This is a genomic window from Candidatus Solirubrobacter pratensis (genome assembly GCF_000425945.1).
Lineage (GTDB): Bacteria > Actinomycetota > Thermoleophilia > Solirubrobacterales > Solirubrobacteraceae > Solirubrobacter > Solirubrobacter pratensis.
The window spans coordinates 748,060-803,730 of record NZ_KE384480.1 but is presented as its reverse complement, the minus strand read 5'-3'; the positions used below and the strand labels follow the sequence as shown (position 1 = coordinate 803,730).

The following is a 55,671-nucleotide window of genomic DNA, read 5'->3' as shown; positions in this document are numbered from 1 at the left end:
GGTCGCGGCACAGCTCGGCGTCACGCTGGAGCCGCGCCGGCTCACGCTGCCCGGCGGCGCCAGCGCCGACGTCGACGGCGTCGCTCCCAATGAATCGGTGCTCGTGGAGGTGTTCGCCCGCCAAGGCGCGCTCAAGGGCGGCCAGCGCGGCAAGATCGCCCGTGACGCGCTCAAGTTGATCACGCTCGGGCACCACCGCCCCGACGCCCGGCTGATCCTCGCCCTCGCCGATGAGGCCGCCGCCAAGCCGTTGACCGCCAAGAGCTGGCTCGCCGAGGCGCTCACCACGTTCAAGATCGAGGTCCTCGTCGTCGAGCTCGACCCCGACGTGCGCGCCGGCATCCGCGACGCCCAGATCCGCCAGGTCATGGTCAACACCGCGCCAGCCGGCGCCGCGGACGCCGACACCGACTAGCCACACGCGCCACCCGCGCTGCGCACGTCGTCTCGGGCTCCAGGTGAGCTGAGAGGTGCGCCGTCGGGTATGGCTACGGGCCGGCCTGCGCAGCGGCCGCGGAGCCCCCGGCATCCGCGGAAGTGCTGGCGGCCGCGGAGCCACCGGCAGTCGCGGCAGTGCTGGCAGCCGCGGAGGTACCGGCGACCGGGGAGGCCTGGCCGACGCCGCTGATGCCTTCCCACAGGCGCAGCAGATAGCGGACCTTGGCCTCGTCGTCCCAGTCGAGCAGCGGCGTGTCCTGGATGAGTTGCTCGCTGAAGGTGGGGCGCTGCTGGTTGGCAGCTCGCGGCCGATGGACCAGGTGAGGCGCAGGTGGTTGCCCTTGACTTTCTGGCGTAGTTCGACGGCGACGATCGCGCTGTCGTCGCGACCCTGGGCCTTCTTCCGCTTGGCTCAGATGTACGCGGTGATGACGCTGAGCGAGAGGCCGTCGTCATCGAGCCGGCTGAGGATGTGGTCCCAGTCCACGGGCCGCGTCCGGTACGGGACGGTTCGAGGGATAGACGTACAGGAAGCTCCACGGTGAGCACTGTTGCTTCCGCGTGTTGCAGGCAGTGCGGCAGTGATCCCGAGCCAGGTGCTGCTCTCGGCCCACGCAGGGCCCGTGACTTCCCTAATCGGCCGTTCGCCAGCCTGTCGATCCGTGTGCCTACTTCTGTCCGGGCTTGCGAGCGAGTGACTCGTGCCATTCGCCCTTGGCGTCCTTCCAGAGCATCCGGTCCGGGCGGCTGGGGTCGTTGTTGTTGAGGCGAACCCGGGTGGCCTGCTCGTCTGTGGGCTTCGCCTTCATCGGATACGCAGTCTCCTTGAAGTCCGATGCGTACCGCGAGGCGAACGGGCTCAGACTGCCCCGTACCTCGTTCTCGAACGTCGTCCGCACGTCGCTCCAGATGCTCATTCCGGCCCTCCTAGGCCCGTAGATCGTGTACCGAAGGGTACGGGCTGGGACGACGCCGTAGCGAGCCCGCAGCGTCCGCATTCAACGCGACCGTCCGGGTACTCCCCGTTGTCAGTTGCTAGAGGAAGAGGACGCCGCGGTGGGCGAGCGTGGCCTCCCCCGGCTGCGGCGGGTTGGCGCCGCCGACGAGGCCGGCGGCCGAGACCGTGTGGTGGGGCGCGCGGAACGGGCGCGCCGTCACGAGGCCCGCGGCGCCGCGCAGCCCGGCGATCGACTGGATGCGCGTCACCTCGATCGCCTCGTCCGGGTCGAGCGGCGGGAGGATCGACGGCAGGCGCCGGGCGATCATCGTCTTGCCGGTGCCCGGCGGTCCCTGGAGGAACAGGTTGTGGCCTCCCGCCGCCGCGACCTCGAGCCCAGGGATCAGGCCGTTGTGCCCGCGGACGTCCGAGAGGTCGGGCACGGGATCGCTCGCGTCCTGCTCGGGCTCGGGCAGCGGCGCCGGCTCCGCGTGACCCTCGAGCGTCGCCACGACCTGCTCGAGCGACTCGACGCCGAGGATCTGCACGTCGGGGACCAGGGCCGCCTCGCGCGCCCGGGCGCGCGGCAGCACGAGCCGCGCGAGGCCGTGGCGGCGCACGGCCTCCGCGATCGCGAGCGCGCCCCGGATCGGCCGCACCTCCCCGGTGAGCGACAGCTCGCCGACGACCGCGGTCGACTCGATCGACTCGCCGTCGAGCTGCGCCGACGCGACCAGCAGCGCGACGGCGAGCGGCAGGTCGAACGCCGGGCCGACCTTGCGCAGGTACGCCGGCGCCATGTTGACCGTGATCCGCTTGAGCGGGAACTCGTAGCCCGAGTTCACCAGCGCCGCGCGGACCCGCTCCCGCGCCTCCCGCACGGCCTTGTCGGCGAGCCCGACCACGGTGAACGCGGGCAGGCCGAGCCGGATGTCCGCCTCGACCCACACGCGGCGGGCGTCAACTCCGTCGACGGCGAAGGTGATCACCCGCGCGAGCATCAGAACGCCGCCTCGAGGTGCTCGAGGCGGACAAGCTCCCCGGCGCCGTCCACCAGGATCCCTACGGCGTCGAAGCGGAGATCGCCGTACGGGCGGTCTTCGACGTCGCTCAGCCAGGCGATCGCCATCCGGCGGACCTGGGAGCGCTTGAGCTCGTGCAGGTTGTCCCACGGGTCGCCGGAGCCGGCGCGGCGCGTCTTGACCTCGACGAACACGAGGTGCTCGCCATCGTGCACCACGAGATCGAGCTCGCCGTAACGGGTTCGGTGGTTGCGCGCGAGCACGCGATAGCCGAGGCGCTCGAAGTGCGCGGCGGCGAGCTCCTCCCCCCTCTGGCCCCGAGCGTGCCGGACGTCTTTCATGGACCCGACGCTATGGCCGCCCCCTGTGCCGTGTCAGCACGCGTTTGTGACTTCTTCGCGCCGATTCAGGCGCGACCGCGATGCGCATCCGTTGATGCGCGGGCGCGTCGATCTCGTCGAGCAGCGCAAACCGCGAAGTCGGCGTAGGAGAGGCGCTCGCCGAGCACGCTGTCGCCGCCGGTCGGGTATGGGCCGGTGGGCGCGCCGCGGCCTCGAAGGCGATCGGCGGCGTGAGCGTGAGCCAGTCGACCGGCGTCTCGGCCGGCCGGAGCGGGCGGAGGGGGACCGTGTGCCGGAGCGCGAACGGCAGGTGCTCGGAAGGCGGGCGGCTCGATGATGCGGGCGTCGGCGGACGGCTCGAGGTTGGCCGCCATGCCTACGAAGAGGAGCCGCGCGACGCTCGCCCGGGCGAGGCCGGAGAGGAACCCGTGGGGCGGCGGCCGCGTAGGAGACGTCGTGCGGGACGGCCTGGAGGTCGAGCGACGCGATGGCCGCGTCGTGGCGGCGGCGACGGCGACGGCGGTGGCGACGGCGACGGCGGTGGCGACGGCGACGGCGACGGCGACGGCGGGATCGGCGGCGTCCGCGGCGACGACGCGCACCAGTGGGGCGGCGGACCGGGCGGCGGCGATCCTGGCCGCGGTGGTCATCAGCTGCCTCCAGGGCGGCCCGCGGCGGTCGGCGAGCTGGGAGGCGCCTCGGCGCGGCGGGCGCTTCCCCGCGCTCGAGCAGACCGAGGTGCCGGCGGAGTCGGTGAGGCGGTTCGTCGGCTCGTCGCGGTGATCGGGCGCGCTCTCCGCGTCGCGCGAGAAGCCGCCACGCAGAGACCGCGCGAGCGGTGACGGCGCGAGCCCAGAATCCCGCGGACTCGCCGGGCCTGAGAAGGCGCGACGCGGAGACCCCGCAAGCGGTGACGGCGCGAGCCGAGAATCCCGCGGACTCGCCAGGCCCGCGAAGCGCCGGCGAACTGCGCTGGTAAGGGAGTGGTCAGGTTGCCTGCGCGGTTCGCGAGGAGGTGTGATCGATGTGGGCGGGCGTGGCGAGGGGGTGCACGACGAAACTTCGAATAGTTCGAAGGTTCGTAGGGCACCCCCGGTGCTGTGTGCGCGGCGATGATCGATCACGCGCGAAGAGACCGCGCCGGTGATCGAACGTGACCGTCAGACCGCCGCGCCATAGAGACCCGCATCCCTTACCCGCGCCGTTCGCCGATCCCTCGGGCCGGCCGCGAGTCCGCGGCTTCTCTACGCGCGCCGCGATCTCGGCTCGCGCCGTCACCGCTCGCGCGGTCTCTGCGTGGCGGCTTCTCGAGGCCGGCGAACTGCGCTGGTAAGGGAATGGGTCAGCTTGCCTGCCCGGTTCGCGAGGCCGCGCGATCGATCCGGGCGGGCGTGGCGAGGGGGCTGTGCGGGGCGGCGATAATCGATCACGCGCGAGAAGACCGCGCCGGTGATCGAACGTGACCGTCAGACCGGCGCCCGCAGCTTCGCGCCCGCGCGCCCGCAGCTTCGCGCCCGCGCGCCGGCGGATTCGCTGCGCGTGCCGCTCAGGACGCTCACGCCCGCGGTGCTGACCGAGGCCCTCGGCGCGCTCGAGCGCGACGAGGATGCAGTACGAGCTCACGCCGCTCGGGCGCAGCCTGCTGGAGCCGCCGGGCGCGGCGGTGAGGCGCCGCGGGCATCACCGAGATCGAGGCTTAGAGCGCGAGCTGCTGGTAGGCCATCGACTGGAACGAGAGCCGGTGCAGCGGTGAGACGCCGAGCCGCTCGATCGCGGCGCGGTGCTCGGGCGTCGAGTACCCCACGTGGGTCGCGAACTCCCAGCCGGGATAGCGCTCCTCCATCCGCTGCATGAAGCGGTCGCGCGTGACCTTGGCGATCACGGAGGCCGCGGCGATCGCCGCGCTCGTCGCGTCGCCGCCGACGACCGGACGCTGATCGAAGCCCGTCGGCGGCACCGGGAAGCCGTCCGACAGACACAGGCAGCCGGGCACCGCGACGCGGCGCAGCGTGTCGCTCAGGGCCGCGAGGTTGGTCTTGTGCAGTCCGCGCTCGTCGATGCCGCGCACGCAGCGCGAGGTGACCGAGACCTTCGCGGCGGCCCGCAGCACGCGCGGGTACAGCAGCTCGCGCATCTCCGCCGTGTGCTGCTTGGAGTCATTCAGCGCCGAGAGCGAGCGGGCGTCGCTCAGCGACAGCCGCTCGTAGTCGAACAGGACCGCGGCCGCCACCAGCGGGCCGGCGAGGCAGCCGCGGCCCGCCTCGTCGGCGCCCGCCACGAAGCGCACGCCGAGCCCGCGATCGAACCGGAACAGCCGGCTCCCGGAGGAGCGGGACGGCTTGTTGCGGCGCCTAGAGGAGCCCGATTCGCTTCGGCGGCCAGTAGGTGGCAAAGGCCTCGCCGATGATCCACTTCTTGGGGACGGGACCCCAGAACCTGCTGTCGTCGGATGAGCCACGGTTGTCGCCCATCATGAAGTAGTGGCCGGGCGGAATCTTGACCGGCTTGGTGAAATCGCACCCGTCGCCGCCGCCGCACGGGATGATGTACGAGTCCGCCTCGCGCTTGCCGTTGCGGTAGGCGTGGCCGTCGCGGATGTAGAGGGTGTCCCCCGGCTCGGCCACGACGCGCTTGATGAAGTTCACGTCCGCCCGCTGCGCCGTCGGCTTGTCGCAGACCTGGTTGGCCGGCGGCTGGCCGGAGCCGCAGGTGTTGTCCTGCTCGGCGCCCTGCGGCGGGTGAAAGACGACGATGTCGCCGACGTGCGGCGAGGTGAAGCGGGCGCCGATGCGGTTGACCAGCACGCGCTGGCCGACCTGCAGCGTCGGGACCATCGACTCGCTCGGGATCCGGTACGGCTTGACCAGGAAGGCCTGGATCCCGAGCGCGAGTCCGAGGGCGACGGCGACGATCAGCACCAGCTCGAGCAGCGAGCCCGAGGCTGACGACGACCCCTTCTTGGTCGCCACGGCGCTAGCCGGTCTTCTCGTCACCCGCGGCCGCCACCTCGGCGTCCGCGGACGCCTGCGTCTCGGCGGCCTCGGCGTCGGCGATCGCCTGCTCGTCGACGGCGTCGCCGGGAACCTCGGCGTCCGCCGCAGCCGCGGCCTCGGCCGCCGGGTCGTACAGCAGGCCGCGCTCGACGACCTCCTCCGGACCCGTGTAGCGGCGCTCGCGCACACGCGCGCGCTTGCCGACGCGGCCGCGCAGGTAGTAGAGCTTGGCGCGCCGGACGTCGCCGCGAGCGGCGACCTCGATCTTCTCGATCTTCGGCGAATGCAGGGGGAACGTGCGCTCAACGCCGACGCCGAAGGACTGCTTGCGGACCGTGAAGGTCTCGCGCACCCCTTCGCCCTGGCGCTTGATGACCACGCCCTCGAAGACCTGCGTGCGCCGCCGCGTGCCCTCGATGACCTGGAAGTGGACCTTGACACGGTCCCCGGCTTGGAAGCGGGGGACGCGGCGCAGCTGCGTGCGCTCGAGGGAGTCGATGACGGTGCTCATGGCGTAGGAAGGCCCGCAGAGAAGGTCCCCGCGAGCGGCCGATCATGGTAGCGGACGGTGTGCCGGATCCAGGTTAGCCCGCATCCGCGATTGCTCACGCCGCCACTCGGCAACGCGCGCATGATGGCCCGAAAGGAGGATGGCCGGGACCGTCCAGCCGCGCCATTCGGCGGGCCGCGTGTAGTGCGGATACTCCGGCGCGCCCTCCAATGCCTCCGAGAAGGACTCCTCGACGGCGGACTCCTCCTTGCCGAGCGTGCCGGGCAGCTTGCGCAGCACCGCGTCGAGCACGACCATCGCCGCCAGCTCGCCGCCGGCGAGGACGTAGCGCCCGATCGAGAGCTGCTCGCTGCAGAAGTGCTCGAGGATGCGCTCGTCGAAGCCCTCGTAGCGGCCGCACAGCAGGGTGATCTCGTCCGACGCCGCCAGCTCGCCCACGTAGGCGTCGTCCAGCTGTCGCCCCCCGGGCGTGAGCGCGATCACGCGGCGCGTGTCCTTCAACTGCACCGGATCGACCCCGTAGCGCGCCCGCAGCGCGGCCTCCACGACGTCGACGCGCAGCACCATCCCGGCGCCCCCGCCGAACGGCGTGTCGTCGACCTGCCCCCACTTCAACGGCGTCGTGGCCCGCAGGTCCACCGCCTCGACCTGATGGCCCAGCGCGAGGGCGTTCTCGACGTGGCGCTGGGTCCGGAACCAGTCGAACCACTGCGGGAACAGCGTGAAGACGTCAGCCTTCAAGGAACTCCATGTCGACGTCGATCCGGCGCGCCGCGACGTCGATCGAGCGGATCGCGTCGCGCACCATCGGGACGAGCAGCTCCGAGCCGTCCGGGCGGTCGACCTCGAGCACCTCGCAGCTCGGCAGCGCGCTCATTCGCCGCACGAAGCCGATCGCGGTGTCGCCGTCGACGACCGCGCAGCCCGCGAGGTCGGCGGCCCAGTACTCGTCCTCCTCGAGCTCGACGTCGGACATCGGGACGCTCAGCTCGGCGCCGCGCAGCGCTTCGGCGTCTTCACGCGACGACGAGCCCTCGAGCCGGAAGATCGGGTTGTCCTCGGTGCCCGCGCGGCGGACGATCGCGCGCGCGGAGCCGGAGATGAAGATCGTGGCGCGCCCGCGCAGCAGCTCGGCGTCGGCCGCGACCACATGGAACGACCCGTCGAGCCCGTGCGGCCGGCCGACGCGGCCGGCGAACACGAAGTCACTCGACGATGTCGACGAGGACGCGCCGGTTGTCCTTGACCGCGGCGGCCTTGACGACCGTCCGGAGGGCCTGCGCGGTGCGTCCCCCGCGTCCGATGACCTGGCCGTAGTCATCCTCGTCCACGCTCAGCTCGAGCACGAGCGTGCCGTCGTCCTCTTCGAACTCCTCGACCTGGACCTTGTCCGGATGGTCGACGAGCAGCCGCGCGAGGTAGTCGAGCAGCTCGCGCATGCGGCGAAACTAGATGCCCTGCGTCTTGAGGAGCTTCTGGACCGGCTCCGACGGCTGAGCGCCACGCTCGAGCCAGTGGCGGATGCGGTCCTCCTTGAGGACGATCGTCGACGGCTCGGTCTGCGGGTTGTAGCGCCCGAGCACCTCGATGAAGCGTCCGTCGCGGGGAGAGCGGCGGTCGGCGACGACCACCCGCCACTGCGGGTCCTTCTTCCCGCCGACGCGGGTGAGTCTCATGCTGACTGCCATATCGGCGCGGCAGGATAGCGGATCGCGCGCTCAGCGCTGGCGCATCATCTGCCCCAGGTCCGGCATCTTCCCCTGCTGGATCCCGCGCATCATCTTGCGCATCTGCTCGAACTGCTTGACGAGCTGGTTGACCTGCTGGACCGTCACGCCCGAGCCCTTGGCGATGCGCAGCCGCCGCGAGCCCTTGATCAGCTCCGGGTGGCGCCGCTCGTAGGGCGTCATCGAGAGGATGATCGCCTCGACGCGGTCCATCTCGCGCTCGTCGACGTTCATCTTCGAGAGCTGGTGGCCCGCAAGGCCGGGGATCATCCCCAGCAGCGACGTGAGCGGCCCCATCTTGCGGATCCGCTTGAGCTGGTCCAGAAAGTCCTCGAGCGTGAACTGGTTCTTGCGCAGCTTGCGCTCGAGCTCCTTGGCCTCGTCGGCGTCGACCTGCTGCTCGGCGCGCTCGATGAAGCTCAGGACGTCGCCCATCCCGAGGATGCGCTGCGACATCCGGTCCGGGTGGAAACGCTCGAAGTCGCCCAGCTTCTCGCCCGTGGAGGCGAACAGGATCGGCTTGCCGGTGACCGCCTTGACCGACAGCGCGGCGCCGCCGCGGGCGTCGCCGTCGAGCTTGGAGAGCACCACGCCGTCGAACTGCGCGACCTCGGCGAACTGCTCGGCGACGTTGACCGCGTCCTGGCCGGTCATCGCGTCGACGACGAGCAGCACGACGTGCGGCTTGACGCGCTTCTTGATGTTCGCGAGCTCCTGCATCAGCGCCTCGTCGACGTGCAGGCGGCCGCTCGTGTCGACGATCAGCACGTCCTTGCCGTCGCGCTTGGCCTGGTCGAGCGCCCAGCCCGCGATGTCGACGGGATCGCGGTCGGTGCCCTGCTCGTAGACGGTCGCGCCGGCCTGGCCGCCGACCTTGATCAGCTGCTCGACCGCCGCCGGCCGGTACACGTCGCACGCGGCGACCGCGACCGACGAGCCGTTCTGCTCCTTCAGGAGCTTCGCCAGCTTGGCCGTCGCCGTCGTCTTGCCCGAGCCCTGCAGCCCGGCCATCAGGATCACCGTCGGCGGGCGGGGCGAGAACGTGATTCCCGCCGACTGGCCGCCCATCAGGGAGGTCAGCTCCTCGTTGACGATCTTGACGACCTGCTGGCCGGGATTGAGCTGCTTGAGGACCTCGATCCCGAGCGCGCGCTCCTTGACGGTCGACGTGAACTGCTTGACGACCTTGAAGTTGACGTCGGCCTCGAGCAGCGCGAGCCGGATCTCGCGCATGGCCTTGTTGACGTCATCCTCCGTCAGCGCGCCGCGCTGGCGCACGCCCGCGAGGGTCCCCTGCAGCTTCTCAGACAGCGAATCGAACACTCCGGAAGACTCTACCCCTGTGGAACTCGACCTCCTCGTGATCGGATCCGGGCCCGGTGGCCAGCGCGCCGCGATCCAAGCCGCCAAGCTGGGCCGCCATGTCGCCGTGGCCGAGCGCCGCGACCGCCTCGGCGGCGTCTCGATCCATACCGGGACGATCCCGTCCAAGACGCTCCGCCAAGCCGTGCTCGAGCAGGCCGCCACGCGCCCGCTCGACGTCCTCGACCCAACGCGCATCGAGGAGACCGAGCGGATCGCGATCCAGCAGCTGATGGACCGGGCGGCCGCCGTCGTGGCGGCCGAGACCGCGATCACGCGCGAGCAGTTCCGGCGCAACCGCGTCGGCCTGCTCCCCGGGGACGCGGTCTTCGAGGACGATCACACGGTCCGGGTCGGCGACGAGCAGGTCCGCGCCGGGCGCATCGTGATCGCCGTCGGCACGCGGCCGGCGCGGCCCTCGTCGGTGGCGTTCGACGACCGCACGATCATCGACTCCGACGGCCTGCTCAAGCTCGAGAGCCGCGTGCCGCGGACCATGACCGTCGTCGGCGCCGGGGTGATCGGCGTCGAGTACGCATCGATGTTCGGCCTGCTCGGAACCAAGGTGACCGTCGTCGACCAGCGCGACCGCGTCCTGCCGTGGCTCGACGGCGAGATCGGCGAGGCCTTCCAATACCTGCTGCGCCGCAACAACGTCACGTTCCGGCTGCGCGAGAAGGTCGAAGCCGTCGAGGCGGTCGACGGGCGCGGCGCCAAGTTGCGGCTGAACTCCGGCAAGGAGATCCTGTCCGAGACGGTGCTCTACGCGACCGGCCGCCAGGGCGACACGGAGCAGCTCGGCCTGGCCAGCACCGGGCTCGAGTGCGACAAGCGGGGGCGGCTGAAGGTCGACGACCAATACCGCACGACCGTGCCCCACATCTTCGCCGTCGGCGACGTCGCCGGGCCGCCGGGCCTGGCCTCGACGGCGATGGAGCAGGGGCGGATCGCGGCGCTGCGGGCGTTCGAGCAGCCCGTCGAGGAGCTCCCGGAGCTGATCCCTGTCGGCGTCTACGCGATCCCCGAGCTCGCGATGGTCGGGCGCACCGAGGAGGACCTGACCGACGCGGCGGTGCCGTACGTGTGCGGGATCGCGCGCTGGAGCGAGCTGGCCCGCGGCGTGATCACCGGCGACCGCGACGGCATGCTGAAGCTGCTCGTCTCGCTCGAGGACCGCAGCGTGCTCGGCGTGCACGTGCTCGGGACCGGCGCCACGGACCTCGTCCACGTCGGCCAGGCGGTGATGGCCTCCGGCGCCGGAGGCCTCGACTTCCTCGTCACCGCCGTCTTCAACTACCCGACGTTCGCCGAGTCCTACAAGGTCGCCGCGCTGGACGCCGCGAACCGGATCCGGGCGATCAGCTAGGCGCCGGCGGCACCGCGGGGTTGGACGCGCTCTCGGCGGCCCGCGTCGCCTCCCGGGCGGCGCGCGCGGCCTCCTCGGCGTCGGCCGCCGCCTTCTCGTCGATCCCGGTGGTCGCATGCGACGGGCGCGGGCGCGGTCGCGGCGCGGGCGGCGGAGGCGGGGCGTCCGGCGCGCCGGGCGCGCCGAAGCGCTGCGCGATCCCGCCGAGGGCCTGCGAGAACTCCGACGGGATCACCCACACCTTGTTCGCGTTGCCCTGCGCGAGCTGGGGCAGCATCTGCAGGTACTGGTAGGAGAGCAGCGCGGGGTCCGGCGCGCCGTCGTGGATCGCGCCGAACACGGTCTCGATCGCCTTCGCCTCGCCCTCGGCCTTGAGGATCGCGGCCGTGCGCGCGCCCTCGGCCCGCAGCACGGCGGACTGCTTCTCGCCCTCGGCGGTGAGGATCTGCGACTGCTTGACGCCCTCGGCGGTGAGGATCGCGGCGCGCCGGTCGCGCTCGGCGCGCATCTGCTTCTCCATCGCCTCCTGCACGGTGCGCGGCGGCTCGACAGACTTCAGCTCGACGCGGTTGACGCGGATGCCCCAGCGGCCCGTCGCCTCGTCGAGCACGGAGCGCAGCTGGTGATTGATGTTGTCGCGCGAGGTCAGCGTGTCCTCGAGCGTCATCCCGCCGATCACGTTGCGCAGCGTCGTGACGGTCAGCTGCTCGATCGCCTGCAGCGGGTTGGCGACCTCGTAGGTCGCGGCCTTGGCGTCGGTGACGGTGAAGTAGATGACGGTGTCGATCCCGACGACGAGGTTGTCCTCGGTGATCACCGGCTGCGGCGGGAACGTCACCACCTGCTCGCGCAGGTCGATCAGCGGCTTCACGCGGTCGATGAACGGGACGATCAGCGTCAGCCCCGGGTCCAGCGTGCGCGAGTAGCGCCCGAGCCGCTCTACCACGCCCGCACGCGCCTGCGGCACGATGCGGACGCCGGCCGCCGCGACGACGAACACGAACAGGGCAAGGACGATCAAGGCGATCAAGCCAGCGGTCATGCGGTCTCCCTAGTCGCTCACGAGCGCGGTCGCGCCCCTGATCTCGAGCACCTGCACGCGCGCGCCCGGCTCGAACGTCTCGTCCTCGTCGAACGCCCGCGCGGTCCAGATCTCGCCGTCGAGGCGCACGCAGCCGACTCCCTCGGCGTTCGCGATGCGCTCCACCACCGTCGCCGTCTGACCCACCAGCGCCGCGGTGCCCGTCTTGATCTTGGCCCTCGTGCGCAGATGCTCGCGGGCGATCGGCCGCAGGGCGGCCAGCAGGACGATGGAGACGACGAGGAACACGGCCCACTCGATCGTGGCTCCGGCGCCGGCCGCGGCGAGCAGCGCCGCGATCGCCGCCCCGCCCGCGAACGGGGCGAGGAAGAAGCTCGTGGTGGCGATCTCACCGATGGCGAAGATCACCGCCGCGATCAGCCAGATCACCCAGGGATCCATGTCTGGCGCGATCGTATAGCGCAGGGCTTAAGCGGTGAGCAAGGCGCGCGCGAAGTCGTCCGGGTCGAACGGGCGCAGGTCCTCGAGCTGCTCGCCGATGCCGATCAGCTTGACCGGGATGCTCAGCTCGTTGGCGATCGCGAGCGCGATGCCGCCCTTGGCGGTGCCGTCGAGCTTGGTGAGGATGATCCCGGTCACGTCGACGGCCTCGCCGAAGAGCTTCGCCTGGCGGACGCCGTTCTGGCCCGTCGTCGCGTCGACGGTCATCAGGGTCTCGTGCGGCGCGTCGGGCATCTGCTTGGAGATCACCCGGCGGACCTTGGTGAGCTCCTCCATCAGGTTCGTCTGCGTGTGGAGGCGGCCGGCGGTGTCGATGATGATCACGTCGGCGCCGCGCTCGCGCCCGCGGGCGATCGCGTCGAACGCGACCGCGCCGGGATCGGAGCCCTCGGGGCCCTTGACGACGTCGACGCCGGCGCGCTCGCCCCAGCGCTCGAGCTGCTCGACGGCGGCGGCGCGGAACGTGTCGGCGGCGCCGACCACGACCGTCTGGTCGAGCGTGTTGCGCAGGTGCCAGGCGAGCTTGCCGATCGTGGTCGTCTTGCCGGTGCCGTTGACGCCGACGACGAGGATCACGGTCGGGTCGGCGCGCAGGTCGATCTTGTCGTCGCCGGTGCGGGCGAGCTGAGCGAGCAACTCGGCGAGCCGGTTCGTGAGCGCCTCGCCGCCGGCGAGCGCGCCCTCCTCGGCCTCGCGCTCGAGCTTCTCGACGACCTCGGCGGTGGTGCGCGCGCCGACGTCGGCGTAGATCAGCGCCTCCTCGAGCCGCTCCCAAGTCTGCTCGTCGAGGTCGCCCTCGAACAGCGTCGCCTGGACCTCGGCGGCGAGCGCCTCGCGCGTCTTGCGCATGTTGGCGCGCAGACGGCGGAAGAAGCCACGCCGGCCCTCCTCGCGCTCGGGCTCGGTCTGTGTCACCGGCGCGTGGTCGCCGTCGAGCAGGAAGAGGTCGTACCAGTCGCGGGCCATCGGGTCCGGCAGGATAGAGCGGGCCCGGCGCCCGCGCGCTCTGACGGCGCGTTGAGCGTCGCCGGCTTGCGCGGCGACGCGGCTACACCGGTGCCGCCCGGCGAGCGGCCTCCGCGTCGCGTGAGCGGAACCATTCCTCCCCCTCGATCGAGAAGTTGGGCACGACGCGATCCAGCCAGGCCGGGAACCACCAGTTCGACCGGCCGAGGAGCGTCATGACGGCCGGGACCAGCAGGCAGCGCACGAGCGTCGCGTCGACCGCCACGGCGACGCCCATGCCGACGCCGAACTGCTTGACGGTCGGATCGCCGTTGAGCACGAAGGCGAAGAAGACGCTGACCATGATCAGCGCCGCCGACGTGATCACGCGGCCGGTGTTCGCGACCCCGTCGATCACCGCCTGCCTGTTGTCGCCGGTCCGGTCCCAGGCCTCCTTGATGTGCGTCATCAGGAAGACCTCGTAGTCCATCGACAGCCCGAACAGGATCGCGAACATCATCAGCGGGACGAAGCTCACGATCGCGACCTCCGCGTCGAGGCCGACCAGGCTCACGCCCCAGCCCTTCTCGAACACGGCGCTCACCACGCCGAAGGCCGCGCCGATCGAGATCAGGTTCATCAGCCCCGCGGTCAGCGGGATCACGACCGAGCGGAACGCGAGCAGCAACAGCAGGAAGCTGAGCGCGACGACGACGGCGATCGTGAGGATCAGCCGGCTCGAGATCTCGTCCGCGAGGTCGACGTAGCCCGCGGTCGTCCCGCCCACGTCGGCCGTCATGCCCTTGCCCGCAGTGGCCTGCGGGATGGTGTCGTCGCGCAGGCGGCGCACGAGCTCCTCCGTCGCGCGGTCCGACGGGGCGGTCGTGGGCGTGACGGTCATGGCCGCCGCCGTGCCGGCGTCGTTGACCAGCGGCTGCGTAACCGCCGCGACGCCGCTCGTCTTCTGCAGGGCGGTGCGCAGGTCCTGGAGCCGGGGATCGGCCGCGGTCGGGTCGCCCTTCGCCGGCTCGCCGGCCATGTCGACGCTGATCAGCAGCGGCCCGTTCGCGCCCGGCCCGAACGCGGCCGACATCCCGTCGTAGGCGCGCCGCGCCTGGGTGCTCGTGGGCAGCGCGCCGTTGTCCTGCTGGCCGAGATAGAGGTCCAGTGCCGGCAGCGCGAGCGCGACGAGCACGACGACCGCGACGAGCATCGAGGGCAGCGGCCGGCGGGCGACGAAGCGGGCCCAGCGCGCCCAGCCGTGCGGGTGGTCGTCGCGGGCGGCGCGGCGGTGCGGGAGCGCCAGCCGGTCGATCCGGTCGCCGAGGATCGCAAGGGTCGCCGGCAGCAGCGTGATCGCAGCGGCGACGGCGACGGCGACCACGAGCGCGGCGGTGTAGCCGAGCGTCGTGACGAGCGGGATGTCCACGGCGGCGAGCGAGAGCAGCGCGACCATCACCGTGATCCCCGCGAACACGACGGCGCCGCCGGACGTCGCGGTCGAGCGGGCGATCGACTCCAGCGTCTGCATCCCGGCGCGCCGCTGGCTCTGGTGGCGGGTGACGATGAACAGCGCGTAGTCGATCCCGACGCCGAGGCCGATCATCGTGGCGAGCGTCGGCGCGACCGTGGGGACCTCCGCGACCTGGCTGATCAGCGTGATGATCGAGAGGCCGCTGACAAGCCCGATCACGGCGGTGAAGATCGGCAGCCCCATGGCGACGACCGTCCCGAACGTGAGCAGCAGCACGATGATGGCCATGGAGAGGCCCACCACCTCGCTGGAGTGCGTCTTGGGCTTGGACACCTTCTGCCCGACGTAGCCCCCGAAGCTCACGGCCAGGCCCGCGCGGCGCGCAGGGTCCGCCTCGTCCACGATCCGCTCCGCGTCGTCGGTGGTCAGCTCGCTCGGGCTCGCGCGCATGCTGAGCGCGATGTAGCCGGTGCGCTGATCCTTGCTCAGCTGCCCCTCGCTCGAGAGCGGGCTCGTCGCGTCGCGGACGTCAGGGTCGGCCTTGAACGCGGCGGTCGTGTCGCCGATCGGCTGCGCGTACCTGGAGTCCTTGAGCGTCGTGCCCTTCGGCGCCTGCAGCACCACCGGGTTGGTGCCATTGGCCTGTGACGGGAAGCGCTCCGTCAGCAGGTCGGTCGCCTTCTGGCTGTCGCTGCCGGGAAGCGTGAGGTTGTCGTTGAGGTCAGGACCGAAGCTGCGCGCCGCGACGCCGAGCGCCGCGAACACCGCGAGCCAGAGCGCCAGCACGATCCAGCGGCGCCGGGCGCAGAGACCTCCGAGTCCGTAGAGCAGAGGGGTCATGCGTCCTGTCCTGGCGCGAGCGCCGTCAACAGCAGGGGCACCACCGACGGCGTCATCACGAGACGCCCCACGTGCGTACGGTACAGGCGACCTCCGCCCGCATGGGGATTTCCTCGCCGGTCAGGATGCAGGGATGACCGAGACGCGAGTGCTGCGAGGCGACGACCCGGCTGCGGTGGCCCTGCTGGCGGCGATGGAGGCCGAGGTCGAGGCCACGCTCGGACCGGTCACGCCGGAGCGCACCTCGGTGGTCTCGGCGGCCGAGATGAGCCCGCCGGGCGGCGCCTACGTCGTCGTCGTCGAGGACGGCGCGACGGTGGCCGGCGGCGGGCTGCGGAAGCTCCGGGACGGCGTCGCGGAGATCAAGCGGATGTACACGCTGCCCTCGGCGCGGGGTCGCGGGCACGGGCGGCGGCTGCTGGCAGGGCTCGAGGACGCGGCGCGGGCGCTGGGCTACGCGCGGGTGCGGCTCGACACGGCGGAGGCGATGGCGCCGGCGCTGGCGCTCTACCGCGACGCCGGGTACGTGGAGATCCCCGACTACAACGGCAACGGCTATGCCGCGTTCTGGGGCGAGAAGCGGCTGTAACCTGGGATGCGATGCGGACCGCCGATCTCCACGACGCCCGCGAGTCCCTCGAGTACTGGGAAGGCCGGCTCGCGCGGCTTCCGCGCTGGGCGCTGGGGCGCCGGCGCGAGGCGCGGTCGATGGCGGCGCGCTGGAACGAGCGCGTCCGCGACGCCGAGCGCTCCGTCTATGGCGACGGCGTGCTCGGCACGGCGCTGATGCTCGCGTTCGAGCGGCGGCTGCCGCTGCGCGTCCGGCGCTCAGGGCGCCGGGCGGCGCGGATCGCCATCGGCGTCTCGGCGGCGGTGATGGCGGCCTGCGCAGCGCTCGTGGTGCTCGCGTGCGCCGCCGTGCTGCAGCTGCTGTTCTAGGCAGCCGCTACTCGCGGCTGCTCAGGTAGCCGCCGACGACGAAGCCGCCGATGCAGCAGACGAGCGCGAAGACCAAGAGAACCATGCGTCAGAGCTTACTTCGCGCGCGGCTGGATACGCACCGCGACGTCGATGACGTGGGCGGAGCCGATGATGCCCGCTTCGCGGCCGCCGCGCATGCCTACGCGGCCTCCTCGGCTTCCTGCTTGCCCCCGAGCCGGCGGGAGATGACCTTCGAGACGCCGTTGCCGGCCATCGAGACGCCGTACAGGCAGTCCGCGGCCTCCATCGTGCGCTTCTGGTGGGTGACGACGATGAACTGCGCGCGGTCGCTGAACGAGCGCAGCAGCGTGAGGAAGCGGTCGATATTGAGGTCGTCGAGCGCGGCCTCGACCTCGTCGAGGATGTAGAACGGGCACGGACGGGCGAGGAAGACCGCGAACAGGAACGCGAGCGCGGTCATCGACTTCTCGCCGCCCGAGAGCAGCGTCAGGCGCTTGGTCGACTTGCCCGCTGGCGTGATCTCGATCTCGACGCCCAGCTTGTCCTCGGGCGCCTCGTCCTCCGGCCCCTCCGCGAAGTCCTCGGGCTCCGGCTCCTCGGCGGGCGCGTCGGCGCCGCCGAGCACCGGGCGCGGGCCGGAGTCCTCGCGCACGAGCCGCAGGCGGCCGCGGCCGCCGGGGAAGAGCTGCGCGGCGACCTCCTCGAAGTTCTTGGCGGCCGCCTCGAAGGTCTCCTCGAACGCCTCGCGGATGCGCTTGTCGGTGTCCTTGATCAGGCTCTGGAGCTCGCGCAGCGCGGTCTCGAGGTCCTCCCGCTGGCGCTCGAGCTCCTCGACGTGCGCGAGCGCCTCCTTGTACTCCTGCTGCGCGAGCGGGTTGACGGGTCCGAGCTGCTCGCGCCGGCGCTGGAGGCGCTCGATGCGCGTGGCCAGCCCCTCGCGCTCGGTGTCCGCGAGCGCCTCGCCGGCCGGCTCGGGCTCCAGGCCGAGCTTCGCGGCGAGGCGCGTGAGCTCGTGCTCGGCGTCCTGCGCCTGGTCGCGCGCCTGCTGGGCCTTGACCTCGCCGCGCGTGACCTCCTCGCCGCGCTGCTTGAGGCCGGCATGGACGCGCGACTCCTCGGCGGCGCACTCACGCAGCTCGGAGGCGAGCTTCTCGCCCGCCGCGCGGTCGGCGTTCAGCTCGGCCTCGAGCACCTCGACGCGCGTCCCGATCGCGGCGGCGGCCGCCTTCAGCGCCGCGGCGAAGCGCTCGGCCACGGGCCTGAGCTGCTCGTCGCGCTCCAGCCGCCTGCGCTCGTGATCCAGCCGCCGGCGGCGCTCCTTGCGCTCGCGCTCGGCGCGCTCCACGAGCCGGCGCTCGGTCGCGATCGCGGCCTCGACCTGGAGCTTGCGCTCGGCCGTCGCGCCCTCGTCGGGCGCGCTGCGGCGCTGCTGGATGACCCAGCGGGCATGCCTCTCGGCCTCGGCGGCCTCGTCGCGCGCCCGTGCGGCGGCACGGGACTCGCGCTCGGCGGCGTCGCGCTCGGCGTCCGCCTCGGCGACCGCCTGCTGCGCGGCCTCGACCTCGTTGAGCGCTGCGCGCTCCGCCTGCGCGGCGGCCTCGACCTGCTGAAGCAGCGCGTCGCGCCGGTTGCGCTCGGTGAGCACGCGGTCCTCGCCGCCGGGATTGACCTGGCGCAGCTCGCGCGTCGCGGGCGACCAGACGCGCCCGTCCCTCGTGACCGCGATGCCGCGGAACTCCGGCGCGAGGCCGTCGATCGCCTCGACGACCCAGACGCCGGCGAGGATCGCGGCGGCGAGTCGCCGCGCGGCGTCGTCGCCGGAGGCGCGGACGTGCGCGGAGAGCGGCACCGCGCCGGGGGCGGGCGGAGAGTCCGCGGGGACGGCGGCGTGCGGCCGGTCCGCGGGAACGACGGCGCCCTGCGGGTCTGCGGGGACGGCGGCGTCCGGGGTGTCGCGGGCGGTGCCGGCGCCGGGCGGGTCCGGGGCGATGCCGTCGCCCGCCGGCGGCAGGATCAGCGCGGCCGCGCCGTCCTTCCCGGCGCGGTCCAGGAGTGCGGCGCCCGCCGCGAGATCGGCGGCGACGGCGGCCCGGAGCCGGGGCCCGAGCGCCGCGGCGAGCGCGAGCTCGTAGCCCGGGGCGGCCGTCAGCGTGTCCGCCAGCGCGGCCGCGCCTCCCGGCGCGCCCGCGTGCGAGCGCAGGAACTGGTTGACCTTGGCGAGCTCGGCGCCGATCCGCGCCGACTCGCGGCGGGCGCGCTCGGCCGCGGTGTCCAGCTCGCGCCGGGCGCGGCGGGCGGCGTCGGCCGCGGCGTCGACCGCGCCCCGCGCGGCGTTGGCGGCGTTGGCGGCCTCGGTGCGCTCGGCCAGCACGGCGGCGGCCGCGTCGCGACGCGCCTCGAGCTCCTCGAGCTCCCGCTCGAGCCGCTCGCGATAGTCCTCGGCCAGCTGCGCCAGCTCGGCCTCCAGGGACGCGATCCGCTCGGCCGAGCCGTCGTCGCCCGTGTCCGCCTCCGCCTCGGCCTCCAGCGCCGCGATCAGCCCGCGCCGCCGTGCCGCGCGGTCCGTCAGCTCGCCCGCCAGCCGCTCGGCGGCGTCCAGCCGCAGGCCGATCCGCTCGCCCGCCGACCGGGCCGCGTAGAACCGCGACGACAGCGACTCGCGCTCGGACCCGCGCGAGGACAGCGCCTCCTCGGCCGCCTCGCGCCGCTTGCCGACCGCGGCGAGCTCCGCCTCGGTCTCCGCGGCGGCGGCCCGCGCGACGCCCACCGCGGCCTCGGCCGCGCTCAACGCCGCCCGGGCGGAGCGCGCCGAGTCACGCGCCAGCGTCCAGCGCGCCTCGTCGCTCTGGCGCTCGATGCGCTCGTGCAGCTCCGCCGCCTCGGCCTGGCGCTTCAAGGGCTTCAGCCGCGTCCGCGCCTCGCGCTCGACGTCGAGCGCGCGATCCAGGTTGTCCTGCGTGCGCTCGAGCTTGATCTGCGCGCGCCGGCGCCGCTTGCGGTGCTTGCCGAGGCCGGCCGCCTCCTCGATCAGCAGCCGGCGGTCGCGCGGCTTGGAGGTGACGATCTCCGACACGCGCCCCTGGGAGACGACGGAGTGCATCTCCTTGCCCAGGCCCGTGTCGGACAGGATCTCGATCACGTCCGCGAGCCGGCAGCGGGCGCCGTTGATGCGGTACTCGCCCTCCCCCGCGCGGTTGAGCCGCCGCGAGATCGCGACCTCGCCGACCGGCAGGTCCAGCTTCCCCGACGCGTTGTCGAGCACGACCTCCACCTCGGCCTCCGCGCGCGCCTGCACGCCGTGCGCGCCGGCGAAGATCACGTCCTGCATCGACTGCCCGCGGACCGCGACCGGCGACTGCTCCCCCATCGCCCACAGCACGGCGTCGGTGATGTTCGACTTGCCCGACCCGTTGGGCCCGACGATCACCGACACGCCCGGCGTGAACGTCAGCCGCGTGCGGTCGGGGAACGACTTGAAGCCCTTCAGCGAGATCGAGCTCAGGTGCACGCGCTCACGCCGCCGTCATCGTTTCCAACGCCGCTTCCGCCGCCGCCTGCTCGGCGTCCTTCTTCGACCGCCCCGAGCCGCGGGAGATCTCCTCGCCGTCCACGCGCGCGACCACCTCGAAGGTCCGCTCGTGCGGCGGCCCCTCCTCCGCGGTCACCTCGTAGGCGACGACCGTGCCGCGCCGCGCCAGCCGCTCCTGCAGGGCGGACTTGAAGTCCGCAGGATGCGCGAGCGCCTGCTCGATCTCGGGCTGGAACGCCTCCACCACCGCGGCGAAGACCTTCTCGTAGCCGAACTCCAGATAGCACGCGCCGATCACCGCCTCGATCACCGATGCGAGTACCCGTTCGGTCCGCGCCAACGCCTCCGTCGCCGGCCCGGCGAGCTCCGGCGGCGCCGCCGCGCGCAGGCGCTCCGGGATTCCCAGCCGCTCGGCGACCGCCCGGCAGGAGCGGCCCGAGACCGCCTGCGCGCGGATCTTCGTCAGCCGCCCGGCGCCGTAGGCGTCGGCCTGCAGCCGCGGATAGAGATGCGTCGTGATGGCGAGCCCGAGCACGGAGTCGCCCAAGAAGGCCAGCCGCTCGTACGACTCCTCCCGCCGCTCCGTCCATGACGAGTGCGTCACCACCTGGCGGGCCAGGTCGTCCGGCAGGCGCTCGAGCAGGTCGTGGAGCTCGTGCAGCGGTCAGGGCCTCGTCGGGGTGTGGGACAGCACGAAGTCGACCGCCTGCCCCACCGTGTGGATGCGCGCGGCGTCCTCGTCGGGCATCTTGATGCCGTAGGTGTCCTCCAGCTCCTGCACGAGCGAGTAGAGGTCCAGCGAGTCGGCCGACAGGTCCTCGCGGAAGTGCGTGGTCTCCTGGATGCGCGCCGGATCGAGCTCCAGCTCGTCGGCAAGGTGCTCGCGGATGAGACTCAACACGTCGTCACGGGTCATGGCGTCTCCGGCACGCTAGCGGCCGCCTCGGACGCCCCCTCGGCGCGCCGCAGCGCGCCCGCCGCGGCAAGCCGCTCGTGCGTGCGCCCCGCGACGTCCTCGCGCACCCCGCGCGCGGACACCTCGATCGCGCGCGCGAAGCCGCGCTCGCCGAAGGAGCCGTGCGGGACGACGACCAGCTTGCGCAGCCCGAGCAGGACCGCGCCGCCCTGCTCCTCCGGGTCGATCTCCGACCGCAGACCGCGCAGCGCGGGCCGCAGCAGCAGGCCGCCGAGCCTGGACCGCAGCGAGGACATCGCGGCTCCCCGCACGGCGCCCAGCAGTGCCGCGGAGGTCCCCTCCATCACCTTCAGCGCCACGTTGCCGGTGAACCCGTCGGCGACGATCACGTCCGCCACGCCCGTGCCGATCGCGAACCCCTCGACGTTGCCGATGAAGCCGGGCATCCCGGCGAGCGCGGCGTGGGCGGCGAGCACGTTCTCCGGCCCCTTGGACGCCTCGGTCCCGTTCGAGAGCAGCGCGACCCGCGGGGAGGCGACGCCCATGACCGCCTCCATGAACGCCGCGCCCATGTGCGCGAACTGCACCAGGTGCTCCGGCCGCACCTCCACGTTGGCGCCCGCGTCGAGCAGCAGGAACGGCGCGCCCGGTACAGGCACGATCAGTGCGAGCGCCGGCCGGTGCACGCCCCGCGCGCGCTTGAAGGTGAACAGCGAGGCCGCCAGCGCGGCGCCGGTCGAGCCGCCGGAGACGAGCGCGTCCGCGTCGCCCGCGGCCACGGCGGCGACCGCCTGCACGATCGAGGACGAGGGGTTCGCCCGAACGGCACGCGCGGGGTCCGGATCCTTGGCGATCGAGACCGGGGCGTCCACGACCTCGACCCCGTCGGCCACCGCGCCGATCGAAGCGGCGGGACCGAAGAGGATGACGCGGATCCCACCCGCGGCGGCGCGGGCGGCTCCGCGGGCTACTTCAACCGGGCCCTTGTCGGCCCCGTTGACGTCGACCGCGACGGTGAGAGCTCTAGTGGTCGTGGTCGTGATCGTGGTCGTGCACGTGCACGACCTCGCGACCGGCGTAGAACCCGCAATGCGGGCACACCCGGTGCGGACGGCGCGGCCGGTGGCACTGCGGGCAGCCGTTCACCGCCGGGGCGGTGATCTTGTGCTGGCTCCGGCGCTGCGTGGTGCGCGCGTGCGACTGCTTCTGCTTCGGGACGGCCATAGGCGACGCAGAAGGGTAGCGAACCGCGCGCGCTAGTCGAACTTCAGCTCGGAGAGCTTCGCCCAGCGCGCGCTCGGAGCCGCCTCGTGGGCGTGCTCCGGCTCTTCGTTGAGGTTGGCGCCGCACTCTGGGCACAGGCCGGCGCAGTCGTGCCGGCAGGTCAGCTGCGCAGGCAGCGCGAGCGCGAGCGCGTCGCGCGCCCAGGCCTCGAGGTCGACCTCGGCGCCCTCGGCGTCGACGTATGGCGAGAGCATCTCCTCGTCCGCGGTGCCGGGCTGGTGGATCTCGTAGGCGTCGACCGCGAAGCTCGGCTGGGCGGGCTCCAGGCAGCGCATGCACGGACCCGTCACGCCCGCCTCGAAGCGCAGCCGCAGCGCCCAGCCGCTGCCGGTGGTGCGGGAGACGTCCAGGCGCGCGCGCACGAGCTCCGGGTCGACGGAGTACTGCGATCCGCCATAGGAGAAGGGGTCGACGTGGACGTCGAGGTCCAGCCGGCGGCCCTCGCCGGAGGTCAGCCGGAGGCGCCCGAGATCGAACGTGTCGGTGCGCTGGGACATGACGAATACGGTAGCCGCTGCGGGCATCCGGCCCGCATCGGACGGACGCATCCGGCGTCCGATCAGGAGACGTCCTTGAGCTCGCGCTTGAGCACCTTTCCGGTGGATGTCCGGGGGAGCTCGTCGAGGAACACGACGTCGCGCGGGGACTTGTATCCGGCGAGGTTGGACTTGACGTAGTCCTTGACGTCCTTCTCGCTCAGCTTGGCCCCGTTGCGCGTGACGATCACCGCCTTCAGCCGCTGGCCGAACTTCTCGTCCTCGACGCCGAAGACGGCGACGTCGGCGATCGCGTCGTGGTTGTGCAGGAGGTCCTCGACCTCGGCCGGGAAGACGTTCTCGCCGCCCGAGACGATCATGTCGTCGTCGCGGCCGTCGATGAACAGGCGCCCGGCGTCGTCGAAGTGGCCGACGTCGCCGGAGGAGAGCAACCCGTCGATCTCGTCCTTGTTGCCGCCGCCCGTATAGCCCTCGAACTGGACGTCGTTGCCGACGAAGATGCGGCCCGTCTCCCCGCGCGCGACCGGCCGGCCGCCGTCGTCGTAGATCCGCACGACGCTGCCGCGCGGCGGCTTGCCCGCGGTCCCTGGCGCCTCGCGAAGATCGCGCGGCGTGGCGATCGTGGCCCAGGCGACCTCGGTCGAGCCGTAGAGGTTGTAGAGGTTCTCGCCGAAGTGGTCCATCCAGCGGTCGGAGACCGAGCCGGGGAGCGCCGAGCCGGACACCGGGACCGCGCGGACCTTGCTCAGGTCGTAGCGGTCGAGCACCTCGTCGTCGAGCTCGAGGATGCGCTGGATCATCACCGGCACCACGACGAGCGCCGTGCACTCGTGCTGGGCGGTCAGCGAGAGCGTCGCCTCCTCGTCGAACTTGCGCTTGAGCACGACGGTGCTGGCGAGGCTGATGCCGAGCGCCCACTGGGCGAAGCCCCAGGCGTGGAAGAGCGGCGCGGCGATCATCGTCTTCTCGCGCGAGCGCAGCGGGATGACCGAGAGCAGCGCGGCGATCGGGTCGATCGACCTCGGCATCGAGCGGTTGGCGCCCTTCGGCGAGCCGGTCGTGCCGGACGTCAGGATGATCGCGCGGCCCTGCTCGCGCGGCGGCGTGACGTCGGACGCGTCACCGCCGGCGATCACGTCCTCCAGCCGCGGGTCGCTGCTGGAGCCGTCCTCCGGGTCGTGCCAGGCGACGTAGCGCTTGCGCCTGCGTGCCGCGTCGTGCAGGACGTCCGCGAACTCGTGGTCGTAGATCACCGCCTTCGGCTTCTCGCGCTTGGCGACGTCGGCCAGCTGGGGGCCCGAGAACGCGGTGTTGAGGAACAGCGAGTTGGCACCGAGCTTGGAGCACGCGACCGTCGCGTCGATCCAGCCGCGGTGGTTGCGGCACATGATCGCGACGTTGTCGCCCGCCTCGATGCCGTCGTCCGCGAGGGCGTGCGCGAGCGCGTTGCTGCGCTCGTGGACCTCGCGGAAGCTGAGCGTGCCCAGCTCGTCGATCACGGCCGGCTGGTTCGCGTAGTTGCGCGCGTCGGCGCTGTAGCCGGCCGCGGGCGTGGTGCCGAAGCGGATCAGCGAGCGGACGGTGTGGAAGATGTGATCCGGGCGCTCCGGATGGACGATCCCCGCGCGCGTGAGCGTGACGAGCGTCTCGACTTTGGTGACCAGCTCGGTGGGTATTGGGATCTTCTTCATCGCGTGGGCAGCTTCATACCCGCTGGGACCTCGCCGGTGTCGATCATTCGGCGGATCTCCGCTGCCCTTCGCGAATTGAGGTACACGTGACGCTGGCCGACGGACGGCTTCTCGGCGAGCAGGCCGGCCGTCAGCAGGGCCTCCCCCACCTCCTGCGCCAGCGCGCGATCGTTTCCGGCGAAGCCGCGCGCCAGGTGCGCGAACTCGGTGTGGTAGCCGCCCCACTTGCCCATGCCGTCGAGGCGCTGGAGGATCCGGCGGGCGACGCGCCGGCCGGGATCGGGGTCCTCGTGCGGACGCGTCGCGTGATCGCCGCGGCCGAGCAGGTCGTACAGCGTCTCCTCGTTGGCCTCGACCTCCTTGGGGTCCGCCGGGTGGCCGTTGAGCCGCGCGACCGCCTCGGCGACGCGCAAGGGGTGCCCGGCCCCGATCGGATCGCGCAGCTCGACCTCGTCGATCACGCCCGGCGGGAGCGCGTAGGCGCGGGCGCGCAGGCGGTCCAGCGTGCCGGCGTGGTCCTCGAAGGCCAGCTCGACGAGCTCGGGGTCGAGCTCGCAGCCGGGATAGGAGAGCACGAGGAAGCCGCCGGGGAGCTCCCCCGCCTTGAGCTTGAGGTCATGCGGGCCGTGCGGCGCCTGGGCTCCGGCCAGCTCCACGAGCGCCCCGACGGTGGCGGCGACGAGCAGCCACTCGCGCCCCGTGGCGACCTGCGGATCGGCGCGCAGGGCGGCCTCCGCGGGCGTCGCGGCGATCAGGCCGCCGTTCTGGGCGGCGATCCCGATCTCGACCGGCGCCTCGTAGCCGGAGCGTGGCTTGGCGAGCTCGTCCCGGCCGTGCTTGAGGGCGGAGGCCAGGACCTGGCGCAGGCGAGCGGTCGCCGTCGCCGGAGCGGCGGCGCCGCCGCAGGCGTCGAGCTCGCCCTCGAGCGCGGTCACGGCTCGCTAACGCTCCTCATGGGTCTACGGTACCCAGGTGGGAGTCGCTCGCCGCAGGGTGATCGCGCACGGCCGGGTGCAGGGCGTGTTCTTCCGCGACGCGACGCGCCGGGAAGCAGAGCGTCTAGGCGTGGCGGGCTGGGCGCGCAACACGTCCGACGGGACCGTCGAGGCCGTGTTCGAGGGCGACCACGAGGCGGTCGAGGCGATGGTCGGCTTCGTCCGCGGCGGCCCCGGCCATGCCTCGGTGACGCAGGTGGACGTGAGCGCGGAGGAGCCCGAGGGCCTCGAGGGCTTCTCCGTCCGCTGACGCACGTACCGTGGCTTGTCCGTCATGGAAGCCGCCACGCCACTTCGCCAGCAGCGGGTCCACGTCCTCATGGGGCGCGTGCTCGTCGAGAACCTCGTCGTCGACGATCCGGCGGCCGCCGCGTTCGTCCGCGCGCGGATCGACGCGGGGGAGGACGCCGCGCGGGTGGTCAACGACGCGATCGAGATCGGCGCGCGCGTGCTGGAGCGCGAGCACGCGGGGATCGACGCCGAGTTCGTGCGCGGGGAGTTCGAGAAGGTCTCGCGCGAGGTGGAGACGGCGTTCACCGACAAGGCGCGCGTCGTGGCGGAGTTCTTCGGCACCAAGGTCGACGAGGTCTTCGGGGCCGAGAACGGGCACCTGGCCCGCGAGCTGCAGCGGCTGTTCGGCGACGAGTCGTCCGCCGCCGTGCAACATCGCCTGCAGGCGGTGATGAACGAGCAGTCCGCGCGCATGCGGGAGGACCTGCTGCGGCAATTCTCCTCGGCCGACGGGTCGAACCCGCTGGCGGACTTCAAGGCGGCGCACCTGCGGGCGGCGCGCGAGGCCGCCATGCGCCAGGAGCAGCAGCTCGACGGGATGCGCGAGCAGATGATCGCGCTCAACCTGGAGATCCAGAAGCTGCAGGCGGAGAAGGACAAGGCGCAGGGCGTGGCGGCGGAGCTGGAGCGCTCGGCGGCCAAGGGACGTCCGTACGAGGAGGCGGTGGCGGACGCGATCGACGCGATCGCGCGCGGGCAGGGCGACGACTGCGACGCCGTGGGCGACCTGCGCGGGCTCGGCGGCCGCAAGGGCGACGTGGTGGTGGACATCGACGGCTGCTCGGGCGCCCCGCGCGGCCGGATCGTCTTCGAGGCCAAGAACTCGCGCAAGTCCCGCAAGGAGGCGCTGGCCGAGCTCGAGGAGGCGATGGCGACGCGATCGGCCGACTACGGCGTCTGGGTCGTGCCCTCCGAGGAGAAGCTGCCGGCGCGCGCGCCGGCGCTGCGCGAGGTCGGCGGCGACAAGCTCTTCGTCGTCTATGACCCGGACGAGGGCTCCCGCCTGGCGCTCGAGGTCGCGTACTCGCTGGCCCGCGCGCGCGTGGTGATGGCGCGCGGCGACGCCTCGGGGCTGGACGCGCTGGCGCTGCGCGGCGAGGTCGAGCGCGCGCTGGGCGCGATGGAGGACGTGCGCCGGATCAAGGTGCAGCTCACGAACGCCGCGGGCGGCATCGAGGAGGCGCGCCGGGTGCTGGACGGGATGGCAGAGCGCGTGCGCGCGCATCTCGGCACGATCGATTCGCTGGTCGCCTCGGCGAGCGAGTAGGCGCGGCGCCCGCGCGCGGTGCTGCCGCGTCGCCCTCGCGGGTCCTTCTTGACTTCAGCCGTAGGGCTTGACAAACTTTCTTGTCAATGCACGACGTCGAGGTCATCGAACGGCCCGAGGCCGCGATCACCGCACTCGACCCGATCCGCGCGCGGCTGCTGGCCGAGCTGGCGACGCCGCACTCCGCGGCTTCGCTCGCCGCGAAGGTCGGCCTCCCGCGCCAGAAGGTCAACTACCACCTGCGCCAGCTCGAGGCCCACGGCCTCGTGGCGCTGCACGAGGAACGCGCGCACGGCGGGCTCACCGAGCGCGTCGTGACCGCCACCGCGCGGGCGTTCTTCGTCGACCCCGCCGCCGTGGGCGGCGCGGCGCGCGACGAGACGTCGCCGGCCGCCGACCGCCTCTCCGCCCGCTACCTGATCGCCGTCGCCGCCCGGCTCGTGCGCGAGGTCGGGCGGGTCGCGCGCCGCGGCCCCGTGGCCACGCTGACGATCGACACCGAGATCGCGTTCGCGACGCCGCAGGCCCGCGCCGCCTTCGCCGACGACCTGGCGGCGGCGGTCACCGCGCTCGCCGCGAAGTACCACGACGACGGCGGGCGCCCGCACCGGCTCGTCGTCGCCGCCCACCCGCTCCCCGAGGAGGAGGCACCCGATGACACCCCGTGAGCTCAGCTTCGACGTCGAGGTCCCCGGCACGCCCGAGCAGGTCTGGGACGCGATCGCCACCGGCCCGGGCATCAGCGCCTGGTTCGTCCCCGCCGAGATCGACGGCGAGCGGATGGTCCAGCATCACGGGCCGGGGCTCGACACGACGTCGGCGATCACCGCCGCGGAGCGGCCGCGCCGCTTCGCCTACACCGACGACTACCAGCCTGCGCCGGACGCCGAGCCCGGCCTCGTCGCCACCGAGTTCCTCGTCGAAGCGCGCTCGGGCGGCACGTGCGTCGTGCGCCTGGTGCAGAGCGGGTTCGGGACCGGCGACGCGTGGGAGCGCGCGGTGAAGAGCTTCTCGACCGGCTGGCCCGGCGCGCTCGACGACCTGCGCCTGTACCTGACCCACTTCCCCGGCCGGCGTGCGGCGGGGTTCGCGTCCGCGCGCATCGTCGACGCGCCGCGCGAGCAGGCGTGGACGGCGATCAGCGAGGCGCTCGGCGTGCCCGAGCGGCCGGCGCCGGGCGACCGCATCGCGACGAGCCGCGGACCGCGGCTCGCCGGCACGGTGACGCGCGTCGAGGACGGCTACCTCTCGCTGCTGCTGGAAGAGCCCGCGCCCGGCTTCGGCTTCCTCGGCGCCGGCGGCCCCGGCGAAGAGACGCACGCGTTCGTCCGCCAGCGCCTGTTCGGCGACGACGCGCCCGCGCTGGCCGCGCGTGCCGAGGCCGAGTGGGAGGAGTGGCTCAGTGAGCCACTCGGCTCCGCGCCAGCCGGAGCGCCTCACCGAGCTTGACCGCCGAGCCGGTCCGCAGCACGGTGGCCGCGTAGATCCTCGCGGCCAGGGGGATCAGGGCGAGGGTCGCGCCGATCGTGATCGCGATCGACGCGGCCACCTCCCACGCGGGCGCCTCGCCGAGGATGATCCGCGGCGGCATCGTGATCGGCGCCGTCATGGGGATGAACGACGTCACGTGTGCGAGCGTGCCGCCCGGGTCGTCGTTGACCGCGAAGCCGATCAGCAGCGAGACCACGATCGTCATCGTCAGCGGCGTCGTCGTGGTCTGGAGCTCCTCCAGCCGCGGGACGAGCGCCCCCGCGACGGCGAACGCGGACGCATAGAACGCGTAGCCGAGCACGAACCAGGCCAGCGACAGCGCGACCGAGCCGACGACCTCGCCGGTGACGTCGATCGCGCCGGTCGCGGCGCCGGCGACGAGCCCGAACGCGGCGACGCCGAGCAGCTGGCCGAGCCCGAGCAGCCCGAGCCCGAGCACCTTGCCGGCGAGCAGGTCGCGCGGCCGGATCGCGGCCAGCAGCACCTCGATCACGCGCGAGGACTTCTCCTCCACGACGCCCGACGCGACCCAGACGCCGTAGGTGAGCAGCTGGCCGTAGAGGATGAAGATCGTGATGAAGGCCAGGCCGGCCTTCGCGTCGCGCTCCGGGTCGACCGGCTTGGCCGTCACCAGCCGCAGCGGCGGCCGCTCCGGCGCGCCCGCCTGCTGGTCGGCGACCTGGAGCAGGTTGAGCAGCTTGTCGTCGGGCTCCTCCTTGGCGTGGATGACGCCGTCGCGCAGCGTCACACCGGCCCGCGGCGCCACCGTCAGCTCGGCGTCGAAGCGCTCGTCGAGCCGCTGGGCCACCTGAAGCACCTGCGCCGAGTGCGCGTCGCCGGCCGCGACCGTGTACTTGGACGCGCCGCCGAGCCCGAGCGCGGACGGGAGGACCACGACGAGGGCGACGATCACGAGCGTGATGGCGCTCGAGACGAGGAACGAGCGCTCGCGCACCCGCTCGGTCAGCTCGCGCCGCGCGACCAGCCGGACGCTGCTCACGCCACGGCCTCGCGGAACAGCTCCGTCAGCGTCGGCCGCTCCTGCGCGAAGTACGTGACCGAGCCCTGCGAGCGCGCCGCGTCGAGGATCGCGTCCGCGTCGGCGCCCTCGATCAGCCGCTCGCGCCCGTCGACCACGACCCGGAAGGTCGCGCCGCGCGCGGCGCGCAGCTCCTCGACGGCGCCGGAGGCCACGAGCCGGCCGTCCTTGATGATCGCCACCGCGTCGCACAGCCGCTCGACCAGGTCCAGCTGGTGGCTCGAGAAGACGACCGGCACGCCCGTCGCCGCGTACTCGGCGAGCACGCCCGACAGCACGTCCACGCCCACGGGGTCGAGGCCTGAGAACGGCTCGTCCAGGACGAGCAGCGCCGGCTCGTGCACCAGCGCCGCGGCCAGCTGCACGCGCTGCTGGTTGCCCAGCGACAGCTGCTCGACGCGATCGCCGGCGCGCTCGCTCAGGCCCAGGCGCGAGATCCAGCCATCCGCCGCGGCGGCGGCGTCCTGCACGCCGTGCAGCGAGGCGAGGTACTCGAGCTGCGTGCGCACGCGCATCTTCGGATACAGCCCGCGCTCCTCCGGCATGTAGCCGAAGCGCCGCCGCACCGCGAGATCCACCGGGCCGCCGTTGAACTCGACCGACCCCCGATCGGGCTCGAGCACGCCGAGCACGATCCGCATCGCGGTCGTCTTGCCCGCGCCGTTGGGGCCTACGAACCCGAACATCTGCCCCGGCGCGACGTCGAACGACACGCCGTCGAGCGCGACCCGGTCCCCGTAGGATCGGGCCAAGTCTGTGAGCCGGAGGCCCTCTATCCGACTTCGGCGGGCTCGTCGCGGCCCTGGAGCCGCTCACGCCCGCGCTGTACGGCCGCGATGAACTTGGACAGGTTCACTTCGAGCGTGTTGAGGATCTCGTCCGCGTAGTCCTCGGCGCCGAGACGGATCTCGCGCTCGCGGGCACGGGCGTCCTCGATGATGTCCTCCGCCGCGCGCTCGGCCTGGCGGGTGACCTCCTGCTGGGAGACGAGCTGCTCCTGGCGCTCGCGCGCCTCCTTGACGATGCGCTCGGCTTCGCGCTTGGCCTCGGCGAGCATCTCCTGACGCTCCTTGACGATCCAGCGGGCCTGCTTGATCTCCTCAGGGATCGTCGCCCGCATCTGATCCAGGATGTCGTAGATCTCCTCCTTGTCGACGCGCACGGTGTCCGTCAGCGGCACCGGCTTGGCGTTGTGGACGAGGTCGTCCAGCTTGTCGATCAATACGAGGACGTCCATGGCGCTCCCAAGATTCGCTACCGCCCCAGCGCTTCCTTCAAACGCAGGGCGACCTCCTCCGGCACGAGCTTGGAGACGTCGCCCCCGAAGGTGGCGATCTCCTTCACTCCGCTGGAGGACAGGAAACTGTACTGCGGCGAGGCCATCAGGTAGATGGATTCCACATCCGAGGCCAGCGATCGGTTGAGCTGATTCATCTCCAACTCGTACTCGAAGTCGGAGATCGCACGCAACCCCTTGACGATCGCGCGGGCCCCCCGCTCACGCGCGAAATCCACCACCAGCGTGGCGAACGGCTCGATCCGGACGTTGTCCAGATGCGCCGTCGCACGCTCGATGAAGCCGATCCGCTCTTCGGCGTCGAACAACGACTTGTTCTTACGCACCGACGCGTTCACGACCGCGACGATCACCTCGTCGAACATCTGCGAGGCGCGGGAGATGATGTCCACGTGCCCGTTCGTGACGGGATCGTAGGACCCGGGGCAGACCGCGATGCGTGGATCAGGAGCCATAGATGCGGATCAGGGTGTCGCCGTAGCGCCGTTCGTCGTGGAGGGGCAGGTCGAGCGCGAGCGGCGCCCGTCTGTCGCTCTCGGCCACCGCCACCGCCCCGGGCGCCAGCACGGCGGGGAGGGCCTCCGACAGGCGGCCCGCCAAGCGGTCCGCGAGCCGGTACGGGGGGTCGAGGAAGACCAGATCGTATTGCGCGCCGCCTTCGGATGCGCCGCGGAGGTGGCGGAGAGCGTCGTCGCGCCGGATCTCGGCATGCAGCCGCAGCGCCTCCAGGTTCTCGCGGATCGCCCGGATCGCGGCCGGCGCGTCGTCGACGAAGACCACCTGCGCCGCCCCGCGCGAGAGCGCCTCGATGCCGAGCGCGCCGGACCCGGCGAACAGGTCCAGGACGCGCGCGTCCTGCACGCGCGCGCCCAGGATCGAGAACAGCGCCTCGCGCACGCGGTCCGAAGTCGGCCGGGTGGCGGAGCCCGGAGGCGCCTTGAGGGTGCGGCCGCCGTGGATGCCCGCGATGACGCGCAAGCTACGCCGGGATCGGCTCGAGCGCATCGGCGCCATAGGCGCGCTGGATCGCGTCCTCGAGCAGCACGTGCTCGGGCAGCTCGAGCCGCGGGTCGGCGTCGAGGATGCTGCGGGCGTGGTGGCGGGCGCGCTCGAGCAGCTCCTCGTCGCCCGGCAGGCGGGCGAAGCGGTAGAGCTGCATGCCGGACTGGCGCACGCCGATCATCTCGCCCTCGCCGCGCAGCTCGAGGTCGATCTCGGCGAGCCGGAAGCCGTCGCGATGCTCGGCCAGCGCCCGCAGCCGGCGCGACTCCTTCGGGCCGAACAACAGGCACAGCGAGTCGTGCGCACCGCGGCCGATGCGCCCGCGCAGCTGGTGCAGCTGCGAGATGCCGTAGCGCTCGGCGTCCTCGACGAGCATCACGGTCGCGTTCGGGACGTCGATGCCGACCTCGATCACGGTCGTGGCCACGAGCACGTCGGCCCCGCCGTCGGCGAACGACAGCATCGCCTCCTGCTTCTCCTTCGGGCGCATCTGCCCGTGCAGGAGCACGACGCGGTAGTCCTTGAGCTCGCCGGCCTTCAGGCGCTCGTACTCGGCGGTCGCCGCGCGCGCCTGCAGCGCCTCGGACTCCTCGACCAGCGGGCAGACGACGAACGCCTGCCGGCCGGCGTCGAGCTCCTCGCGGATGCGCTCGTAGGCGCGGGCGCGCTCGGAGTCGGTGCCGGCGACGTAGGTCGTGATCGGGCGCCGGCCCGCGGGGAGCTCGCGCAGGACGGTGACGTCGAGGTCGCCGTAGTTGGTCAGCTGGAGCGTGCGCGGGATCGGCGTCGCCGTCATGTGCAGGACGTGCGGGCTCAGTCCCGCCGGGGCCTTGCGGTCCAGCGCGCGGCGCTGGCGAACGCCGAAGCGGTGCTGCTCGTCCACGACGGCGACGAGCAGGCGGTCGAACTCGACGGCGTCCTCGATCAGGGCGTGCGTACCCACGAGCAGCTTCAGCTCGCCGCTGGAGAGCTTGTTGAGGATGTCGGCGCGGCGCGAGGCGGGTGTGCTGCCGGTGAGCAGCGCCGCCTGCACGAGCTCGCCGGGCATCAGCTTCTGCAGCGTCGCGAAGTGCTGCTCGGCGAGCGTCTCGGTCGGCGCCATCAACGCCGCCTGGCCGCCGGACTCGACGGCGCGCAGCATCGCGTAGAGCGCGACGACGGTCTTGCCGGAGCCGACCTCGCCCATCAGCAGGCGCTGCATCGGGCGGTCCTCGGCGGTGTCGGCGTCGATCGTGTCCATCGCGGCGCGCTGGTCGCCGGTGGGCGCGAACGGCAGCGAATCGGCCAACCAGCGGGTCGTGAGCGCGTCCGGCTCCTGCAGCGGCTCCGCACGCGCGCCCTCGCGGCGGCGTGCGCGGCGGCGCAGGAGCGCGATCTGCAGCAGCAGGAGCTCGTCGAACGCGAGCCGGCGGCGGCCGGTCTCCTGGTCGCCGAGGTGGGCGGCGATCAGCGCGCCGCCGCGGTCGGGCAGGCGCTCGCGGGCGCGCAGGCGCGCGGGGAGCGGCTCGAGCGCCTCGAGCGCCATCGGATGCCACTCGTGCACGAGCGCGGCGATCTGGGCCGACGTCAGGCCTTCGGTGGCCGGGTAGGTCGCCATGTCCTCGCCGGCCGCGACCAGCTCGCCGGTCGGCGCGTGCTCGTTGACCCGGAAGCCGCGGTGGCCTTGGTACTTGCCGGTCAGCAGCAGCCGCGTGCCGGGGCGGTAGCGCTGCTGCAGCCAGGGCTGGTTGAAGAACGTCGCCTTCATCGTGCCGGTCCCGTCGGCGACGACGGCCTCGACCAGCGGCTTCATCCCGCGCCGGCGGACCGCGCGGCTCGTGATCGAGCGGACCTCGGCGACGACGGTCGCGACCTCGTCGATCCGCAGCTCGGCCAGCGTGCGCGCGGCGCGGCGGTCGCGCGGAACGTGCTCGAGCAGCGCGCCGATCGTCGTCAGGCCCAGCCGCTCCGCGCCCTTGGCGGCCTTCTCCCCCGCCTTCGGGTCCAGCGGGGTGTCCAGGCGCGACGGGCGCGGGTAGCGCGCCGGCCCGGGCTCGGGCGGGAGCGGGTCGCTGGTCGCGAACGCGGTCGGAACCACGTCACCGATTGTGATCGCCGCGCCGGTCGGCTACTCGGCGGAGACGAGCCACCACCACGCGGGCTGGCCGCCGCGGCTGAACTCGATCTCGGCGCCGCGGGGCGCCAGCGCGGCGACGGCGGAGCCCTCGAGCGGCGCGCCGTCGCCCTCGATCACGGTCAGCAGCTCGGCCTCCCGGCCCAGCTCGCCGAGCACGATCCCGAGCGTCTCCCCCGGCTCGCCCCACGCGACGAGCTCCTCGTCGATGAAGCCGACGGAGTCGCCGCGGCGGAAGCGGCCGCGCGTGTCGTCGCGCGCGGCCTTGGTCACGCCGCCGGTGCGGACGTGCTGGAGCGTCTCCTCCATCGCGGCGGCGTTGGTCTCCGCGTCGCGCGAGGGCTCGAGGCTGACCACGGCGGCGAGCCCGGCCTGCATCGAGCGCGTCGCGATCACCCGGACGGCCTTCTCCGACAGCTCCGCGGCGCGCTCGGCGGCCATCCGGACGTTGGGCGAGTTCGGCAGGACGACGACCTGCTCGGCGGCGACCTCGTGGATGCCCGCGAGCAGCTCGTAGGTGGACGGGTTGAGCGTCGGGCCGCCGTCGAGCACGGCGGCGCCGAGGCTCTCGAAGAGCTCGCGCATCCCGTCGCCCGCCACGACGGCGAGGACACCGCACGTCTGGATCGCCTCCGCCAGGCGCTCGGTCCGCTGGCCGACCTGCTCGTGCATGTCGGCGACGTCCAGCCGCGAGACCTCGCCGGCGCCGGCGAACAGGTCCGTCGCGCGCTCGGGCTCGTTCGTGTGGACGTGGATCTTGAGCGTGTGGCGGTCACCGACGACGAGCACGCTGTCGCCGAGCAGCTCGAGCTTCTCCAGCCACGGGCCGGGCTCGAGATCGGTCCCAGTGACGGCGAAGTTCGTGCAGTAGCGGTAGGTCGAGGACTGATGCTGCGGATGCGTGACGCGCGCCGGCGCATAGTGCTCCAGCGGCGGCGGCTCGGTGCCGCGCAGCGCGGCGATCACGCCCGCGAAGACGATCGTGAGGCCGTAGCCGCCGGCGTCGACGACGCCGGCGTCGCGCAGCACCGGCAGCAGCTCGGGGCCGCGCTTGACCGATGCCTCGCCGGCCTCGAGCGCATGCTCGAGCACGTAGGCGAGCATCTCGTTCTGCGTCGCGTCGTCGACGCGGTGCTGCAGGCGCGGCTCGGCCATGTGCGCGATCTCGCTCGCGGCGCGGGCCGCCATCTCGCGCACGACCGTGAGGATCGTGCCCTCGGCCGGCTCACGGACGGAGCCGTACGCGCGGTCGGCGGCGCGCGCCATCGCGGCGGCGACCAGGACCGGATCGACCAGCTCGCCCGGGCGGGAGATGAGCTCCTCGGCCGCGCCGCGGATCAGCTGGCTGAGGATGACGCCGCTGTTGCCGCGCGCGCCGAGCAGGGCGGCACGGGCGACGGAGTCGACGATCTGGTCGCGGCCGATCTCGTCGATCTCACCCTGCGTGGACAGGTTGTCCAGCTCGGTGAGGACGGCGCGCAGCGTGAGCGCCATGTTGTCCCCGGTGTCGCCGTCGGCGACGGGGAACACGTTGAGGTCGTTGACCTCTTCACGCCGCGACTCGAGTTGCGCGAGCGCCGCCTCGACGACGAGGCGGAAGCGGAGAAGACTCGGATCGGCCACGAGGGGGCCCGACCCCTGCCTAGGCCTTGGTCACCTTGCCGGCCTTCAGGCAGCGCGTGCAGACATAGGCGCGCTTCGGCGCGCCGTTCTCGACGATGCGGACCTTTTGGAGATTCGCGTCGAAACGGCGCTTGGTGGCGACCATCGAGTGCGAGCGGCTTTGACCGAAGGCGGGGCGCTTGCCGCAGGAGTGACAGATTCGAGCCATGCGGCCCGCAAGTATAGGAGGCGCGCCGGGCGTATTGTGAATCGTGCTTGTCGGGTACCGTGGATGCGATGCCACCGGCGACCCCGGCCCGCATCTCCCTGCCCGATCGCTACCGCGTCGTACGCCACTTGGCGAGCGGTGGAATGGCCGCAGTGTGGGAGGCACACGACGAGCTCCTTGACCGCGATGTCGCGGTGAAGATCCTGGCTTCCCATCTCGGGGAGGACGAGCGCGCGCGCCGGCGCTTCCAGCGCGAGGCGCGCGCCGCCGCCGGGCTGTCCTCGCACCCGCATGTCGTGACGATCTACGACGTCGGCGAGCACGCGGGGCGCGTGTTCATGGTGATGGAGATCATGCGCGGCGGGACGCTCGGCGACCGGCTGAGGTCCGGGCGCGAGATCCCGCGCTCGCTCGCGATGCGGTGGCTGCACGAGGCCGCCGAGGCGCTGGACGCGGCCGAGGACGCCGGCGTCGTGCACCGCGACGTCAAGCCCGCCAACCTGCTGCTCGACGGCAACGACCGGCTCGCGATCGCCGACTTCGGGATCGCCCGGCTCGCGTGGGAGGACCAGCTGACCGCGACCGGCCAGGTGCTCGGGACGGCCGCCTACATCTCGCCGGAGCAGGCGATGGGCGAGCCCGCCTCCGCCGCTTCGGACCGCTACTCGCTCGGCGTCGTGGCCTACGAGCTGCTGACCGGCTCGCGCCCGTTCGAGGGCGAGCACTTCGCCGCCCAGGCGCGGGCGCACGTCGAGGATCCGCCGCCCCCGCCGTCCTCCCGGGACCCGGAGCTGTCAGCGGCGGTTGACGCAGTGCTGGAGAAGGCGCTGGCGAAGGAGCCGAAGGACCGCTACAGGTCCTCGGCCGAGTTCGCGGACGCGCTCGAGCGGGCGGTGACGGAGCCGGGCACGGCGAAGACGCGGCGGCTGGGACGCGGGCGTGGCCCGGCTGCCGCGGGTGGCGCGGCGGCTGGGCTCTGGCGCGGCGGGGGCGGCGGAGGCGCCGAGCCGGGCGCGGGCCCGAGCGGCGATCGCGGCACTCCGGGCCGAGGCCCCTGGGACCGTTTCGAGCACGGCGCGGCGGTGCCCGCGAGCGCGGCTGACCGGGGGCCGCGGCGGACGCCTTCGAACGGGCACAACTCCACCGCGGGAACGCGGCGGCGGGGGAGCGCGGCGCTGCTCGCCGGCCTCGCGGCGCTGCTCGTTGTCGCGGTGATCGGCGTCGTGGCGCTCGCGTCGCGCGGCGGGAACGACGGCGGCGGCCCGCGGAGCGCGGCGACGCCGTCCGCGACAGCCACCGCGACCCGCACGCCGACGGCGACGGCGACCGAGACGGCGACCCCGGACAGGACCGAGACGCCGACCGCGACCCCGACCGCCACCACGACGCCGACGGCGACACCGACGACGGCGTCCTCCGGCAAGCCGGACCTCACCCAGGCCCGCCAGCTCCAGCTCGCGGGATACGACGCCCGCCTGGCGGGCGACTACGCGACGGCGCTGTCGAAGGCCCAGGCCGCCCTGCAGGCCTGCGGCGACGCCCACCAGCTCGACCCCTGCGGCTACGCGCTCTTCGAGGAGGGCGCGGCGCTGAACCGGAGCGGGCGCCACGACGAGGCGATCAAGATCCTGCAGCAGCGGCTCGACACCTACGGCGACAACCCCGCCGGCGAGGTCTCCAAGGAGCTCAAGGACGCCCGCAAGCACGCGCGCAAGGGCGACTAGCGCACGGGAACTGCGCGGGTAAGGGAGAGGGTCCGGATCGGGCCGGGCAACCGCCGGCGAACAGAAGCGACCAGCCGCCGACGGGCAACGCGCACAAACGAACACCAGCGCGCACACGATCCGGAGGTGCCGCACAAACCTTCGAACTATCGAAGTTTCGTGAGGCACCCCCGCGGCGCGCCGCACCAAACGATCACGAAGCCCCGAAACCCGCGAGCCGCGACCACCACGCCCGCGAGCCCCGCGAGGCGCGATCATCACGCCCCGCGAGCCGCGTAGGCAAGCTGACCCACTCCCGTACCAGCGCAGTTCGCCGGGCCGCAGAAGACGGCAGCGGAGACCCCGGCGAGACGCGCAGTCCGCCGGCCGTGGGCGGAGACCGCGACCGGGGGCGACGCCGGGGCGAGGCGGCGCGGAGACCGCGCGCGCCGCGGCGCCCGAGACCGGGCAAGCCGCGCCCCGGCGCGCCCGCGAGCCGCGGGCCGCCTCGCTCAGCCCACCAGCGCCGCCCGGAGCCGCGCGAGCGACAGCACCGCTTCCGCCGCATGCGCGCCCTGGTCGCGCTTCCCGCCCCCGGTGCGGGCGAGCGCCTGGTCCATGTTCTCCACGGTCAGGACGCCGAAGGCACATGGCACGCCCGTGCGCAGCTGCACGTCCATGATCCCGCGGGCGGCTTCGTTGCACACGTAGTCGTAGTGCGACGTCTCCCCGCGGATGACCGCGCCGAGGCAGGCGACGCCGGCGTAGCGGCCGCTGTCCGCGAGGTACGACGCCGCCGGCGGCAGCTCGTACGCGCCCGGGACCTCGAAGACCTCGGCCGACCCGACCCCCGCCTCGGCGAACGCGCCCTGGGCGCCGGCGACCAGGCGCGCGGCGAGGTCCTCGTAGAACTTCCCCACGACGATCGCGAACGTCATCGGGCGTCGCGCTCGCGGTCGTGGACCTGCTCGTCGTGCACCATCTGCTCGTCCAGCGCCAGCCCCTGGTGGTGGAGCGTGTGGCCGAGGCGGTCGCGCTTGGCGCGCAGGTACGCCTCGTTGTGCGGGTTCGGGGCGTGCTCGATCGGGACCTGGGCGGTCACCGAGAGCCCGTAGCCCTCGAGCCCGCGGATCTTCTTCGGGTTGTTGGTGAGGATCCGGATGGAGCTCAATCCCAGGTCCACGAGGATCTGCGCGCCGATGCCGTAGTCGCGCAGGTCGACGGGCAGGCCCAGCTCGAGGTTCGCGTCGACGGTGTCGAGCCCGCGGTCCTGGAGGTTGTAGGCCTTCAACTTGTTCAGGAGCCCGATCCCGCGGCCCTCCTGGGCCAGGTACAACAGGACGCCTCGCCCCTCGCGCTCGATCATCGCCAAGGCGCTCTCCAGCTGCTCGCCGCAGTCGCAGCGCAGCGAGTGGAAGACGTCGCCCGTCAGGCACTCGGAGTGCACGCGCACGAGCACGTCCGGCTCCCCCGCGACATCACCCTTGACCAGCGCGACGTGGTGCTTGCCGTCGACCAGCGACCGGTAGCCCACCGCGGTGAACTCGCCGAAGCCCGTCGGCAGGCGCGTGTCGACCACGCGCTCGACCAGGCGATCGTGCTTGCGCCGGTAGGCGATCAGGTCGGCGACCGTGATCATCTTGAGCCCGTGGCGCTCGCAATAGCGCGTCAGGTCCGGCACGCGCGCCATCGTCCCGTCGTCGTTCATGATCTCGCAGATCACGCCGGACGGGTTCAGGCCCGCGAGCCGCGCGAGGTCGACGGCCGCCTCGGTCTGCCCCGTGCGCTCCAGCACGCCGCCCGGCTTCGCCTTCAGCGGGAAGATGTGGCCCGGCTGGACCAGATCGCGCGGCGCGGACCCCGGATCGATCGCGACCTGCACCGTGCGCGCCCGGTCGGCGGCGGAGATGCCGGTCGTGACGCCGTCGCGCGCCTCGATCGAGACCGTGAACGCCGTCTCGTACGGCGACTCGTTCTTGGCCGCCATCAGGTCCAGGCCCAGCTCGTCGCAGCGGTCCGGCGTGAGCGCCAGGCAGATCAGGCCGCGCCCCTCCTTGGCCATGAAGTTGATCGCCTCGGGCGTCGCGAACTGCGCGGCCAGCGTGAGGTCGCCCTCGTTCTCGCGATCCTCGTCGTCGCAGACGACCACCATGCGGCCGGCGCGGATGTCCTCCAGCGCCTCTTCGACGGTCGCGAACAGGCGCCGGGTCACTGCCGCACCATCAATTTCTCGACGTACTTGGCGAGCACGTCCACCTCCAGGTTCACGGGCCGGCCGACCTGGGCCGTCCCCAGCGTCGTGCGCTCGAGCGTCTCGGGGATCAGGGACACGGAGAACGACTCCTCGTCGATCGCCGAGACCGTCAGCGACACGCCGTCGACCGCGATCGAGCCCTTCTCGACGACGTAGCGCAGCAGCTCGGCCGGCGCACCGATCGTCACGACGCGCGAGAAGCCGTCGTCGCGCAGCTCGCGCACCACGCCGACCCCGTCGACGTGGCCCTGCACGACATGGCCGCCCAGCCGGTCGGAGGCGCGCAGGGGGAGCTCCAGGTTCACGCTCGAGCCCTCCGCCACCTCGGCCAGCGAGGACCGCCGCAGCGACTCCTGCATCACGTCCGCGGAGAACGCGCCGTCCGCGATCGCCGTCGCCGTCAGGCAGACGCCGTTCACGGCCACGGAGTCGCCCTCGGAGATCTCCGGCGCCAGCGACGTCCGCACGGCCAACCGCACGCCGTCGGCCGTCGCGTCGACGCCCGTGACCGTCCCGAGGTCAGCCACCAGCCCGGTGAACACCTACCACTCCCGCATGCGCGCGGTGATCAGGACGTCGCCGGCGACGCGCTGGCAGTCGAGCTGAAGCGCCCTCGTCGCCGCGGCGATGCGCTCGGCGCCCTCGCCCTCGAGCGGGTCGCGCGCGCTGGAGCCGCCGAGCACGACGGGCGCGAGGAACAGGCGGATCTCGTCGACCTCGCCGGCGTCGAGGAACGCGCCCGCCAGATGCGGGCCGCCCTCCAGCAGGATCGACGTGATCCCCGCCGCGCCCAGCTGCGCGAGGGCGTTGCGGACGCGTTCCGGCTCGTTCGGCCCCGTCGCCACGAGCACGTCGGCGCCCGCGACCTCGAGCGCGTCGGCCGCCAGCCGCGGCGCCGCGCGCGAGGTCACGACCGTCAGCGGCACCTCGGACGCGCCGCGCACGAGCTGCGAGTCGAGCGGCAGCCGCGCCTCGGAGTCGAAGACGATCCGGCGCGGCTGGCGCGCGACCCCTTCGATACGGGCGGTCAGCCGCGGGTCGTCGGTCAGCGCGGTCCCGATCCCCACCGCCACCGCGTCGCACTCGGCGCGCCAGTGGTGCGACATCAGGCGCGAGTCCTCGCCGGAGATCCACTTCGAGTCGCCGGTGCGGGTCGCGACCTTGCCGTCGAGCGTCATCGCCGACTTGAACAGCACCCACGGCCGCCCCGTGCGCGTGTGCTTGCGGAACGGCTGGTTGAGCAGCCGCGCCTGCGCCGCCAGCTCGCCGTCGACGAACTCGACGTCGACGCCCTCGTCGCGCAGGATGCCCGGGCCGCGGCCGGAGGCCTTGTCCGTCGGATCCTCGGACGCGATCACGACGCGGCCGATGCCGGCGGCGAGGATCGCCTCGGTGCACGGCGGCGTGCGGCCGGTGTGCGCGCACGGCTCGAGCGAGACGTACAGCGTCGCGCCGCGCAGGTCGGCCTCGCCGGCGGCGGCGATCGCGGCGCGCTCGGCATGCGCGCCGCCGAGCTCGGCGTGGAAGCCCTCCCCCAGCACCTGCCCGTCTTTCACGAGCACCGCACCGACGAGCGGATTCGGGCTCACACGCCCGCGGCCGGCCCCGGCGATCTCGATCGCCCGGGTCAGGTGCGCGTGGTCGGTCTGCTGGAGCGTGGACATTGACGATGAGGATATTTGACGCGACGTCAAGGGACGGGCGGGCCCCAACTTTCCCGTCCATCACCGGAGATGGGGATCCGCGCGCCGAGGAAGCGCGGGCTCGCACCGGTCACCACGTCCGCCACCGCCTTGATCCGGGCCGCCGCCTCGCGGACCTCGAGCTTGCGCATCACGTGCCCGTAGTCGCGCCGGTCGGCGGCGAAGCCCGTGACGTTCAGTCCCGAGTGCCGCGCGTCGTAGAACGCCCGCGCCATGTGGAAGCGCTGCGTCACCACGACGGCGTCCGTGACGCCGAACACGCGCTTCGCCCGCTGGGAGGAGTCCCACGTGTCGAAGCCGGCGTGGTCGGTGAAGATGTCGCGCGCCGGGATGCCGTCGGCGAGCATCATGCGGCGCATCGTCCCGACCTCGTCGTAGTCGGCCCGGCTGTGGTCGCCGGACAGCAGCAGCTTGTCGACGCGCCCGGCGCGGTAGAGGTCCTCGGCGGCGCGCACGCGGTCGAACAGCATGTCGCTGGGCGTGCCGTCGGGCTTGACCTGCGCCCCGAGCACGAGCGCGGCCTGCGCGTGCGGTACCTGCCGCGGGTCGCTCGTCACCGGTCCGCTCCCGCCCACCGCGACGAGCACGTTCGGGACCGCGACGGCGGCGACCGCGAGCCCGGTGGCGGCGAGCAGGACGCGCCTCATCGGTCGCATCCTCTCAGACGGTAGATCCGGATCTCCGGTCCCGGTCTCTCGTAGGACAGCGGGTAGTAGTTGAACGAGTAGTCGAACGAGAACGGCAGCGTGGTCGCCTTCCCGTACGGCTTGGTCTCGTACACGAGGTCGCCGGCCCGCTCGAGCGCGTCGTAGTACCGGATGGCGCGCGGGACCTCCTCGGGGTCCGCGTAGGCGCGACCGAACTGGGTCGAGCCGGTGATCACCCAGCAGTACCCGCCCTTGCGGTAGGACTCGACCAGGTCCGGGCGCGTGATGCGCTCGTAGTCCTCGAGCTTGACCACGCGGGCCGCGCCGCGGATCCGGTTGCCGGCGTTGTCGTACTGCGAGCGCGAGGTGCGGAACTTGTTCCAGCGGTTGCCGCTGCTCGTCGCCGGGTTGAAGAAGCCGACGTCCGCCGCCCACTGGTCGGGCGCGATCGGCTCGACCACGACCTTGCTGCGAGCCGGGATGTGGGCGACCATCCAGTCGCGCGCGAGCTGGCGAGTGTCCGCGCGCGCCAGCACCCGGTCGTTGTGGATCGAGTAGACGAGCCCCTGCAGGCACAGCAGCACGGCGCCGGCCGCGAGCGCCCAGCGGAACCGGATCCGCCGCAGCGCGACGATCAGCCCCCAGGCGGCGAGCATGGCCAGGAGCGGGTAGATCGGCAGCATCCAGCGCGCGAAGAAGCGCGACTGCTGGCCGAGGTAGAGGAACAGCAGCAGCGGCGCGGGCAGCAGGACCCAGGCGAGCCGGCGGTCGCGCACGACGAGCGCGACGCCGCCGCCGAGCGCCGCGAGGACCGGGAGCCAGCCGAAGCCCCAGCCGAACGTCCCGAGGTAGTAGATCCAGCCGGAGCTGTTCGCGAGCCCGAGCTTGCCGCCCTCGTCCCCGGCCGCCGTGTCGGTCTGCTTCTGCAGCCCGTCGATGAAGGCGTGATGGTCGAGCAGCGCGTACGGGTTGGCGAGCAGGAAGCCCGCGCAGCACAGCGCGGCGCCGATCGCGAGGTTGCGTAGGCGCGGCTGCGGCACCGGCGAAGCGAGCGCTGCGGCGGCGATCGTCACGACGAGGATCCCCGCCGTGTACTTGGTCGCGATCGCCACGCCGAGGGCGGCGCCGGCGAGCAGGTACTCGCGCGTGCGCCCGGTCCGGTAGATCCCCGCCACGCCGACCAGGGCGAGCGCCAGCGGCGCGAGCGTCGGAGCGTCGTTGAGCGCGAAGTGGCTGTAGTGGACGAACAGGAACGCGACGGCCAGCAGCGCGCCGGCGACGATGCCGGCGCGGCGGTCGGCGAACAGCCGCGCGGCGGCGACGGCGGTGAGGACCGCCGCGGCGGCCCCGAGCGTCCCGGACGCGGCGCGCGCGATCGCGAACGCCGTCGTCGGATCGGCCGCGTACGCGCCGCCGACCGTCGCCGGGTCGCTGCCCCAGCGGAGCAGGTACAGCGCGTGGACGAGGTACGTGTAGGCGGGCGGGTTGACGAAGTAGTCCGGGTTCAGGCTGTGGCCGAACATCCCGACCGCGTGCGGGACGAAGTGGCTGTTCTCGTCGGCGTTGTAGACGTACGGGAGGCCGGTCTCGTAGCCGACCAGCCGCAGGATCAGCGCGCCGAGGAAGAGCCCGCCGAGCGCGAGCGGCCACCAGCGGATTCGCGCCCGCGCGCGCAGTCGCGGGCGCGTCGCCTCAGCAACGGACATAGGCGGCGTAGAACCTCGACGTCGCGACGCGCGTGAAGCCCGACGGCGGGACCTGGATGAGCGCGTCGTCGCTCGTGTCCGTCCACGCGTGCTTGAAGATCGCGAAGCGGCTCGTGACGACGATCGCGACGCCCTTGCGCTCGGCGCCCGCGACGGTCGCGAGGTCGGCGGCCGACGGCTTCTTCACGTCCTGCTTGCCGGCGTTGAAGTCCGCCTCCTGTTGGCGGATGCGGAACATCCAGGCGCGCGCGAGCACGTCGCCGTCGCCCAGCCCGGCGATCCAGCGCGAGTCGGGGACGATCTTGTGGTTAGGACCCGTTAGGGGTCCGCACTCGAGCCCGGCCTGCACCTTGGGGTCCTTCAGGACCTGCGTGAGGTCGTCGTGCGCCTGTCCCCGGAAGCGCAGCTCGTTGTCGAAGCGCGAGAGGTTCAGGTGCGTCGCCGTGAAGGCGACGCCGAGCACGACGACCAGGCCGGACCCCACCATCCACGCGGTCCGCAATCGGCTCGGGACGAGCATCGTCCAGCCGCCGAGCGCGATCGCGGCGAACACCATCAGCGCCAGCGCGGAGACCGCCAGGTAGCGCTCGATCACCGAGGCGCCGGCGACCGCCAGCGCGACGAAGGTCACCAGGCCGGAGACCACGACGACGGCCGGCATCACGATCCGGCGCGGCGCCATCACGACGCCCAGCGCGATGCCGGCGAGCGAGGCGAGCAGCACCGGCGGCTTGACCAGGTCCTGGAAGAAGGTGGGCACCGCCGCCGGCAGCTCCGACAGCGAGCGCTGGCGCCCCAGGTCCTCGGCCGAGGAGCTCGTGTAGTGCAGGCTGAACAGCGGATCGCCGGTCACGATCGCGTCCACGCCGCACCACACGACCGGCCCGATCGCCGCCAGCACGGCGTACTTGATGCGGTCCCGCCAGGTCGCGTGCCACGCCATCCAGAGCCAGTAGAGCCCCGCGAGCATCCACGCCTCGGGCCGCAGCAGGCCGGCCGCGGCGAGCAGGACGAACACCGGCGTCCCGCGCCGGCGCCTGGTGCCCTCGAGCACCGCCGCCCACACGACCAGCGCCATGTAGGGGATGTCGATGTAGCCGCGGGCGGCGAGGAACGGATAGTCGAAGCGCGTCAGCAGCAGCGCCGCCGCGATCGCGCCCACGAGCGGCGTCGCGGCGATCCGGCCGAGCCGGTAGACGCCGGCCACGAGCGCCAGGAACGTCGCGAAGATCAGCAGGACCCAGAGCCGGTCGCCGGCGCTGCCGAACAGCGAGAGCGCCGCGCCGAAGAGGATCGAGAGTGGGTGCTCGGTCGGATAGCGGAACCCGTCGAACACCGGCATGTGGCCGTGCAGGAGATCCCGGCCCCACAGGAGGGAGTAGTAGGAGTCGTAGACCGGGTACGTGGGAAACACGAAGAACCCGGTGAGGACGCCCAGGCACAGCAGCCCGAAGGCGATGCGCGCGAGGCTCTGCCCGCGGTCGCGCGCAGGCGCCGGCGTGGCCGCGGTGCCGTTCGGGGAGACCGGCCGGGTGAGCGTGGAGCCCTCCATTCGACGCACAAGGATGACGCGCCCGTCGTACTGAGCGCCGCACGGCGCGGTACCGTCTCATGCCGGCCTGATGAAGCTGATCATCCAGATCCCCTGCCTGAACGAGGAGCAGACGCTCCCGGTCACGCTGCGCGACCTGCCGCGCGAGCTCCCCGGCTTCGACGTCGTGGAGTGGCTCGTGATCGACGACGGGTCGACCGACCGCACCGTCGACGTCGCGCGCGCCAACGGCGTCGACCACATCGTCCGCCTCACGTCCAACAAGGGCCTGGCCAACGGCTTCCAGGCCGGGCTGGACGCGGCGCTGAAGCTCGGCGCCGACGTGATCGTCAACACCGACGCCGACAACCAGTACTACGGGCCCGACATCGCGAAGCTCGTCGTTCCGATCGTCGCGGGCGACGCCGACATGGTCGTCGGCGACCGCCAGGTGATGACGATCGAGCACTTCTCGCCGCTGAAGAAGACGCTCCAGCGCTTCGGGTCGTGGGTCGTCCGCCAGGCGTCGACGACCACGGTGCCGGATGCCACGTCGGGCTTCCGCGCCTACAACCGCGAGGCCGCGCTCGCCCTGCAGGTCGTCTCGAAGTTCACCTACACGCTCGAGACGATCATCCAGGCCGGCAAGATGACCGTTGCGGTCGACCACGTGCCGATCCGGACGAACGCCAAGACGCGCGAGTCGCGGCTGTTCCCGTCGATGTGGTCCTACGTCCGCCGCAACGGGCTCTCGATCTTCCGCATCTACTCGATGTACGAGCCGCTGCGCGTGTTCATGACCGCGGCCGCCGTCGTCATGCTGGCCGCGCTCGCCGTCTGGATCCGCTTCCTGGTCGCGTTCATCCAGGGCGAGGGCGCCGGTCACGTCCAGTCGCTGATCCTCGGCGCGGTGCTGTTCAACGCCGGCGTCGTGCTCGGGGCGCTCGGCGTGATCGGCGATCTGCTGAGCGGCCAGCGCATCATGCTGCAGCGCGTCTTCGAGCGCGTGCGGAGGATCGAGCTCGAGCTCGAGGTCCCGCCCTCGCACTACGAGCCGGGCGCGACGTCGAGCCACGAGCCGACGACCGGCGCGCGCGCCGGCGGCAAGGGACGCACCGAGGAACGAGAGGCCGTCGAACTATGAGCACGACCATCACGCGCGACGCCGAGGGCACGGTCACCGGCAACACGTACGACAAGTACGGCTCGACCAACCCGGTCGTCAAGAAGCTGATGGCGGGCTTCGAGCGCACGCTGGACGAGCTGTGGGCGAAGGCCTCGCCGCGCTCTGTCCTGGACGTCGGCTGCGGCGAGGGCGTGCTGACGCACAAGTGGGCCGAGCGGCTGCGCGACGGCCGCATCGTCGGCGTGGACCTCGAGGACCCGGCGATCCAGGCCGAGTGGTCCAAGCGGCAGGCTCCCAACCTCGAGTACCGGATCATGAAGGCCGAGAACCTCCCGTTCGGCGACGGCGAGTTCGAGCTCGCATCGGCGATCGAGGTGCTCGAGCACGTGCCGCAACCCGAGGACACCGTGGCCGAGATGGCGCGCGTCGCGCGCGGCGGCCACCTGCTGGTCTCGGTCCCCCGCGAGCCGCTGTGGCGCGGCCTGAACATGGCACGCGGCGCGTATTTGAAGGACCTCGGGAACACGCCGGGCCACCTCAACCACTGGTCGCGCAAGTCGTTCGTCGAACTGCTCTCGCAGCACGGGACGGTCGAGGAGGTCCGCTCGCCGTTCCCGTGGACGATGCTCCTCGTCCGCGCATGACCGCCGCGGCCCAGGAGGCCGCGGCCGAGCGCAAGGGGTACGGGGCCGGCGCGAAGATCCTGTCGATCGGGATCGCGTCGACCGGGGTCGTCACGTTCGCGTACTTCTCGGTCGCGTCCTACGCGCTCAACGACGTCGACTACAAGTACATCTCGCTGCTGTGGTCGGTCCTGTTCGTGATCGTCTCGGTGATCTACCGGCCGATCGAGCAGCTGCTCTCGCGCACGATCGCCGGACGGCGGGCGCGCGGTCTGCACACGGGCCACCCGATGCGCACGCCGCTGCTGATCCAGGCGGGCTTCGCGTCGGCGTTCCTGGTGATCGCGCTGGCGCTGCGGACGACGATCGAGGACCGGCTGTTCGACGGCTCCTCGGCGCTGTACTGGGTGCTGGTGGCCGGCGGGCTCGCCTACGCGGCGAGCTACTTCGCGCGCGGCTGGCTGGCCGGGCACCAGTGGTTCGCGCTCTACGGCGGCCTGGTGTTCATGGAGGCGACCACGCGGCTGCTGTTCGCGGTGGCGGTCGCGGTCGGGATCGCGTCCGGGCAGAACGTGGTCGCGATGGGCATGGCGGCCGCGCCGTTCGTCTCGCTCGTCGTCGTGCCGCTGGCGTTCTCGCGGGCGCCGTCAGGAAATCCCTCAGAGCGCCGGAGGGCCGGTCGCCGGGCGAAGGTGACGGCGGCGGCGGAGCCCGATGAGGAAGAGCTCGACCTCGCGCGCGGCGGGCGCTTCGCCGTCGCGGTGCTGGCGATCATGGCCGCCGAGCAGACGCTGCTCAACGCCGGCGTGCTCACGGTCAATGCGACGGCCTCGAACGCCGCCGTCGCCGGCTACGTCTTCAACGCGCTGCTGATCGCCCGCGCGCCGCTGCAGCTCTTCCAGGCGGTCCAGGGGTCACTGCTGCCCCACCTCGCCGGCCTGGAGGCGACGGAAGGGCGCGAGCAGTTCGACCGCGCGATCCGGCTCACGATCCTCGTGATCGCCGGCTTCGCGGGCGCCGTGGCGCTCGGCCTGCTCGTGCTCGGGCCGTTCGCGATGGGGATCCTGTTCGACGACGCCGCCAGCTACGGCCGGCTCGGGCTCGCCGCGGTCGCGCTCGGGATGGGCGCGCATCTCGCCGCCGGGACGCTCAATCAGGCGGCGCTGGCGCGCGATCACGCGGGCGCCGCGGCGGCCGCGTGGCTCGTCAGCGCGGTCGCATTCGTGGCTTGGATGCTCCTGCCGGTGGTCGGCAGCGAGCTGACGCGCGCGGAGGTCGGCTACCTCGGCGCCGCGACGCTCTTGTGCGCCCTGCTCGCGGCCGTGTACCGGAAGGGTGGTGCGCCACCCGCGGTTGCCGCGCCCGGCGCCCGCGGCGGATGAGTGGGCTCATCCGGCCAGATTCCTTGGACCATGCCCAGCATGGCGCACCGGCAATACGAGCCGCGAGGCGGAAAGTTGTGACACGGCCGCGTGACGGATCGCCCCGCCGCCGCTCGAGCGCGCCGTAAGCCGCAGGGCCGATCCGTTTGACCGGGTTAGGCTTGTTGAGCGCCCCGTGATCTCTCGATTGCCCACATCTCGCGATTCCTCGAGCATGCTCGCCCGGTCGCGGCACGACCCGGACGCGTTCGCCGAGTTCTACGACGCCTACGCGGAGCGCGTGCTGCTCTTCCTCGTCCGGCGAGTGCTCGACGTCGACGCCGCCTTCGACCTGCTGTCGGAGACGTTCGCCACCGCGCTGGAGCGCCGCCACCAGTTCCGCGGCAGCTCGGCGGAGCAGGAGCAGAGCTGGCTGTTCTCGATCGCGCGCAGCGAGCTGTCGCATTTCTGGCGCGACGGCAGGATCGAGCGGGTGGCGCTCGCGCGCATCGGCCTCGGGGCGCCGGAGCTCGGCGACCCGGAGATCGAGCGGATCGAGCAGCTCGCCGGCATCGGCGAGCTCGTGCCGGCGCTGCGCGACGCGATGGCGGCGCTTCCGGAGGATCAGCGGCGCGCCGTCGAGCTGCGGATCGTCGAGGAGCACGGCTACGCCGAGGTCGCGTTCATGCTCGGCGTGTCCGAGCAGACCGCCCGCGCCCGCGTGTCCCGCGGGCTGCGCGCGCTGGCGCGCCGCCTGCCGAAGCCGGCGTCGGTGATCGAGACCGCCGCCTGACGCCGGAGGAGGACTACACGGCGCGCGCGGGGCTCGGCGGCGCCTTGGTGCCCGTGTCCACGGGCGAGTCGTCGTCGCCCGGCACGTTCACCGTGCGCTGCGCCGGCCGCCGCAGCGCCAGCCACCACCCGGCCACCCCCGCCGCGACCAGCGACGGCATCAGCGGCAGGTTGTAGCGCGCCTGTGAGACCACGATCGCGTGCACCGCGGTCGAGAGCGCGACCGTCAGCAGCACGGCGCCGACGACCGGGTCGCGGCGCCGCCACAGCCCTGCCAGCAGGCCGAGCGTGCCGGCCACGACGAGGAAGATCTGCCAGCCGCGCGCGACGCTCGAGATGTAGTGGACGCCGCCGCCGCGGTAGTAGAAGAACCACATCCGCTTGGCCTTGCTGAACGCCATGCGGAGGAACTCGACCGGCTGCGTCGTGGCGTAGTGGACGAGGTTGTGGCGCGCCTCCTTCTGCAGCGCGGCGTCGCGCGAGAGCCCCGGGTGCTTCTCCGCGAACAGCTCGAGCGCGTCGGCGGCGGGGATCTTGTACGTCTTGATCCCGTCGTACTCGGGGTGGCGGCGGCGCAGCTCCGGCTCGAGCGCCATCTTCATCCCCACCGTCGTGCCGCCGCCCGGCAGATAGGTCCCGACGAACAGCGCCGCCGCCGAGCCCTTGGTGACCGGCACGAGCTTGCCCTCCTTCGCGGAGGCGTAGATCGTCCACGGCGCCAGCACCACGACGGTGGCGGCCGCGAGCGCGCCCCAGGTGAGCAGCGCGCGGCGCCAGTGCCGGCCCAGAGGGCGAACCTCCCGCGCGCGCCACACGAGGACCAGCGCGCCGAGCCCCGCGAGCAGGAACGGCAGCGGCAGCAGGTCGGTGCGCGTGAGGATCGCCAGTGCGAACAGCGCGCCGGCGGCCGCCCACCGCCAGGGGCCGGCCCGGCGCTTGTACGCGAAGGCGAGCGCGGTGAAGGCGCCGATCAGCAGGAACGCGCCCAGGGGCTCGGAGAGCTGGTCGCCGGTGGCGCCGATCAGCGGCGGGTAGGTGGCGACGATCGCGCCCGCGACCACGCCCGCCCACGGCCCGGCGAGCAGCCAGGCGAGGATCGCGGCGAGCGCCGTCGTCCCGGTCGTGAGCAGCGCCTGCTCCCAGTAGGCGGCGCGGATGTCGTAGCGCTTGGCGTCGGCCGCGCCCGGGAAGAGCTTGTGGCCGATCGCGAACAGCACGGGCGCGCCGGGCGGCCAGTGCAGCGGCTCCCGCATGCCGGCGCCGTAGCGGTGGGCGTCGGCGATGTCGATCGCGAGCTTGCCGTATGCCCGCTCGTCGGCCGACTGGTAGGCCGAGCGCGGGCTCGCCGCGTTGCGCGCGTTGAGCCCGAACGACAGCGCGACGATCGCCAGGACCAGGACGTACGGGAGCCTCGGGGACCGCAACACGGTCCCCGAGGGTATGACATTGAGTTTCGCCCTCCTTGGGTGACGCCGGCCGGAGGTCGCGGGCGGCGAGGCGCCGGCGAAATCGCCGGTGGCCGGATGGCGAAACCGCTTACTCGGTCGTCACGGCCCGCAGCACGTCCACCTTCGCCGCCCGGCGCGCCGGCGGGATCGCCGCCAGCACGCCCGCGATCGCCGCGAAGACGAAGAACACGATCAGCGATCCGACGGGCACGCTGAAGACGAATCCCTGGTCCGCCAGCGGCCGCGAGACGATCACCGCGAACACGACCCCGAGCACCGTGCCCAGCACCGCGCCGATGCCCGACGTGATCACCGACTCCGCGCGCACCATGCGCCGCACCTGGCGGCGGCTCATGCCCACGGCGCGCAGCATGCCGAGCTCGCGCGTGCGCTCGTGCACCGACAGCGCGAGCGTGTTGACGATGCCCAGCAGCGCCACGATCACCGACAGCGCGAGCAGCGCGAACACGAGCCCGACGAGCTGGTCGAGCGCCTGCTCCTGCTTGTGCTTCCACTGGCCGATCGAGAGCGCGTCGGCCGACGGGAACGACCGCAGCGCCGAGCGCGCCTCGCCGGCGACCCGGGCCTGATCGGTCCCAGGATCGGTCGACGCCCACAGGTACTGGATCTGCTTGGAGGCCCAGTCGCGCTGCATGGAGGCGCCCGTCACGATCACCGGCGCCGTCAGCCCCGCCTGATTCTTGAACAGGCCCGCGACCGTGTAGTCGACCGGCTTGCCGGCCGGCGTCGTGAGCCGCAGCGTGCCGCCCACCGCGAGGTCGTGCGACTTCGCCCAGTCGGCGTCGAGCAGCGTCTGGTCGTCGGTGAGCCCGGTCAGGGTCGAGGCCGAGCCCTGCTTCCACTTGAGCTTCATGACCGCGCCGATCGTCGCGGGGTCGACGCCGGTGGCGCTGATCGTCCCGCTCTTCCCGCGCACGACGGCCGGCTCGAGCCGCAGCGGCGAGGCCGTCGCCACGCCGGGCAGCTCCTGCACCGCGCCGGCGATGCGCGCGGGGATCGGCGAGAAGCCGTCCTGGTTCTGCACGATCAGCCCGGCGGTCACCTGCTGGTCGATCACCTTGCTCACCGAGCCCTTCAGGCCCGCGGCGAAGATCGTCACGAAGACGACGAGCGCGAGGCCGACCATCAGCGCGGCGGCCGTCACGGCCGTGCGCTGGGGCTGGCGGATCGCGTTCTCGCGCGCCAGCACGCCGGTGAGCCCCTGTAGGCGCGCCAGCGGCGCGCCGAGCCCGCGCGCGAGCGGCGCGACGAGCACCGGCGCGAGCAGCGCGACGCCGAAGATCATCACCAGCGCGCCGAGCCCGAGCAGCGACGCGTCGCCGCTCCCGGAGCCGGTGCCGCCGAACAGGCCGGCGAACAGCATCACGATGCCGAGTGCCTCGAGCCCGAGCGCGGCGAAGATGCGGCGCCGGCGCAGCGGGCCGGTCCCGGGCGTGACGCTCTCGCGCATCGCCGTGACCGGCTCCACGCGGGTCGCGCGGCGGGCGGGGATGAACCCCGAGATCATCGTGGCGAGCACGCCGACGACGAGGCCGGCGATCACCGTGCCGGCGTTGATCACGAGCCCCGTCGTCCCGAGGTCGATCCCGAACGCCTTCAGCATCGCGGCGAGCCCCGGAGCGAGCGCGACGCCGGCGAGCACGCCGAGGACCGACGCCACGACGCCGACGACGAGCGTCTCGATCAACACCGAGCGCAGGAGCTGCCCGCGCGAGGCGCCGATCACCCGCAGCAGCGCGAACTCCTTGGTGCGCTGGGCGACGGTGACCGAGAACGTGTTGAAGATCAGGAACCCGCCGACGATCAGCGCGATGCCCGCGAACACCAGCAGCGCGGTGCGCAGGAAGCCGAGCGCGTCGGAGAGGTCCTGCGCCTGCTGCTCGGCCGCCTCCTTGCCGGTGCGGACGTTGTAGGCGCGGCCCAGGTCGCGCCTGAGCGCGGCCTTGACGCCGTTGGCGTCGCCGGTCGAGACCGAGATCGAGTCGTAGCCGTCGTGGCCCGTCACCCGCTGCGCCTCCGGCAGCGTCATCGCGACCAACCGCGAGCCGCCGAGGCTGTCGCGGTCGCCGAGGGTCGCGACGCCCGCGACGCGGTAGCGCTTGGCGGGCGCGTCGCCGCCCTGCACGGTGACGGTGTCGCCGACCTGGAAGCCGTACTTCTTCGACGTGCCGCGGTCGATCGCGACCTCGTCCGCCGACTGCGGCGCCCCGCCCGACTTGTAGTCGAGCGCCTGGAAGCGCTTCACGGTCGAGACCGAGACGATCAGCGTCGGCGGGCCGTTGGACTTGATCGGCTTGCCCTTGTCGTCGAGCAGCGTGCCGTCGGCGCTGACGCCGCCCTCGGCCACGTCGACGCCCGGCGTGGCCTTGACCTTCTCCAGCGCCGAGGCCGGCATCGTCGGCGGCGACTCGAAGTCCGCCTTGACGGGCTGCTGGGCCTCGACGGAGACGTCGACGCCCTTCTGGACGCGCTCGAAGAGGTTCTTGAACGACGCGTCGATCGTGTCGGTGAAGACGAGCGTGCCGACGACGAACGCGACGCCGACGACGACCGCGAAGCCCGTCAGGACCGACCGCAGCTTGCGCGTCAGCAGGCCGCGGAGCGCGACCTTGCCCACGTCACGCCACCGCCTTCATGAGATCGAGCACGCCCTCGGCGTCCTGGCCCGCGCCGTCGTGCACGACCTGGCCGTCGTTGAGGACCACGAGCCGGTCCGCCGCCGCGGCCGCCTGCGCGTCGTGCGTGACCATGATCACCGTCTGGCCGAACTCGTCGACCGCCTGGCGCAGCAGCCCGAGGACCTCCTCGGAGGAGTGGGAGTCCAGGTTGCCGGTCGGCTCGTCGGCGAACAGCACCGCGGGACGGTGTACGAGCGCACGCGCCACCGCGACGCGCTGCTGCTGGCCGCCCGAGAGCTCGGCCGGGCGGTGCGTCAGCCGGTCGCCCAGCCCGACGGTCTCGATCAGCTGGTCCAGCCATGCCTGGTCCGGCTTGCGCCCGGCGAGCGTGAGCGGCAGCGTGATGTTCTCCAGCGCCGTCAGGACCGGCACGAGGTTGAAGGCCTGGAAGACGAAGCCGAGCCGGTCGCGCCGCAGGCGCGTGAGGCCGGCGTCGTCGAGCGTCGAGAGCTCCTGCCCGTCGATCACCACGGAGCCCGACGTCGGCCGGTCCAGGCCGGCCAGGAGGTGCATGAGCGTCGACTTGCCCGAGCCCGAGGGGCCCATGATCGCCGTGAACTGCGCGGCGGGGAAGGACAGCGTGACGCCGGCGAGCGCGTGCACCGCGGTTTCGCCCTCGCCGTAGGTGCGGCGCAGGTCCGCCGTCGAGACGATGTTCATGTGCGCAGCATCGCCCGTCGCGCGACCGCGCCGCGTTCGGCCCGCATGTGGGCCGGGGTGGGGTTGACCGGAGCTTTACGCCGCCCGCAGGTATGCGAGCACGGCCAGCACGCGGCGATGGTCCTCCACCGTCGGCGCAAGATCGAGCTTGGAGAAGATCGACGTGACGTGCTTCTCGACGGCGCGCTCGGTGACGACCAGCGCCTCGGCGATCGCCGCGTTGGAGCGCCCCTCGGCCATCAGGCCCAGCACCTGGCGCTCGCGCGCCGTCAGCCCCTCCAGCGGGTCCTCGCGGCGGCGCCGGCCGAGCAGCAGGGCGACGACCTCCGGATCCAGCGCGGACCCTCCGCCGGCGACGCGGCGCACGGCGTCGGTGAACGTGTCTACGTCGGCCACCCGGTCCTTGAGCAGGTAGCCCGTGCTCTCGGTCGACTCCGACAGCAGGTCGAGCGCGTAGGCCTCCTCGACGTACTGGCTGAGCACGAGCACGCCGGTGCCCGGGTGCTCGGCGCGGATGCGGCGGGCGGCGACCAGCCCCTCGTCGGTGTGCGTCGGTGGCATCCGCACGTCGATCACCGCGACGTCGGGCTTGTGGGCGCCGACCTTGCGCATCAGGTCCTCGGCGTCGCCGGCCTGGCCGGCGACGTTGAAGCCCGAGTCCTCGAGCAGGCGGCATAGACCCTCGCGCAGGAGCACGGAGTCTTCGGCGACGACGACCTTCAGTGGGGCTTCGGGGGAAGTCATACGGGGATCTCGGCTCGGAGAATAGTTCCCGCACCGGGTGGAGAGTCGAGCGATAGCCATCCATCGAGTGCGCCGACGCGGTCGGCGAGCCCCTCCAGCCCCGAGCCGCGGGCCGGATCCGCGCCACCTTTGCCGTCGTCGCGCACCTCCACGAGCGCGTGCCCGTCGGCGCGCCGGACCGCCACCGTGGCCTCGTTCGCGTCGGCGTACTTGGCGACGTTCGTGAGCGCCTCGGCGATCACGAAGTAGGCCGCCGCCTCGACCGGCTCCGGCAGCCGCTCGCCGGGGACCTCGACGACCCGGACCGGCAGCGGCGAGCGCACGGCGAGCGCCTCGACGGCGGCTTGGAGTCCGCGATCCGACAGCACCGCGGGGTGGATCCCGCGTGCCAGCTCGCGCAGCTCCTCGAGCGCCCTGGTCAGCTCTTCCTGCGCGGCCGCCACCAGCGTCTCGGCCTGCTCGGGCGCGTCGCGGATCTTGCCGTGCGCCATCCGCAACGTCAGCGAGAGCGCCACGAGCCGCTGCTGCGCCCCGTCGTGCAGGTTGCGCTCGAGCCGCCGGCGCTCGGCCAAGCCCACCTCGACGATCCGGGCGCGGGACGCGTGAAGCTCCTCCAGCCGCGCGCTGAGCGCCGCCTCGAGCCGCTCGTTCTGCACCGCGAGGCCCGCGGCGGTGGCGACCGAGTCCACGATCTCCGGCGTCTCGGACAGGCTCACGTCGTGCACGATCGCGCCGACGCGGCGGCCGTCGAGCTCGACCGGCGTCCACGCCCGATCGGGGTCGCCCCGGCGCGGCAGCTCGGCGGGCCGGCCCTTGCGGTCCACCCAGCGCTCGTCGATCCAGTAGACGAGCTGCAGCGCGCGGTCGTCGAGCGCGTCGGCCAGCAGCCCGCGCAGGCCGTCCGTGCCCGGCGCGTCGCCGAGCCTCCGGAGCAGCGCCCCCACCGCGTCGGCGCGGATGACGCGGGTGCGGAACCCGCCGAGCAGGAAG

Annotated in this window: 56 protein-coding genes and 1 pseudogene (2 of these 57 cut by a window edge); 14 read left to right on the top strand and 43 right to left on the bottom strand. The window is 72.8% G+C overall.

What is annotated here, in order from left to right; translation table 11 throughout:
* Positions 1–415 carry the 3' portion of a hypothetical protein gene (locus tag H958_RS0128370; RefSeq protein ID WP_028061135.1) on the top strand. The gene continues 59 nt to the left of window position 1, outside the view, so only the last 415 of its 474 coding nucleotides appear in the window; the start codon falls outside the window, past its left edge; it ends in the stop codon at positions 413–415.
* A 691-nt stretch (positions 416–1,106) separates the two neighbouring features.
* Here H958_RS0128370 and H958_RS0128360 read toward each other — a convergent pair.
* The 3 genes from H958_RS0128360 to H958_RS0128350 all read right to left on the bottom strand — a co-directional run bounded on the left by H958_RS0128360 (position 1,107) and on the right by H958_RS0128350 (position 2,738).
* A complete protein-coding gene (locus H958_RS0128360; RefSeq protein WP_028061133.1) occupies positions 1,107–1,355 on the bottom strand; it encodes a hypothetical protein in 249 nt (82 codons plus the stop codon).
* A gap of 118 nt (positions 1,356–1,473) precedes the next feature.
* The gene (locus H958_RS40985) at positions 1,474–2,376 is read right to left on the bottom strand and encodes a YifB family Mg chelatase-like AAA ATPase (protein WP_037411930.1); all 903 of its coding nucleotides are present in this window, start codon (positions 2,374–2,376) and stop codon (positions 1,474–1,476) included.
* Complete coding sequence (locus tag H958_RS0128350; RefSeq protein WP_028061132.1) at positions 2,376–2,738, bottom strand: YraN family protein; 363 nt, start codon at positions 2,736–2,738, stop codon at positions 2,376–2,378. The genes H958_RS40985 and H958_RS0128350 overlap by 1 nt, the downstream gene beginning before the upstream one ends.
* Positions 2,739–3,110: 372 nt before the next feature.
* Here H958_RS0128350 and H958_RS0128345 point away from each other — a divergent pair, with 372 nt between their 5' ends.
* On the top strand, positions 3,111–3,521 hold the full coding sequence (locus H958_RS0128345) for a hypothetical protein (RefSeq protein ID WP_156028342.1): 411 nt from the start codon (positions 3,111–3,113) through the stop codon (positions 3,519–3,521).
* Positions 3,522–4,434: 913 nt separating this feature from the next.
* On the opposite strand, the gene H958_RS0128340 is transcribed toward H958_RS0128345, so the two are convergent.
* The 8 genes and pseudogenes from H958_RS0128340 to ffh all read right to left on the bottom strand — a co-directional run bounded on the left by H958_RS0128340 (position 4,435) and on the right by ffh (position 9,292).
* Positions 4,435–5,025 carry a ribonuclease HII gene (locus H958_RS0128340; protein ID WP_231379393.1) on the bottom strand — a complete coding sequence of 197 codons (591 nt, stop codon included), beginning with the start codon at positions 5,023–5,025 and terminating at the stop codon, positions 4,435–4,437.
* 64 nt (positions 5,026–5,089) lie between these two features.
* Complete coding sequence (gene lepB, locus H958_RS0128335) at positions 5,090–5,707, bottom strand: signal peptidase I (protein WP_028061129.1); 618 nt, start codon at positions 5,705–5,707, stop codon at positions 5,090–5,092.
* 184 nt (positions 5,708–5,891) lie between these two features.
* Positions 5,892–6,242, bottom strand: a pseudogene (rplS, locus tag H958_RS48550) (50S ribosomal protein L19); the annotation flags it as partial.
* Positions 6,243–6,284: 42 nt separating this feature from the next.
* A complete protein-coding gene (gene trmD / locus H958_RS40980; RefSeq protein ID WP_037411537.1) occupies positions 6,285–6,983 on the bottom strand; it encodes a tRNA (guanosine(37)-N1)-methyltransferase TrmD in 699 nt (232 codons plus the stop codon).
* Entirely contained in the window at positions 6,973–7,443 is a 471-nt protein-coding gene (gene rimM / locus H958_RS44215) for a ribosome maturation factor RimM (RefSeq protein WP_051324914.1), read from the bottom strand. The genes trmD and rimM overlap by 11 nt, the downstream gene beginning before the upstream one ends.
* A gap of 4 nt (positions 7,444–7,447) precedes the next feature.
* Entirely contained in the window at positions 7,448–7,681 is a 234-nt protein-coding gene (locus H958_RS0128315) for a KH domain-containing protein (RefSeq protein ID WP_028061127.1), read from the bottom strand.
* A gap of 9 nt (positions 7,682–7,690) precedes the next feature.
* On the bottom strand, positions 7,691–7,930 hold the full coding sequence (gene rpsP, locus H958_RS0128310; protein WP_028061126.1) for a 30S ribosomal protein S16: 240 nt from the start codon (positions 7,928–7,930) through the stop codon (positions 7,691–7,693).
* A 30-nt stretch (positions 7,931–7,960) separates the two neighbouring features.
* Positions 7,961–9,292, bottom strand: coding sequence for a signal recognition particle protein (ffh, locus tag H958_RS0128305; RefSeq protein ID WP_028061125.1), 1,332 nt, complete (start codon positions 9,290–9,292; stop codon positions 7,961–7,963).
* Between the two features lie 19 nt (positions 9,293–9,311).
* Between ffh and sthA the strand changes: the two genes are divergently transcribed.
* Positions 9,312–10,697, top strand: coding sequence for a Si-specific NAD(P)(+) transhydrogenase (gene sthA / locus H958_RS0128300; RefSeq protein ID WP_028061124.1), 1,386 nt, complete (start codon positions 9,312–9,314; stop codon positions 10,695–10,697).
* Here sthA and H958_RS0128295 read toward each other — a convergent pair.
* The 4 genes from H958_RS0128295 to H958_RS40970 form a co-directional block, all read right to left on the bottom strand.
* The gene (locus H958_RS0128295; RefSeq protein WP_028061123.1) at positions 10,690–11,739 is read right to left on the bottom strand and encodes an SPFH domain-containing protein; all 1,050 of its coding nucleotides are present in this window, start codon (positions 11,737–11,739) and stop codon (positions 10,690–10,692) included. The genes sthA and H958_RS0128295 overlap by 8 nt on opposite strands.
* Positions 11,740–11,748: 9 nt before the next feature.
* Positions 11,749–12,180, bottom strand: coding sequence for an NfeD family protein (locus H958_RS0128290; RefSeq protein ID WP_028061122.1), 432 nt, complete (start codon positions 12,178–12,180; stop codon positions 11,749–11,751).
* 27 nt (positions 12,181–12,207) lie between these two features.
* Positions 12,208–13,206 carry a signal recognition particle-docking protein FtsY gene (ftsY, locus tag H958_RS0128285; RefSeq protein WP_028061121.1) on the bottom strand — a complete coding sequence of 333 codons (999 nt, stop codon included), beginning with the start codon at positions 13,204–13,206 and terminating at the stop codon, positions 12,208–12,210.
* Positions 13,207–13,288: 82 nt separating this feature from the next.
* Positions 13,289–15,499 (bottom strand): MMPL family transporter, encoded by a 2,211-nt coding sequence (locus H958_RS40970; protein ID WP_051324913.1) that lies wholly within the window; start codon positions 15,497–15,499, stop codon positions 13,289–13,291.
* 133 nt (positions 15,500–15,632) lie between these two features.
* Between H958_RS40970 and H958_RS40965 the strand changes: the two genes are divergently transcribed.
* Both H958_RS40965 and H958_RS0128270 read left to right on the top strand, forming a co-directional pair.
* Positions 15,633–16,088, top strand: a complete 456-nt coding sequence (locus H958_RS40965) for a GNAT family N-acetyltransferase (protein WP_051324912.1) — start codon at positions 15,633–15,635, stop codon at positions 16,086–16,088.
* Positions 16,089–16,099: 11 nt separating this feature from the next.
* A complete protein-coding gene (locus H958_RS0128270; RefSeq protein ID WP_028061120.1) occupies positions 16,100–16,438 on the top strand; it encodes a hypothetical protein in 339 nt (112 codons plus the stop codon).
* 181 nt (positions 16,439–16,619) lie between these two features.
* Here H958_RS0128270 and H958_RS0128260 read toward each other — a convergent pair whose 3' ends face one another.
* The 8 genes from H958_RS0128260 to H958_RS0128225 all read right to left on the bottom strand — a co-directional run bounded on the left by H958_RS0128260 (position 16,620) and on the right by H958_RS0128225 (position 25,293).
* Positions 16,620–19,949: a chromosome segregation SMC family protein gene (locus H958_RS0128260; protein WP_028061119.1), complete on the bottom strand. Its 3,330-nt coding sequence runs from the start codon at positions 19,947–19,949 to the stop codon at positions 16,620–16,622.
* A gap of 4 nt (positions 19,950–19,953) precedes the next feature.
* Positions 19,954–20,589: a ribonuclease III family protein gene (locus H958_RS0128255; protein ID WP_051324911.1), complete on the bottom strand. Its 636-nt coding sequence runs from the start codon at positions 20,587–20,589 to the stop codon at positions 19,954–19,956.
* Positions 20,590–20,634: 45 nt separating this feature from the next.
* On the bottom strand, positions 20,635–20,886 hold the full coding sequence (acpP, locus tag H958_RS0128250) for an acyl carrier protein (RefSeq protein ID WP_028061117.1): 252 nt from the start codon (positions 20,884–20,886) through the stop codon (positions 20,635–20,637).
* Positions 20,883–21,929: a phosphate acyltransferase PlsX gene (gene plsX, locus H958_RS40960; protein ID WP_037411535.1), complete on the bottom strand. Its 1,047-nt coding sequence runs from the start codon at positions 21,927–21,929 to the stop codon at positions 20,883–20,885. The genes acpP and plsX overlap by 4 nt, the downstream gene beginning before the upstream one ends.
* Positions 21,910–22,110: a 50S ribosomal protein L32 gene (rpmF, locus tag H958_RS0128240; protein ID WP_028061116.1), complete on the bottom strand. Its 201-nt coding sequence runs from the start codon at positions 22,108–22,110 to the stop codon at positions 21,910–21,912. The genes plsX and rpmF overlap by 20 nt, the downstream gene beginning before the upstream one ends.
* A 32-nt stretch (positions 22,111–22,142) precedes the next feature.
* Complete coding sequence (locus H958_RS0128235) at positions 22,143–22,667, bottom strand: YceD family protein (protein ID WP_028061115.1); 525 nt, start codon at positions 22,665–22,667, stop codon at positions 22,143–22,145.
* A 62-nt stretch (positions 22,668–22,729) separates the two neighbouring features.
* A complete protein-coding gene (locus H958_RS40955) occupies positions 22,730–24,358 on the bottom strand; it encodes an AMP-binding protein (protein ID WP_051324910.1) in 1,629 nt (542 codons plus the stop codon).
* A complete protein-coding gene (locus H958_RS0128225) occupies positions 24,355–25,293 on the bottom strand; it encodes a hypothetical protein (RefSeq protein WP_028061114.1) in 939 nt (312 codons plus the stop codon). Before H958_RS0128225 ends, H958_RS40955 begins: the two co-directional genes overlap by 4 nt.
* A 37-nt stretch (positions 25,294–25,330) precedes the next feature.
* Here H958_RS0128225 and H958_RS0128220 point away from each other — a divergent pair, with 37 nt between their 5' ends.
* The 4 genes from H958_RS0128220 to H958_RS0128205 all read left to right on the top strand — a co-directional run bounded on the left by H958_RS0128220 (position 25,331) and on the right by H958_RS0128205 (position 28,360).
* Complete coding sequence (locus tag H958_RS0128220; protein ID WP_028061113.1) at positions 25,331–25,603, top strand: acylphosphatase; 273 nt, start codon at positions 25,331–25,333, stop codon at positions 25,601–25,603.
* A 24-nt stretch (positions 25,604–25,627) separates the two neighbouring features.
* On the top strand, positions 25,628–26,911 hold the full coding sequence (locus H958_RS0128215) for a hypothetical protein (RefSeq protein WP_156028341.1): 1,284 nt from the start codon (positions 25,628–25,630) through the stop codon (positions 26,909–26,911).
* An 86-nt stretch (positions 26,912–26,997) separates the two neighbouring features.
* The gene (locus tag H958_RS0128210) at positions 26,998–27,579 is read left to right on the top strand and encodes a winged helix-turn-helix domain-containing protein (RefSeq protein WP_028061111.1); all 582 of its coding nucleotides are present in this window, start codon (positions 26,998–27,000) and stop codon (positions 27,577–27,579) included.
* On the top strand, positions 27,566–28,360 hold the full coding sequence (locus H958_RS0128205) for an SRPBCC family protein (protein ID WP_028061110.1): 795 nt from the start codon (positions 27,566–27,568) through the stop codon (positions 28,358–28,360). The genes H958_RS0128210 and H958_RS0128205 overlap by 14 nt, the downstream gene beginning before the upstream one ends.
* On the opposite strand, the gene H958_RS46930 is transcribed toward H958_RS0128205, so the two are convergent.
* Genes H958_RS46930 through rpmB form a run of 8 tightly spaced genes read right to left on the bottom strand, consistent with a single transcriptional unit; the run spans position 28,311 to position 35,684 of the window.
* Entirely contained in the window at positions 28,311–29,402 is a 1,092-nt protein-coding gene (locus H958_RS46930) for an ABC transporter permease (protein ID WP_028061109.1), read from the bottom strand. The genes H958_RS0128205 and H958_RS46930 overlap by 50 nt on opposite strands.
* A complete protein-coding gene (locus H958_RS46925; RefSeq protein WP_028061108.1) occupies positions 29,399–30,193 on the bottom strand; it encodes an ABC transporter ATP-binding protein in 795 nt (264 codons plus the stop codon). Before H958_RS46925 ends, H958_RS46930 begins: the two co-directional genes overlap by 4 nt.
* 20 nt (positions 30,194–30,213) lie before the next feature.
* Positions 30,214–30,678: an ATPase gene (locus H958_RS0128190; RefSeq protein WP_028061107.1), complete on the bottom strand. Its 465-nt coding sequence runs from the start codon at positions 30,676–30,678 to the stop codon at positions 30,214–30,216.
* Between the two features lie 17 nt (positions 30,679–30,695).
* Entirely contained in the window at positions 30,696–31,193 is a 498-nt protein-coding gene (coaD, locus tag H958_RS0128185; RefSeq protein WP_028061106.1) for a pantetheine-phosphate adenylyltransferase, read from the bottom strand.
* Entirely contained in the window at positions 31,183–31,743 is a 561-nt protein-coding gene (gene rsmD / locus H958_RS0128180) for a 16S rRNA (guanine(966)-N(2))-methyltransferase RsmD (protein ID WP_231379390.1), read from the bottom strand. Before rsmD ends, coaD begins: the two co-directional genes overlap by 11 nt.
* Positions 31,718–33,817 carry an ATP-dependent DNA helicase RecG gene (gene recG / locus H958_RS40950; RefSeq protein ID WP_051324909.1) on the bottom strand — a complete coding sequence of 700 codons (2,100 nt, stop codon included), beginning with the start codon at positions 33,815–33,817 and terminating at the stop codon, positions 31,718–31,720. Before recG ends, rsmD begins: the two co-directional genes overlap by 26 nt.
* A gap of 30 nt (positions 33,818–33,847) precedes the next feature.
* Positions 33,848–35,476, bottom strand: coding sequence for a DAK2 domain-containing protein (locus H958_RS0128170; protein WP_028061104.1), 1,629 nt, complete (start codon positions 35,474–35,476; stop codon positions 33,848–33,850).
* Positions 35,477–35,495: 19 nt separating this feature from the next.
* The gene (gene rpmB / locus H958_RS0128165; RefSeq protein WP_028061103.1) at positions 35,496–35,684 is read right to left on the bottom strand and encodes a 50S ribosomal protein L28; all 189 of its coding nucleotides are present in this window, start codon (positions 35,682–35,684) and stop codon (positions 35,496–35,498) included.
* Between the two features lie 68 nt (positions 35,685–35,752).
* Here rpmB and H958_RS44210 point away from each other — a divergent pair, with 68 nt between their 5' ends.
* A complete protein-coding gene (locus H958_RS44210; protein WP_156028340.1) occupies positions 35,753–37,408 on the top strand; it encodes a serine/threonine-protein kinase in 1,656 nt (551 codons plus the stop codon).
* 491 nt (positions 37,409–37,899) lie between these two features.
* Here H958_RS44210 and ribH read toward each other — a convergent pair whose 3' ends face one another.
* The 7 genes from ribH to H958_RS0128120 are packed head-to-tail and all read right to left on the bottom strand — an operon-like array spanning position 37,900 to position 45,249.
* The gene (gene ribH / locus H958_RS40940) at positions 37,900–38,325 is read right to left on the bottom strand and encodes a 6,7-dimethyl-8-ribityllumazine synthase (RefSeq protein ID WP_037411533.1); all 426 of its coding nucleotides are present in this window, start codon (positions 38,323–38,325) and stop codon (positions 37,900–37,902) included.
* Entirely contained in the window at positions 38,322–39,599 is a 1,278-nt protein-coding gene (locus tag H958_RS0128150; RefSeq protein WP_304412499.1) for a bifunctional 3,4-dihydroxy-2-butanone-4-phosphate synthase/GTP cyclohydrolase II, read from the bottom strand. Before H958_RS0128150 ends, ribH begins: the two co-directional genes overlap by 4 nt.
* Positions 39,596–40,183, bottom strand: a complete 588-nt coding sequence (locus tag H958_RS0128145; protein WP_028061101.1) for a riboflavin synthase — start codon at positions 40,181–40,183, stop codon at positions 39,596–39,598. The genes H958_RS0128150 and H958_RS0128145 overlap by 4 nt, the downstream gene beginning before the upstream one ends.
* Entirely contained in the window at positions 40,184–41,305 is a 1,122-nt protein-coding gene (ribD, locus tag H958_RS0128140) for a bifunctional diaminohydroxyphosphoribosylaminopyrimidine deaminase/5-amino-6-(5-phosphoribosylamino)uracil reductase RibD (protein WP_028061100.1), read from the bottom strand.
* A gap of 26 nt (positions 41,306–41,331) precedes the next feature.
* Positions 41,332–41,991: a SanA/YdcF family protein gene (locus H958_RS40935; RefSeq protein WP_196807599.1), complete on the bottom strand. Its 660-nt coding sequence runs from the start codon at positions 41,989–41,991 to the stop codon at positions 41,332–41,334.
* Positions 41,988–43,697: an ArnT family glycosyltransferase gene (locus tag H958_RS40930; protein WP_037411531.1), complete on the bottom strand. Its 1,710-nt coding sequence runs from the start codon at positions 43,695–43,697 to the stop codon at positions 41,988–41,990. Before H958_RS40930 ends, H958_RS40935 begins: the two co-directional genes overlap by 4 nt.
* Positions 43,684–45,249 carry a hypothetical protein gene (locus H958_RS0128120; protein WP_028061098.1) on the bottom strand — a complete coding sequence of 522 codons (1,566 nt, stop codon included), beginning with the start codon at positions 45,247–45,249 and terminating at the stop codon, positions 43,684–43,686. The genes H958_RS40930 and H958_RS0128120 overlap by 14 nt, the downstream gene beginning before the upstream one ends.
* 70 nt (positions 45,250–45,319) lie before the next feature.
* On the opposite strand from H958_RS0128120, the gene H958_RS0128115 reads away from it, so the two are divergent.
* From H958_RS0128115 to H958_RS40925, 4 genes are all read left to right on the top strand, one after another.
* Positions 45,320–46,372, top strand: coding sequence for a glycosyltransferase family 2 protein (locus H958_RS0128115; RefSeq protein WP_028061097.1), 1,053 nt, complete (start codon positions 45,320–45,322; stop codon positions 46,370–46,372).
* A complete protein-coding gene (locus H958_RS0128110) occupies positions 46,369–46,998 on the top strand; it encodes a class I SAM-dependent methyltransferase (protein WP_028061096.1) in 630 nt (209 codons plus the stop codon). Before H958_RS0128115 ends, H958_RS0128110 begins: the two co-directional genes overlap by 4 nt.
* A complete protein-coding gene (locus H958_RS0128105) occupies positions 46,995–48,359 on the top strand; it encodes a lipopolysaccharide biosynthesis protein (RefSeq protein WP_028061095.1) in 1,365 nt (454 codons plus the stop codon). Before H958_RS0128110 ends, H958_RS0128105 begins: the two co-directional genes overlap by 4 nt.
* Positions 48,360–48,573: 214 nt before the next feature.
* A complete protein-coding gene (locus H958_RS40925) occupies positions 48,574–49,131 on the top strand; it encodes an RNA polymerase sigma factor (protein WP_051324907.1) in 558 nt (185 codons plus the stop codon).
* A gap of 13 nt (positions 49,132–49,144) precedes the next feature.
* Here the strand turns inward: H958_RS40925 and H958_RS0128095 are convergent, their stop codons facing one another.
* The 5 genes from H958_RS0128095 to H958_RS0128075 form a co-directional block, all read right to left on the bottom strand.
* Positions 49,145–50,557, bottom strand: coding sequence for a hypothetical protein (locus H958_RS0128095; RefSeq protein WP_156028339.1), 1,413 nt, complete (start codon positions 50,555–50,557; stop codon positions 49,145–49,147).
* 109 nt (positions 50,558–50,666) lie between these two features.
* Complete coding sequence (locus H958_RS0128090; protein WP_028061093.1) at positions 50,667–53,216, bottom strand: ABC transporter permease; 2,550 nt, start codon at positions 53,214–53,216, stop codon at positions 50,667–50,669.
* A gap of 1 nt (position 53,217) precedes the next feature.
* On the bottom strand, positions 53,218–53,937 hold the full coding sequence (locus tag H958_RS0128085) for an ABC transporter ATP-binding protein (RefSeq protein WP_028061092.1): 720 nt from the start codon (positions 53,935–53,937) through the stop codon (positions 53,218–53,220).
* 75 nt (positions 53,938–54,012) lie between these two features.
* A complete protein-coding gene (locus H958_RS0128080; RefSeq protein WP_037411529.1) occupies positions 54,013–54,681 on the bottom strand; it encodes a response regulator transcription factor in 669 nt (222 codons plus the stop codon).
* Positions 54,678–55,671, bottom strand: the 3' portion of a protein-coding gene (locus H958_RS0128075; protein WP_051324906.1) for a sensor histidine kinase. 752 nt of this gene lie beyond the right edge of the window; 994 of the gene's 1,746 nt are visible here — the last part of the coding sequence; its start codon lies off the right edge, out of view — the gene reads right to left on this strand; it ends in the stop codon at positions 54,678–54,680. Before H958_RS0128075 ends, H958_RS0128080 begins: the two co-directional genes overlap by 4 nt.

Bases quoted from the DNA above. Each gene is read 5' to 3' on its own strand.
- H958_RS40965 (WP_051324912.1), top strand. From the start codon at position 15,633: ATGACCGAGACGCGAGTGCTGCGAGGCGACGACCCGGCTGCGGTGGCC.
- H958_RS0128190 (WP_028061107.1), bottom strand. From the start codon at position 30,678: ATGGACGTCCTCGTATTGATCGACAAGCTGGACGACCTCGTCCACAAC.
- H958_RS40970 (WP_051324913.1), bottom strand. From the start codon at position 15,499: ATGACCCCTCTGCTCTACGGACTCGGAGGTCTCTGCGCCCGGCGCCGC.
- H958_RS0128215 (WP_156028341.1), top strand. From the start codon at position 25,628: ATGGAAGCCGCCACGCCACTTCGCCAGCAGCGGGTCCACGTCCTCATG.
- coaD (WP_028061106.1), bottom strand. From the start codon at position 31,193: ATGGCTCCTGATCCACGCATCGCGGTCTGCCCCGGGTCCTACGATCCC.
- ribH (WP_037411533.1), bottom strand. From the start codon at position 38,325: ATGACGTTCGCGATCGTCGTGGGGAAGTTCTACGAGGACCTCGCCGCG.
- H958_RS0128345 (WP_156028342.1), top strand. From the start codon at position 3,111: ATGCCTACGAAGAGGAGCCGCGCGACGCTCGCCCGGGCGAGGCCGGAG.
- rpmF (WP_028061116.1), bottom strand. From the start codon at position 22,110: ATGGCCGTCCCGAAGCAGAAGCAGTCGCACGCGCGCACCACGCAGCGC.
- H958_RS40925 (WP_051324907.1), top strand. From the start codon at position 48,574: ATGCTCGCCCGGTCGCGGCACGACCCGGACGCGTTCGCCGAGTTCTAC.
- H958_RS44210 (WP_156028340.1), top strand. From the start codon at position 35,753: ATGCCACCGGCGACCCCGGCCCGCATCTCCCTGCCCGATCGCTACCGC.
- H958_RS0128120 (WP_028061098.1), bottom strand. From the start codon at position 45,249: ATGGAGGGCTCCACGCTCACCCGGCCGGTCTCCCCGAACGGCACCGCG.
- H958_RS0128105 (WP_028061095.1), top strand. From the start codon at position 46,995: ATGACCGCCGCGGCCCAGGAGGCCGCGGCCGAGCGCAAGGGGTACGGG.
- H958_RS0128270 (WP_028061120.1), top strand. From the start codon at position 16,100: ATGCGGACCGCCGATCTCCACGACGCCCGCGAGTCCCTCGAGTACTGG.
- H958_RS0128115 (WP_028061097.1), top strand. From the start codon at position 45,320: ATGAAGCTGATCATCCAGATCCCCTGCCTGAACGAGGAGCAGACGCTC.
- H958_RS0128210 (WP_028061111.1), top strand. From the start codon at position 26,998: ATGCACGACGTCGAGGTCATCGAACGGCCCGAGGCCGCGATCACCGCA.
- acpP (WP_028061117.1), bottom strand. From the start codon at position 20,886: ATGACCCGTGACGACGTGTTGAGTCTCATCCGCGAGCACCTTGCCGAC.
- H958_RS0128080 (WP_037411529.1), bottom strand. From the start codon at position 54,681: ATGACTTCCCCCGAAGCCCCACTGAAGGTCGTCGTCGCCGAAGACTCC.
- H958_RS0128110 (WP_028061096.1), top strand. From the start codon at position 46,369: ATGAGCACGACCATCACGCGCGACGCCGAGGGCACGGTCACCGGCAAC.
- H958_RS40955 (WP_051324910.1), bottom strand. From the start codon at position 24,358: ATGAAGAAGATCCCAATACCCACCGAGCTGGTCACCAAAGTCGAGACG.
- H958_RS0128205 (WP_028061110.1), top strand. From the start codon at position 27,566: ATGACACCCCGTGAGCTCAGCTTCGACGTCGAGGTCCCCGGCACGCCC.
- H958_RS40930 (WP_037411531.1), bottom strand. From the start codon at position 43,697: ATGTCCGTTGCTGAGGCGACGCGCCCGCGACTGCGCGCGCGGGCGCGA.
- H958_RS0128085 (WP_028061092.1), bottom strand. From the start codon at position 53,937: ATGAACATCGTCTCGACGGCGGACCTGCGCCGCACCTACGGCGAGGGC.
- rsmD (WP_231379390.1), bottom strand. From the start codon at position 31,743: ATGCGCTCGAGCCGATCCCGGCGTAGCTTGCGCGTCATCGCGGGCATC.
- H958_RS0128235 (WP_028061115.1), bottom strand. From the start codon at position 22,667: ATGTCCCAGCGCACCGACACGTTCGATCTCGGGCGCCTCCGGCTGACC.
- H958_RS0128315 (WP_028061127.1), bottom strand. From the start codon at position 7,681: ATGCGCGAGCTGCTCGACTACCTCGCGCGGCTGCTCGTCGACCATCCG.
- rpsP (WP_028061126.1), bottom strand. From the start codon at position 7,930: ATGGCAGTCAGCATGAGACTCACCCGCGTCGGCGGGAAGAAGGACCCG.
- H958_RS0128360 (WP_028061133.1), bottom strand. From the start codon at position 1,355: ATGAGCATCTGGAGCGACGTGCGGACGACGTTCGAGAACGAGGTACGG.
- rpmB (WP_028061103.1), bottom strand. From the start codon at position 35,684: ATGGCTCGAATCTGTCACTCCTGCGGCAAGCGCCCCGCCTTCGGTCAA.
- H958_RS40935 (WP_196807599.1), bottom strand. From the start codon at position 41,991: ATGAGGCGCGTCCTGCTCGCCGCCACCGGGCTCGCGGTCGCCGCCGTC.
- H958_RS0128295 (WP_028061123.1), bottom strand. From the start codon at position 11,739: ATGACCGCTGGCTTGATCGCCTTGATCGTCCTTGCCCTGTTCGTGTTC.
- H958_RS0128290 (WP_028061122.1), bottom strand. From the start codon at position 12,180: ATGGATCCCTGGGTGATCTGGCTGATCGCGGCGGTGATCTTCGCCATC.
- ribD (WP_028061100.1), bottom strand. From the start codon at position 41,305: ATGTCCACGCTCCAGCAGACCGACCACGCGCACCTGACCCGGGCGATC.
- H958_RS40985 (WP_037411930.1), bottom strand. From the start codon at position 2,376: ATGCTCGCGCGGGTGATCACCTTCGCCGTCGACGGAGTTGACGCCCGC.
- ftsY (WP_028061121.1), bottom strand. From the start codon at position 13,206: ATGGCCCGCGACTGGTACGACCTCTTCCTGCTCGACGGCGACCACGCG.
- H958_RS0128350 (WP_028061132.1), bottom strand. From the start codon at position 2,738: ATGAAAGACGTCCGGCACGCTCGGGGCCAGAGGGGGGAGGAGCTCGCC.